Source organism: Kitasatospora sp. NPDC092286 (genome assembly GCF_044755565.1).
Lineage (GTDB): Bacteria > Actinomycetota > Actinomycetes > Streptomycetales > Streptomycetaceae > Kitasatospora.
Map to the genome: position 1 here is coordinate 170,015 of NZ_JBIVRD010000010.1, position 51,070 is coordinate 221,084.

Below are 51,070 nucleotides of genomic sequence, written 5' to 3' on the forward strand. Positions count from 1 at the left end.
AACGGACATTTTCGGCGTCGGGTGCTGCGAGGCTGTGGGGGCGAGCCTCGCAGCACCCGCATGGAACAAGGGGCGGAGGCCAGGAGACGGATCTCAGCCCGTAGGCACCTTCGAGGAGTGGTGGTTGATGATCAGCCAGTGGCCGCCACGCAACTCGTACACGTAGGTGTAGCGGGCGTTGATCGTACTCTTGCTGCCGTCCTTGTCGGTCAGCGTGAACTGGTAGAGGCCCGTGTCGATGGCGCTCGTATCGTTCAGGATGTTGATGTACCGCTCCTGGATCTTTCCGACGGGCTTGCTCTCCAGAAATTTCGTGAAGTAATCGACGATCCCGGCGCGGGTGGTGCGGATGCTTGCGACGGTGGGCAGCAGCACGGCGCCCGGGGCGTAGAGATCCGCGACACGGTTCGGGTCGCCGGTGGCCAGTGCCGCGTTCCAGCCGTCGAACAGGGCGGCGATCTGCCCTGGAGTGGGCGGCGTGACGGTGGCGGGCTGCGCGGTGCCTGCCAGAGTACTGTGCGTCACGGCAGGCCGTACGTCGCTTCCGGCCGCGTACGTCGCTCCGGTTCCCGTGAACAGCACAGCGGCGGTGACCGCGATCGCGGCATAGTGCGTGCGTCTCATTCAGCACCTCCTGGGTCATCGGTGGTCGAACGGACGGCTTCACCCAGCCTCGCCCAGCGCAGTCGATCTCGCATGCCGACAGGACTGGTGTCCAGCGGCACTTGAGCGCGATGCGGGCCGCCACGTTCACCGAGCGCGGCCCCGAACACCTGGTGTCGATCCACGGCCTGTCGGGCGCCGACTCCGCCGACGAGCCCTGGGAGGACAGGCTGGGCGCGGTCGCGCATCCCGCGCTCCGCGACCATCTCCGCATGCTCTGCCGCACCGGGGAGGCCGCGCGCAGCGAGGGCGGCTTCTACTACGGCACCGGCCACTGGCCGTGGAGCGACGTCCTCGAAGCGGTTGGCTGCTCCCTCGTCGCGGGCTGGGGGGTTCGGCGAGTCCCAGGCCGGTACCGCCGTCGTGCGGTTGCCGGACGCCCCAGGCGCCCGCTGAGCACGCCGCTTCGCCGTCGGCGCCCCCTTCAGGCCGACTTCCTCGGCCTGAAGGGGGCGCCCTCGCGGGCCGGGCGCCCGGTCACCGGAGTACTGGCCCAGAGCTGGTCCAACTCGCGCTTGTCCGTGTCGCTGTTGGCCGAGACGACCAGGACACCACCTGGCCGAAGGACTCCCGGGCCGCGGTCGCGGCGCCCGGTCGGCGGACCGGACGCCGCTGCCGCTCACCTCGGGCCGGTGAGGTGACCGTCCGGCCAAGATGCCGGGCGAGGAACCGGACCGCGCTGTCGGCCTCGAACCTGGGCATGTCGAAGTGCTGGCCCGCGTTGGCGTGCAACGTCTTCTCCTTCGAGGCGAAGGCGTCGAACAGCGCGAGGCCGGCCTCGCACGGGATGCGCTCGCTGTCCCACGGCATGGCGAACTCGATCGGGACGGTGATCTGCTTCGCCGTCTCGACCAGGGCATCGGGCCACATCATGCGGAGTCGCACTCCGTGAAGAACCTGCCGGTGGTTCAGGAATCCTGTCGCCCCGAGCCGTCGGTGTCATCGGCGTCGACGGCAGTGGCGTCGCTCAAGTCCTCCACTTTCAAAGGCCGTTGCCCGTTGAACACGATCACGAGACCGTAGGGGTCGCAGATGGGCATACGCCCCTCGGCGAAACGCAGGTGCCACTCGTCGATGTAGAAGTTGAGCTGTGGGGAATCCAGAGGAAAGTCTGCGACAGGCAGGCCGCGGTAGGACTCCGACTCCGCTTCGGTGAGACCGAAGAAAGCCGGGTCGGCCTCCAACGCCTCACGCACGAAGCGGAGCCCCGTCTCAAGGTAGTGGTCGAGCCTGCCGAGTACCTCGCCGACCAGGAGAAGATCGGCCTGGTCGATGTCGTCGGTACCTTCGAGCAGAATGTTGGCCTCGACGGGGGCACCGTACAGTGCGCTCCTCGGCGTCTGCGCCACACTCCAGACCCTCAGCTCATCGGGCCCCCGGTCGAAGAGCAGCCGTCCGATGCCGCTGCGGAAGACGTTCGAGGACACGGTGACTCCATCTCGCGAAACTCGGGGCGCGGTCGCCGGTGCGCCTGCGTCGGTCGCGACGACGACGGAAACGGAAACGGACAACGGTACCCCGGCATGCGGCTCCGGGCTCCTCGGAGCCGGGGTTCAGACACAGCGAACCACCGCCCTTGCCGACCAGCACGGCCAGGTGGCGGTCATCCTCCGGGGCGGCCGAGGATCGCAACCACCTCGGGGGCTTGGCGCCTTTCCCGCCGACGCGGTGCGCCGGCCGTTCTCTTCGAACGGGTCCCGGCCATTGTGATCGGCTCCGGGACGGGGGTACCCGTGGTCCGGGCGGGGCCGAGGCTGCGCCATGGGGCGCGCGGAACGGCGGCCGGCTCACGCGTGGTGCGCATGGGAGCGGTGCCGCCGGTTGCCGCACGACTTGGGGGGCATGCATATGGCGGGAATGGCAAGCATATGCACCCAAGCCCCCTTCCGCAGGCGCCCCGAGCCGGGTCAGCCTTGTCCTGCACCGCGAAGGAACATCGCCGCGTTCCGTGGCAACTCGGCATGGGTCGGGCGCTTTTGATCCCTCGTCCCATTCCGTGATCAGGGTCTTCCCGAGACCCTGACTCCATCCAGGAAGGACCCGAAGATGGCCACTCCCGCGACACCCCAGGGCGGCGACACGGATGTGGAATGGACCGGCATCCGGACCCTCGGATACGCGAACCGCTTCGCCGTCTGGGACAGCGAGTTCCGCTACGACGGCCGGATCCGTGTCCCGATGGGCGTGAAGATCAAGACGATCCGGTACTCGTACACCGGCAACGGGCAGGCGGGCACGGAAGCCATCGAGGTCAAGCGCGGCCGCGGTGGCATCGACCAGGAGTACGAGGTCATCGACCTCACCTTCCTCGACGACTCCGACCTCATCACCTTCACCCTCCGCGGCGACCTCAACGTCGACGCCGACCCGCGCCCGGCCTACAGCCGCACCTACCCGATCCGCGTCGACGTCATCCTGGACAACGGGGACGTCCGCACGGTGAATCCGCAGGTCGAGGTGGTCGCCGGCGCCTGGCAGAAGAGCGACCCGGAGAAGGTGGGACGGCCGTTCGTTCGCCTGCCGTACGACAACAACTGGGGCGGCACGCCCAACAGCCAGGCCGGCTTCGGCTTCGTCTCGGACAACGGCCGCATCCCCGGCGACAAGTTCATCATCGACCTGGTCAATCTGCGCCAGGGCGAGCCGGACGTGCCGAGCAACGGCAGCGACCACGTGTACTACCAGCTCGTCCACGAGGACGGCACACCCTCCCGTTTCACCCCGACCCCGCAGGTGCAGAAGGCGGAGGGCCACCGGGACAGCGGGACCGGCCGCAAGGTGACGCTGCCCGCGATCGACCTCCGTCAGCTGGGCGACAAGCCGGGGTACTACCGCTTCCTGGTCTGGCCGCAGTCCAGCAACCCCGACGGCTCGGTGAGCAGCCTCGGTTGGGACCCGGCCAGGGCGGAGGACGCGTTCCAGCTCGGCAGCGTCTACTACCGCTACACGGCCGCCCGCCCCCAGGGCCGGTTCTCGGTGTCGCCCGGGGGCCCGGTGAACCTGGTCCGTGGCGGCGCCTCCGGCTACGTGGGGGTGGAGCTGCAGGCAGTCGCAGACGGCGGTGTCCCGCCGCAGAAGGTCCGTGTGACCATCCCGCAGGGGAAGGGTCTGCAGGTCGCCGACCGGCTGATCCTGGGAATCGTGCAGGACGGCCAGTGGAAGGAACTGGGCTCCTACCAGGGAACGTTGTCGCCGGACGGCCAGAGCCTCACCTTCGACGGCATCGACCTGGTGCTGGCCGGAAAGGGCTCGAAGTCCGGTGCGCTGATCGAGGTGAGCGCCGCCGCCGGAGCCCCGCTGGGAGACACCAGCCTGAGCTTCCAGGTGGGCGACCAGATCTCGGCCTCCTCGCTCATCCACGTCGCGGACAGGTAGACCGGTAGGCCGAGCGTCCGCCGGGCCCTCGCCCCGGCGGGTCGCAGCGGCACAAGGGACCACCGCCCGCAGGGCCGGTCAGCGGTGCGACCGCGGCCCGGACCCCTGCGGGCGGGGTCGCGTGAACCGCTCATCGCGTCATCCCAACCAGAGGGAGTACTTACACGTGGACACGGTGGCATCCCGCCCGCACAGGCTGGCCGCGCCCCCCAGGTCACGGAGCATGTCCGTCGTGGCCCGGGTGTACGGATATCCACCGGCCCACAACGCCGGCTCCGAATGGATGCTCCACTCGATGCTGCGCCCGCTGGCCGAGCGCGGCCACCGGGTGACGGTCTGGCTCTCCCATCCCGGGAGCATCGAGAAGAGCTACGAGATCGACGGAGTACGGGTCGTCCCGTACCAGGAGGGCACCGACTTCGCGGCCGACGCCCAGAAGGCGGACGTGCTGCTCTCCCACTTCGAGAACGTCCCCCTGGTGTCGGGCCTCGCCGCCGCCCGCCGGATACCCATGGTGGTGATCTGCCATGACAACTTCGCCACCAGCTTCCACGACGCGGCCGGAGCCGACCTCGTCGTCTACAACAGCGAATGGATCCGGCGGGACGGCGAGATCTTCTACGCCCGCTACCCCGACGAATTCCTGCCCAGGAACACGATCGTCGTCCGCCCTCCCGTGATCGCAGAGGAGTACCGCACGGAACCGGGCGACTGCGTGACGCTGGTGAACCTGAACGCGGACAAGGGCGGTGAGCTCTTCTGGCAGATCGCCGCATGGACGCCCGAGTGGAGGTTCCTCGGGGTCCGCGGCGCCTACGGGCAGCAGGTCATGCCGCCACCGCGGCTGCCCAACTGCGAAGTCGTGGACGGCGTACCCGGAAAGGAGATGCGAGCGCACGTCTACAGCCGCTCGCGCGTGATGCTCATGCCGAGCATCTACGAGTCCTGGGGGCGGGTGGCGGTGGAGGCCTTCGCCTCCGGCATCCCGGTGATCGCCCACCCCACCCCCGGGCTGGTCGAGTCCCTCGGCGAGGCGGGGATCTTCGCCTACCGCGACGACCTGAACGCCTGGATCCACTCCCTGGCATCACTGCAGGACCCGAAGAACTGGGCAAGGGCCTCCCGCCGCGCCAAGGCGCGCTCCGACGAGCTGAGCGCAGCCCCCGATCTCGGCATCTGGTGCGACGCCATCGAGTCGCTGCACGACCCGAGGCGACGGAAGTCCTTCCACCCGGCAGGCCGAAGGACGTACAACGCAAGTGGCGTCGGCGCGTCGTGATGCACCGCCACCCCGCACTGAGTTCCCTCGATGTTCTGACGGTGCGTCGCGAAGTCATGCGGCATTCGCGCTCGTCAAGGGTCTCGTTTCGGATGGACTCGTCGATATCGCCGAGTCGCTGTTGCGACTGGCCAGTTGAGCTGAGTACGGGAGACCGATCACCATTCCGTCGGAGCCGCCCTCCCCAGGCATCGGTGGCTCGGACACAATCAGGAGCCGCGCCTACCTCTCCCGGTCTTGCAGCCTCCGACCCACGCCGAGCCGGCACCGCGCGCCCTCTAGCCGTTCACGAGTCACTGGGCGCTGCGCTTCTCCCGTGGTCTTCACAGTGGGCGGGACGGTGATTGTGCACAGTCGCTTGGTGGCCCGGGTGAGGGCGACGTACAGGTCGCGCTCGCCCCCGGGGCGGGCGGCGGTGATCCCGTCCGGGTCGATCACGACGGCGGCGTCGAACTCCAAGCCGCGCGCCTGTGAGGCCGGCACCAGTCGGGCATGCTGCTCGATCCCCGCCGCCGCGAGCTGCTCCGTCCTGCCATCGGCGCAGATCACCCCGATCAACTCGCCCGGGTAAGCGGCGCCTTGCTCTCGCAGCTCCCGCACGAGGGCGGTGACGAGGGATTCGGGGGCCGTGGCAAGGGTTCGGGGCGCCTCGCCGTGCCGGATCGATCGGATCGGCGGCCGGCCCGGGGCGATCCGGGCGAGCAAGTCCCCTGTGGCGGCGAGGATCTCCTGCGTGGTCCGGTAGCTGACGGTCAGGGTGCGCAGGTCGAAGCGCCGTCCGAGGTGCGGGCCGAGTGCCTCCTTCCAGTCCCGGGCCACCGTCGCCGGGCCCGCCTGGGCGAAATCTCCGACCAGTGTCATCGACCTGCCCGGGCAACGGCGCACGATCATCCGCCACTGCATGGCGGTGAGCTCCTGTGCCTCGTCGACGACGACGTGCCCGAAGGCGTGCTCGGGCGGGCCGTCGACCAGGCTCGCCGCCTCGTCGAGAAGCGGTACATCGGCGTCCGTCCAGGGCGCACCGGGCGTTCGCCGCAGCAGGGCCCGCTGGTCGTCGGTGAACTGCCGCAGGCACCCGGCCGTCGCATCGCCGTCCGTCAGCAGGGCGCGGACCACGTCGCCGGGCGTGAGCCGCGGCCACAGGTCCTCGACGGCCTGATCGAGCACGGCATCGTCCAGGAGGTCGGCGCGCACGGCGTCGGCGTCGAATTCGTCGGCACCTGTGGCGGGCGCGTCGTCAACACCGAGGCGGCGCAGGTCCGCTGCGGCAACCCGGTCGAGGTCGAGGCCGGTCAGTTGCGCGACCTGGGCGTCGATACGTTCCAGCGCCTCGGCGCCACTGCTGGCAAGCTCACGGACGAGGGCGTCGACCAGCAGCTCCTTGAACAGCCGACGCCCCCGGTTGTGCGCGAGACCACTGGTCTGTGCCGACTCCCGCGCTTGTGCGACATCCCCGTCCCACAGACGAATCCACTCCTGCCCGACCCGGACCTCGAAGTCGTCGCCCGGGGCCTGCCGTGAGCGGACCACAGCGGCCAGCGCGTCGGCCAGCGCGGCACTCCCCTTCAGGCGCGCCACCTCGAAGGGGTCCGCGGCGCCCGGTACGACGCCGGCCAGTTCCTCGCACGTCGCCAGGACGACGTCGCTCTCCCCGAGCGAGGGCAGGACCTGGCAGATGTAGTCGAGGAACCGTGCGTTCGGCCCCACGACGAGCACGCCGCGCTCGGCCGCCTTCGGGAACGCGTACAGCACGTACGCGGCGCGGTGCAGCGCCACCACCGTCTTTCCGGTGCCCGGCCCACCCTGCACCACCGTCACCCCGCGGTGCGGCGACCGGACGATCGCGTCCTGCTCGGCCTGAAGCGTGGCAACCGCCGCCCCCATCCGCCCCGTGCGCCTTTCCTGGAGCGCCGCCGCCAAAGGACCGTCGCCGACCACGTCCTGTCCGGTGGGTGCGGAGCCGTCGAACAGCTCATCGCTCACCCCCACCACCGTGCGGCCCGCCAGGCGCAGATGGCGGCGCCGTCGCAGCCCCATGGGATGAACCGGCGTCGCCTCGTAGAAGGGCCGCGCGGCCCCGGCCCGCCAGTCCACCAGCACCGGCAGCTCGTCCGAATCCCTGTGCAGCCCCAGCCGCCCGATCCGCAGGACGGTCCCGTCCACCAGGTCGATCCGGCCGAAGACCAACCCGTCCTCGGCCCCTTCCAGCCGACGGACCTCCCCCGCCAGCCGCCCGGCCGCCACATCCCTCTCGTACGCCTTGCCCGCACCGTCGGCCGGCGACGCGAGCACACGCGCCAGCTCCTCCCGGGCCCCGGCCAGCCGCTCGTCGAACAGCTCGCCTATGACGGAAACCTGAACTCGCTCAAGCTCCACCTCGCGCGCGGCGACATCGTTGATCTGAGACAAGAAAAGGCCCTCTCGGCTCAACCCGCCAATATTTCGAGGCGCCACTATGCAGACGGATTCCGGAAAAGTAAATATTGACCGACCCAGGCGGAATGTGACCTCCGATGCACCACCGTGCCGCCCGCCTGCAGTTCCGGCGCCGGACCCGGGCCCCGACACGATGCCGTCCACGCCCCGCCGGCGGCAGGGCACGGCCGACGCCCGGTCCAGCGGCAGCTCGGGGTTACCCGTCGCACCGTCAACACATTTGCCGACGCAGGAAACCGGCTCGACGGCAGCACGCCTGCGCCGCATACGAAGGTGGCCCCTCGCTCATCCGAGCGAGGGGCCACCCTGTTACGACGTGACGTCAGTTGTGGTTGCCGCCGCGCCGCTTGCGGGTGATCAGGACGAGGGCGCCGCCGAGGAGGAGGACACCGCCGCCGGCCGCCGCGATGGCGGGGGTGGCGTCGCTGCTACCGGTCTGGGCGAGCACCGGGCCGGGGGTGGTGGGCACCGGGGTGGGCGTCCGGCTGGGCGTGGGCGTCGCCGTGGGCGTCGGGGTCCGGGTGGGCGTGGGCGTGGGGGTCGGGGTGAGTGTCGGTGTGGGCGTGGGGGTCTTGGTGGGCGTAGGCGTCGGCGTCGGCGTGGGGGTCGGCGTCGGCGTGGGGGTCGGAGTCGGAGTCGGAGTCGGGGTCGGGGTCGGAGTCGGGGTGTGGCAGACCTCGATCGTCCTGGTCTCCGTCTTGTTCCAGTCGCTGTTCTTCGGGTCCTCGGTGGTCGTGACCACAAAGGTCGCGGTGACCGGCGCGGAGTGGTCCTTCACCGGGAAGGCACCGTGGTACTCCTTGCCGAACTCCTTCTGGTCGAGCACCTTTTCGCCGTCGATGGTGAGGCTGACGGTGTTCTTCACACCGTTCGTGTCGCTGTAATTGGTCAGGTCGATCACGACCTTGTCGCAGCTCGTCGTCCACGTGGGAATGTGCGCCGAGGCGTTGGTCGCCAGGGCCACGGGCAGGAGGACGGCGGCCGCCGCCGTTCCCGCGAGTGCCGCGCTCCTGATGCCGAGCTGCCGCTGCTGTCGCGCCATTTCGTTGTCCCCTCCGAACGGTCTTGTGCAGCAGGCTTGTTGAGTGGTCAGGCGGTGGCCCGCTACGGCTGTCCGGGGGGACTCTACCGGCACCCCCGCACCTCACCACACCCCGTCGTACGGCCGGATTTCGTCTGTCCGTCCGCCCCCGGATGTGCATGGCCAGCCCATCACACCCGTCACCTCGCACAACACCGATTCGGCAAACTTGAATGGATTCCGTCACACCGGCCAAAAAGTGTTGCCCCCGGCGGTCCGATTCGACCACCGAGGGCAACATGAACGATCAATCGGCATGCGGTCAGGCCTTCTTGGCCGCCCGGCGACGTGTGGCCACCACGATCGCGCCACCGGCGGCGATCACGACCGCCCCGCCGATCGCCAGCGGAACGACCGGCCCGGAGCCGGTGTGCGCCAGACCGCCGCCGGCGTTCGCCTCCGCGGACGGGCTGGCCGAGGCTCCGGCACTCGCCACCGCCGAGACGGAGGCCGACGGGCTGGCCGAGGCACCCGGGCTGGGCTGGCCGCTCGCCGGGGCGGACGGGCTGCCGGAGGCCCCCGGGGTCGCCGAGGCCTCCGGCGTACCCGGGGTGCCGGGCGTGCTCGGGGTGGTGGTCGCCGACGGCGTACCGCTCGGCACCACCGGCGGAACGGTGGGCACGGTGGTCGGCGGCGGGACGACGGTCGGCAGGCAGCCGGTGAACGGGTAGTGGTGCGTCTCGGCACCGCCCTTGCCGGTCAGCGACTTGGCGATCACCGAACCGTTGACCGGTCCGGCGCTGCCGAGGTCGAACGCGGCGTTCGGCGCCAGCACGGTGCCGGCCCAGGCGGCCTGGCTGTTCTTGACCACCTTGGTCGCGGTCGGGAAGTTCCAGAGCAGCTTGGCCCGGACGGCCCCGCCGGAGGCGCTCTGGAGCTTGTCGTCCAGGACGTAGGACTCCTTGGCCGCGTCCCACAGGTGGAAGCCGGTGGTCTTGGCGGCGGCCATGTCGTACGCGTCACCGGTCACGTTGATCACCGTGACCGAACCGGCCGGCACCTTGATGAAGACGTTGGTGGCGCCCTGGAGCGTGCCGGCACTGACGGTGAAGCTGTTCAGCTTGGCGTCGCCGCTGCTCAGGTAGAGGTCCGCACCCTTCGCCTCGACCTTGGCACCGGCGGTCTGCGGCGCGGCGGCGAGCGAGGAGGAGGCGGAGCGCAGCTTGGCGAACTCGGCCTTGAAGTCGATCGGGGAGGCACCTTGGCTGATTTTGCCCTGGTGCGCGTCGATGACGGCAGCGTTGGCCTTCGAGCCGAAGACGCCGTTCCCCTTCATGACCTGCGTGTTGTGACCGGTGATGCTGCCGGCGACGACCAGCGCGTTGCCGCCGGGCAGGGCCGCGATCTGGCCGGGGGTGAGCTCCTGACCGACCGAGAAGCCGCCGGTGAAGTTGGCGTTGCCGCCGACCGCCACCGCGCCTTCGGCGTCGGGGGTATGGGTGTCGTCGCCCTCGATGAACTCCCCGTAGAGATTGGCCACTCCGAGGCTCTGGCACTGCTCGCCGGAGCCGGTGGCGTGGGCGGCCGGGGCGATGAGACCGGCCAGGGCAAGGGATCCGCCGAGTGCGAGCGCAGCGGCGGGTATGTGTATGCGCATGTGCAGGATCTCCGCTTGAGGTGCGGGGGGTGGGAGTGGTCCCTAAAAAGGTATGGACCAAACCGCACTCTTTCGGCCAAACGGGTGATTGGTCAAGACCAATGACCACCATGTCCGAACAGTCCCGTTTGCGCCCACCGGCCTTGCCTCGAAGGCAAACCCGGAAAGAACCGGCCGCGCGGCACCGCCCCGCCCCAAGATCGCCTGTAAGGCCGCCTACGATTGACCCCGTGCGTACCCCCTTCTCCCTGCTCGCCGAACGCTGGCAGCCGTCCGCCGCCATGGTCCGGCGCGCCGCGTTCACCGCGCTGGTGATGAGCGTGGTGATCGTCGTGACCGGCGGCGCCGTCCGGCTCACCGCCTCCGGCCTCGGCTGCACCACCTGGCCCCGCTGTACCGACGAGAGCCTGACGCCGACGCCCGAGATGGGCTTCCACGGCATCGTCGAGTTCACCAACCGGATGCTCACCTATGTGCTGAGCGCCGCGGTCGGCTGGGCGATCCTGGCCGCCCGCTGTCACCGGCCCTGGCGGCGAAGCCTGACCAAGCTGGGCTGGGCGCAGTTCTGGCTGGTGATGAGCAACGCCGTACTCGGCGGCATCACCGTGCTGACCGGCCTCAACCCGTACACGGTGGCGCTGCACCTGATCGCCGCGATGGGCCTGGTCTGGGTCGCGCTGCTGATGTGGGAGCGGACGAAGGAGGGCGACGGCCCGCCGCGGCCGGCGGTGGCCCGCCCGATCGTCCAGCTGTCGTACGTCCTGGTCACCGTGATCGGCCTGCTGGTGGCGGCCGGGACGCTGGTGACCGGCGCAGGCCACCACCCGGGGACGCCCAAGGACAACAAGCTCGTCCCCCGGATCCCGATCGACTACGACCGGCTCACCCAGGTCCACGCCGACCTGGCGTTCGTCTCGGTCGGCCTGGCGATCGCGGTGATCTTCGTCTTCGCCGCCGTGAAGGCCCCGCCGGCCGCCCGCGCCCGGGCCCGCGAGCTGTTCGCGGTGCTGCTGGTCCAGGGCGTGCTCGGCTTCGTCCAGTACTTCACCGACGTGCCGGAGATCCTGGTCGGCCTGCACATGCTGGGCGCCACGCTGACCTGGATCGCCGCGCTGCGCATCCCGCTGGCGCTGCGGGTCCGCGAGGACGCGCCCGCCACCCCGCTGCCGGCCCAGGCCCAGACCCAGGCCCCGCAGGCCGCCACGGTCTGAGGCGGCCGACAGGCGGCCGGCGAGCGGCCGGAACGGCAGTACGGCCCGGGCCCCCGAAGCGGGGCCCGGGCCGTCGCCGTACGCGGGATCAGCCGAGCTGGATGCCGGCCATCCGCTTCCACTCGTACGGGCCGGTCTTCACCCGGAGGCCCAGCTCGCCCTCGAAGCTGTCGTGCAGGGTCACCCCGGCCAGTTCGGCGGCCCGGCGCCCGACGGCGTAGCTCGGGGCGACCTGGTCGCCCCAGGCGCCGTCCGCGCCGACCACCACGATCCGGGTGCCGATGGAGCCCATGTACTCGACGACGCCGTCGGCGCTGCCGCCGTGCTGCCGGGCGAAGCTGCTGAGGTGCTTGGCGATGCGCTTGGCGCGGCGCTCGGCGCGGGCGTCCGGCGCGGCGGTGGTGGCGGTCTCTGCGCTGCTCATGCCCGCATGCTACCCATCGGTAGCGGAGCTGGCGACGGGAGCGGGCTGTGCACCGGGCCACATACTGGAACGGTGACCTTCCAAGGCTGGCCGGCCGAGGCGCTCGACTTCTACGAGCACCTGGAGGCCGACAACTCCAAGACCTTCTGGCAGTCCCACAAGGCCCGGTACGAGCAGGCCGTCCGCGAGCCGATGGAGCGGCTGCTGGCCGAGCTGGAACCCGAGTTCGGGCCGGGAAAGATCTTCCGGCCCAACCGCGACGTCCGGTTCAGCGCCGACAAGTCCCCGTACAAGACCCACATCGGCGCCCATCTGGCGGCCGGCGGCTACATCCAGCTCTCCGCCGACGGCCTGGCCTGCGGCAACGGCCTCTACCAGCTGGCGGCCGACCAGTTGGAGCGCTACCGGGCGGCCGTCGCCGAGGACGTCGGCGGCGCCGAGCTGGAGCGGGTGATCGCCCGGGTCCGCGCGGCCGGCCCCCAGGTCGTCGGCCGGGACAGCCTGAAGTCCGCCCCGCGCGGCTACCCCAGGGACCACCCCAGGATCGAGCTGCTGCGCCACAAGGGGCTGATCGCCTGGCAGGAGTGGCCGCCCGCCGAGTGGCTCGGCACCCGGGCCGCCCACCGCCGGATCACCGGCTTCCTGCGCGCCTCCCAGCCCCTCAAGGACTGGCTGGACGGCCACGTCGGGCCGAGTGGTCTGCCGCGCCGCTGAACGGACCGCCGAACGGCCGCGCAAGAACGCCGAAGGGCCCCGGTCGACGACCGGGGCCCTTCGGGTGCGGCTCCTACTTCTACTTCACGAACGGATCCACCGCGATCACCACGAACAGCAGCGTCAGATAGGTGATCGACCAGTGGAACAGGCGCATCTCCTTCAGCTTGGCGCCCACCACCCCGGCCTTGGCGCGGGCGTACAGCCCGTGCGCCTCCTTCAGCCAGGCCGCGCCCAGCAGCACCGCCGAGACGGGGTACAGCCAGCTGGTCTCCGCCAGCGGCCACAGCGCCAGCGAGACGGCGACCATGACCCAGGAGTAGATGACGATCTGCTTGGCGACCGCCAGGTTGCCCTTGATCACCGGCAGCATCGGCACGCCGGCCCGCTCGTAGTCCTCGCGCACCTTCATCGACAGCGGCCAGTAGTGCGGCGGCGTCCAGAAGAAGATGACCAGGAAGAGCACCAGCGCCGACCAGGACACCGAGTTGGTGACCGCCGCCCAGCCGACGAACACCGGCATGCAGCCGGCGATCCCGCCCCAGACGATGTTCTGCGCGGTGCGCCGCTTCAGGCCGAGCGTGTAGACGAAGACGTAGAACAGCAGCGCCGACAGCGCCAGCAGCGACGACAGCGCATTGACGAAGTAGGCCAGCCAGACCGTGGAGCCGATCGCCAGCGCGATGCCGAAGACCAGCGCCTCGCGCGGCGACACCATGCCGGTGACCAGCGGCCGCCGCTCGGTCCGCGACATCACCGCGTCGATGTCGCGGTCGATGTACATGTTCAGCGCGTTGGCGCCGCCCGCCGAGAGGTAGCCGCCGATGACGACCTCCAGCACCAGCAGCGGATCCGGAACACCGCGCTGCGCCAGGAACATCACCGGCACGGTGGTGATCAGCAGCAGTTCGATGATCCGAGGCTTGGTCAGAGCGACGAATGCGCCGACACGGGCCCCGAACGGCCGGTGCGCAGGCGTCGCCCCGGTGACCCCGGCGGGACGGGATTCGACGGCGGTCACTAACACCCCAACTGAAGATGAACCTTCGCAGGCGTCCACCGGAACAAAGTTCCCGAATCGTCCGCCCTGCGCGTACCACGCCACCTTAGACGCTCCATATCTCCCCACCGGCTCCGGGGTCCCCCGGCGGGGCGGATCGCACACCCCCGGGTGAACCCCGCCGCGGTGGCCTGGACGGATGCCTCCGCGGCCCTCCGGAGGCCGGAACTCCCCCGTCCGCGCGCCGGGGAGGCAAACCGCCCGAACCTGGGCGAGGCTGGACACAGACTCTGTCCACCCGGACGGGGAATGGTGGCCCGGACACGTGGGTTGTGCAACCACGGAGGGTGAGCCCCGGCCCGGACGGTAGGCTCGCACGAAGAAGCGGGATCTACCCTCCGTGACCGGCACCACCCAAGCGTCGGGCCACAGCGACGTGGCCGACCCGGTCCCCTTCACGGGGTCACTCTTCACAACGGAAGGAGCCCTGAGACAGGGTGAGCACGACGCCGACGAATGCATTCGAGTGGTCCGAGCTGGACGAGCGGACGGTGGACACTGCCCGTGTGCTGGCCATGGACGCGGTCCAGAAGGTCGGCAACGGACACCCCGGGACGGCCATGTCGCTGGCCCCCGCGGCGTACCTGATCTTCCAGCGCTTCCTGCGCCACGACCCGACCGACCCGGCCTGGGTGGGGCGCGACCGCTTCGTCCTCTCCCCCGGGCACACCAGCCTGACCCTCTACACCCAGCTCTACTTCTCCGGCTACGGCCTGGAGCTGGACGACCTCAAGGCCTTCCGGGTCGCCGGCAGCCGCACCCCGGGCCACCCCGAGCACGGCCACACCGCGGGCGTCGAGACCACCACCGGCCCGCTCGGCCAGGGCATCGCCAACGCCGTGGGCATGGCGATGGCCGCCCGTTTCGAGCGCGGTCTGTTCGACCCGGACGCCCCGGCCGGCGAGTCCCCCTTCGACCACACCATCTGGGCCATCGTCTCCGACGGCGACCTGGAGGAGGGCATCTCCGCCGAGGCCTCCTCGCTCGCCGGCCACCAGAAGCTCGGCAACCTGGTCGCGCTCTACGACGACAACCACATCTCGATCGAGGGCGACACCGAGACGGCCTTCTCCGAGGACGTCCTCAAGCGCTACGAGGCGTACGGCTGGCACGTTCAGCGGGTCACCCCGAGGTCCAACGGCGACATCGACGTGGCCGCCCTCGCCGAGGCGCTGGACGCGGCCAGGGCCGAGACCTCCCGCCCGTCGATCATCGCGATGCGCACCATCATCGCCTGGCCCGCCCCGGACGCGCAGAACACCGCCAAGGCGCACGGCTCCGCGCTCGGTGCCGCCGAGATCGCCGCCACCAAGAAGGTCCTGGGCTTCGACCCGGAGAAGACCTTCGAGGTCAGCGACAAGGTCATCGAGCACGCCCGCCTGGTGATCAAGCGCGGCAAGGCCGCCCGCGGCGAGTGGGAGCAGTCGTTCAACGCCTGGCGCGCCGCCCACCCGCAGCGCGCCGCCGAGTTCGACCGCATCCAGGCCGGCGAGCTGCCCGAGAGCTGGAAGAAGTCCGTCCCGGTCTTCGAGTCCGGCAAGGAGGTCGCCACCCGCAAGGCCAGTGGCGAGACCCTCAAGGCGCTCGGCGCGGTGATCCCGGAGCTGTGGGGCGGCTCGGCCGACCTCGCGGAGTCCAACCTCACCACCATCGACGAGGAGAGCTCCTTCCTCCCCGAGGGCAACCCGCTGAAGAGCGCCAGCCCGTACGGCCGGACGATCCACTTCGGCATCCGCGAGCACGCCATGGGCTCGACCATGAACGGCATCGCGCTGCACGGCCGGACCCGCGTGTTCGGCGGCACCTTCCTGGTCTTCGCCGACTACATGCGCCCGGCCGTCCGCCTGGCCGCGCTGATGAAGCTGCCGGTCACCTACGTCTGGACGCACGACTCGATCGGCCTCGGCGAGGACGGCCCGACCCACCAGCCGGTGGAGCACCTGGCCTCGCTGCGCGCCATCCCGGGCCTGTCCATCGTCCGCCCGGCCGACGCCAACGAGACGGCCGTCGCCTGGCGCACCGTCATCGAGCGGCAGACCAGCCACCCCGGCCCGGTCGGCCTGGCGCTCACCCGCCAGAACGTCCCGACCTTCGACCGCGAGGTGTTCGCCTCCGCCGAGGGCACCGCGAAGGGCGGCTACATCCTGGCCGAGGCCTCCAACGGCGTCCCGCAGGTGATCCTGCTCGGCACCGGCTCCGAGGTCCAGCTGGCCGTCAAGGCCCGCGAGGTCCTGGAGGCGGAGGGCATCGCGACCCGCGTGGTCTCGGTGCCGTCCTTCGAGTGGTTCCAGGAGCAGGACCAGGCCTACCGCGACAGCGTGCTGCCGCCCACCGTCAAGGCCCGGGTGTCGGTCGAGGCCGGCATCGCCCAGGGCTGGCGCGAGCTGGTCGGCGACCACGGCCGGATCGTCTCGCTGGAGCACTTCGGCGCCTCCGCCGACTACAAGGTGCTGTTCCAGGAGTTCGGCCTGACCGCCGAGGCCGTGGTGGCCGAGGCGCACAACGCGCTGCGCTCGCTCGAGGCCGTCAACCGCTGACGGCCCTTGGCCGGGGGTGCCCGACCGCACATCGGGCCCCCCGGCCGGTCTGACGACCCCACAGACAGACAGACAAAGAGAAGTAAGGACTGAAGCACCATGACTGACGCACTGAAGCGCCTCAGCGACGAAGGCGTGGCGATCTGGCTGGACGACCTCAGCCGCAAGCGGCTGAACACCGGCAACCTCGCCGAGCTGGTGCAGAACAAGCACGTGGTGGGTGTCACGACCAACCCCACCATCTTCCAGAAGGCCATCGGCGGCGGCGACAGCTCCTACGACGGCCAGCTGCGCGACCTCGCCGTCCGCAAGGTCACCACCGACGAGGCCGTCCGCATGATCACCACCTCGGACGTGCGCGACGCCGCCGACGTGCTGCGCCCGGTCTACGACGCCTCCAACGGCCGCGACGGCCGGGTCTCCATCGAGGTCGACCCGCGGCTGGCCCACGAGACCGCCGCCACCATCGCCGAGGCCAAGCAGCTGTGGTGGCTGGTCGACCGCCCGAACGTGTTCATCAAGATCCCCGCCACCAAGGCCGGCCTGCCCGCGATCGCCGAGGTCATCGGCAAGGGCATCAGCGTCAACGTCACGCTGATCTTCTCGCTGGAGCGCTACCGCGCGGTCATCGACGCCTACCTGACCGGCCTGGAGGCCGCCAAGGCCAAGGGCCTGGACCTCTCCCAGATCGAGTCGGTCGCCTCCTTCTTCGTCTCCCGCGTGGACACCGAGATCGACAAGCGCCTCGACAAGATCGGCGGCGAGGCCCGGCAGCTGCGTTCCAAGGCCGCCCTGGCCAACGCCCGCCTCGCCTACCAGGCGTACGAGGAGGTCTTCGGCAGCGTCGACGGCAAGACCGCCGGCAGCGACCGCTGGACGTCCCTGGAGGCCGCCGGCGCCAAGCCGCAGCGCCCGCTCTGGGCCTCCACCGGCGTCAAGGACCCGGCCCTGCCGGACACCCTGTACGTCACCGAGCTGGTCGCCCCGGGCACCGTCAACACCATGCCCGAGGCCACCCTGAACGCCACCGGCGACCACGGCGTGATCACCGGCGGCACCATCGTCCCCAACTACGCCGACGCCAAGGCCGTGATGGACGCCATCGCCGCCGCCGGCGTGGACTACGACGACGTGGTCCAGGTGCTGGAGGACGAGGGCGTCGAGAAGTTCGAGCAGTCCTGGAACGAGCTGCTCGACACCGTCACCGCCTCGCTCGCCTCCTTCGCCGACGAGAAGTGACCCCCGCTCACAGCCAGCGCACGAAAGCGGAGCCCCTTCAGTGAGCACTGACTACCCCGAGTTGACGTCCGAATCGGACGCCGGCGATGGTCCGCCGGCCCCCGTCAACCCGCTTCGTGACCCCGCCGACCGACGGCTCCCGCGCATCGCGGGGCCGTCCGGTCTGGTCATCTTCGGAGTCACCGGCGACCTGTCCCGCAAGAAGCTGATGCCGGCCATCTACGACCTGGCCAACCGCGGTCTGCTGCCGCCGGGCTTCTCGCTCGTCGGCTTCGCCCGGCGCGAGTGGGACGACGAGGACTTCGCCAAGGAGGTCCACGACGCCGTCCGGGACCATGCCCGGACCCCGTTCCGCGAAGAGGTCTGGCAGCAGCTCGCCAAGGGCATGCGCTTCGTCCACGGCACCTTCGACGACGACGACGCCTTCGACAAGCTCCGCGAGACCATCGAGGAGCTGGACAAGGCGCAGGGCACCGGCGGCAACTTCGCCTTCTACCTCTCCGTCCCGCCGAAGTTCTTCCCGACCGTCGTCCAGCAGCTGAAGAAGCACGGTCTGGCCGATCCGCCCTCCTCGCCCGCCAACGGGCAGGAGGGGCCCAGCAGGGCTTCCTGGCGGCGCGCCGTCATCGAGAAGCCCTTCGGCCACGACCTGGAGAGCGCCCAGGAGCTGAACCGGATCGTCCACGAGGTCTTCCCCCGGGACGAGGTCTTCCGGATCGACCACTACCTGGGCAAGGAGACCGTCCAGAACATCCTGGCGCTGCGCTTCGCCAACCAGATGTTCGAGCCGATCTGGAACCGGTCGTACGTCGACCACGTCCAGATCACGATGGCCGAGGACATCGGCATCGGCGGCCGCGCCGGCTACTACGACGGCATCGGCTCGGCCCGGGACGTCATCCAGAACCACCTGCTGCAGCTGATGGCGCTCACCGCCATCGAGGAGCCGGCGTCCTTCCACCCCAAGGCGCTGGTGGCCGAGAAGCTCAAGGTGCTCAGCGCCGTCAAGCTCCCGGCCGACCTCGGCCGGCACACCGTGCGCGGCCAGTACGCGGCCGGCTGGCAGGGCGGCGAGGAGGTCGGCGGCTACCTCGACGAGGACGGCATCGACCCGGACTCCAAGACCGACACCTACGCGGCCATCAAGCTGGAGATCAACAACCGCCGCTGGGCGGGTGTGCCGTTCTACCTGCGCACCGGCAAGCGGCTCGGCCGCCGGGTCACCGAGATCGCGGTGGTCTTCCAGCGCGCCCCGTACCTGCCGTTCGACTCCTACGCGACCGAGGAGCTGGGGCAGAACGCCCTGGTCATCCGGGTCCAGCCGGACGAGGGCGTGACGGTGCGGTTCGGCTCCAAGGTGCCGGGCACCTCCTTCGAGGTCCGCGACGTCACGATGGACTTCGCCTACGGCGAGTCCTTCACCGAGTCCAGCCCGGAGGCGTACGAGCGGCTCATCCTCGACGTGCTGCTCGGCGACGCCAACCTGTTCCCGCGCCACCAGGAGGTCGAGCTCTCCTGGCAGATCCTCGACCCGATCGAGCGGTACTGGGACACCCACGGCAGGCCCGCCCAGTACCCGGCCGGGACCTGGGGCCCCGCCGAGGCGGACGAGATGCTCGCACGAGACGGCAGGAGCTGGCGCCGGCCATGAAGATCGACCTCACGGACACCACGTCCAGCAAGATCAACGCAGCCCTGATGGAGGCGCGCCGGATCAGCGGCTCCACCGCCGCCGGCATGGTGCTCACCCTGGTGATCGTGACCGACGAGGGCAGCGCGTACGACGCCCTCAAGGCCGCCAACGACGCCTCCCGCGAGCACCCCTCGCGCACCCTGGCGGTCATCAAGCGCGCCGGGCGTTCGCCCCGGGCCCGCGCCGAGACCCGTCTGGACGCCGAGATCCTGGCCGGCTCGGACGCCGGCTCCGGCGAGACGGTCATCCTGCGCATGCACGGCGAGCTCGTCGCGCACGCCCAGTCGGTCGTCCTGCCGCTGCTGCTGCCGGACGCCCCGGTGGTGGTCTGGTGGCCCGAGAACTCCCCCGCCCACCCCGCGCAGGACCCGCTGGGCTCGATCGCCCAGCGCCGGATCACCGACGCCGTCACCGCCGAGTCCCCGGTCGGCCAGCTCGCCCAGCGGGCCCAGAGCTACACCCCGGGCGACACCGACCTGGCCTGGACCAGGATCACCGGCTGGCGCTCGATGCTGGCCGCCGCGCTGGACCAGCGGCCCGCCAGGATCACCTCCGCGGTGGTCGAGGGCGAGTCCTACAACCCCAGCGTGGAGCTGCTCGGCCTCTGGCTGCACAACCGGCTGCACGTGCCGGTCGAGCGGGTCGTCACCGGCGGCCCCGGCATCACCGCGGTGCACCTGCGCACCGCGGACGGGGACATCACCCTGGACCGCCCGGACGGCCTGATGGGCACCCTCTCGATGCCCGGCTCCCCGGACCGCCAGGTGGCGCTCAAGCGTCGTGAGACGTCCGAGCTGATCGCCGAGGAGCTGCGCCGGCTCGACCCGGACGACATCTACGCCACGGCCGTACGCACCCCCGTGGAGCGGCTGCGCGAGCCGGCCAACGCCGAGACGGCGGCGGCCGAGAAGGTCGCCCACGCGATCGCCGAGGCCACCGTCGCCGAGGCCACCGTCGCCAACCCGGCCCGGGTGACGGCCGCGGTGCTCACCGCGGAGAAGGCGGCTGCGGAGAAGGCGGCTGTGGAGAGCGCGGCCCCGGCCGCGGAGCCTGCGGCGGCGAAGAAGGCCCCCGCCAAGGCGGCCAAGCGCACCACCAAGCGGAGCGACTCGTGACCGCCGCCACCCCGCAGCTGGTCGTCCACCGGGACAAGGAGCTGATGGCGCAGGCGGCCGCGGCCCGGCTGATCACCCGGATCGTGGACGCCCAGGCCGCCCGCGGCACCGCCTCGGTGGTGCTCACCGGCGGGCGCAACGGGAACGCCCTGCTGGCCGCCATCGCCGCCTCCCCGGCCCGGGACGCGGTCGACTGGGCCCGGCTGGACCTCTGGTGGGGCGACGAGCGTTTCGTGCCCTCCCAGGACCCCGAGCGCAACGCCGTCCAGGCCCGCGCGGAGCTGCTGGACGCCGTTCCGCTCGACCCGGCGCGGGTGCACGAGATGCCCGCCTCGGACGGCGTGGACGGCTCGGACGTGGAGGCCGCCGCGGCCCGCTACGCCGAGGAGCTGGCGAAGGCCGCCGGGCCGGGCGACCGGCTCGGCGTGCCCTGCTTCGACGTGCTGCTGCTCGGCGTCGGCCCGGACACCCATGTCGCCTCGCTCTTCCCCGAGCACCCGGGCGTACGGGAGACCGAGCTGACGGTGATCGGTGTCCGCGGTGCGCCCAAGCCCCCGCCGACCCGGATCTCGCTCAGCCTCCCGGCCATCCGGGAGGCCCGCGAGGTCTGGCTGCTGGCGGCGGGCGAGGACAAGGCCGACGCCGTCGCGGTGGCGCTGTCCGGCCCCGGCGAGATCCAGGCGCCCGCCTCCGGCGCGTACGGGCGGGGCCGCACCCTGTGGCTGCTCGACCGCGCCGCGGCGGCGCAGATCCCGCCGCAGCTGTACCCGCCCGCCTCGGCCTGACGGCCGGGCAGGAAACGCCGAAGGGCGTCACCGTTCGACGGTGACGCCCTTCGGCGTTGGACCGGGTACCGGCCCCGGGCTCAGATCTCGCCGCGCAGCTTGGCCAGCGCCTCGGCGAGGATCGCCTCGCCGTCGGCGTCGGTGCGCCGCTCGCGGACGTAGGCGAGGTGGGTCTTGTACGGCTCGTTGCGCGAGGGAGCCGGTGGGTTGTGCTCGTCCTGACCGGCCGGAAAGCCACAGCGCGGGCAGTCCCAGGTGTCCGGGATGACGGCCTCGGCGGCGAAGCTCGGGCGGGTCTCGTGCTTGTTGGCACACCAGAAGGAGATCCGGTTGCGCGGGGCGGACTCGCCGCGCTCCGCCTCGCCCATCGGGCCGGCTCCGACCCTGCTGCCACGGATGGCATTGCCACTTGCCACGGTCTGACTCCCTGCGTGCTGGTGCGCCGACCCGCCGCGGTGCGCGTCGGTGGCGAAGTCGTCCTAGTGTAAGCAGCAGTTAAGGTTCCACCACCACCGCATCCGCCCCGGCCGCTCCCAGGATAGGCGCTGGGGCGACGGGGCGTCAGGAATACCTCAGCTCTTGTACTTCAGCACCAGGCCGAGCACGATGATGCAGGCGAACCAGGCGCCGCCGACGATGATCGTGATGCGGTCGAGGTTGCGCTCGGCCACCGCCGAACCGCCACCGGTGGACATCGCGCCGCCACCGAACATGTCGGACAGGCCGCCGCCCTTCCCCTTGTGCAGCAGCACCAGGAGGATCATCAGCAGGCTGAAGATGATCAGGGCAATCGAGAACCCGATAACCACGACGGGACCAACTCTCTCGTATCTTCGGCGAAGGGGCCGGGCCGCGTACGGCGGTCCGGCCCCAAAGCCTACGTTGCTGCGGCGGCGTTAGCCTACTGCCTGGTCACGGTAGCGCACGATCTTGACGAACTCGTCGGCGTCCAGGGAGGCACCGCCGATCAGGCCGCCGTCGATGTCCGGCTTGGCCATCAGGCCGGCCGCACTGGAGGACTTGACCGAACCGCCGTACAGCACACGGACCTTGTCGGCCAACTCGGCGCTGTACAGCTCGGCGATCCGCCGACGGATGGCCGCGCAGACCTCCTGGGCGTCCTCCGGGGTGGCCACCTCGCCGGTGCCGATCGCCCAGACCGGCTCGTAGGCGACCACGATCGACTCGGCCTGGTCGGCCGGGACGTCCTGCAGGCCGCCGTCGAGCTGGGCCAGGGTGTACTCGACGTGGGTGCCGGCCTTGCGGATCTCCAGCGGCTCGCCGATGCACAGGATCGGGGTGATCCCGCTGCGGTAGGCGGCCTTGACCTTGGCGTTGACGATCTCCTCGTTCTCGCCGTGGTACTGCCGGCGCTCCGAGTGGCCGATCACCGCGTAGGTGCACTTCAGCTTGGACAGCATCGGGCCCGAGACCTCACCGGTGTACGCACCGGAGTCGTGCTTCGAGATGTCCTGCGAGCCGTACTTGATCTTCAGCTTGTCGCCGTCGACCAGGGTCTGCACCGAGCGCAGATCGGTGAACGGCACCAGGACGGCGACCTCGACGGCCTGGTAGTCCTTGTCGGCCAGCGCGAAGGCCAGCTTCTGGGTGTGCTGGATGGCCTCAAGGTGGTTGAGGTTCATCTTCCAGTTGCCCGCCATCAGCGGGAGACGCTCAGTCATTGCCTCAGCCTTCCAGGGCGGCGAGACCGGGAAGGGTCTTGCCCTCCAGGTACTCAAGGCTGGCGCCACCGCCGGTCGAGATGTGCCCGAACTTCGTTTCGTCGAAGCCCAGGATGCGGACGGCCGCGGCGGAGTCGCCGCCACCGACCACGGTGAACGCGTCGCTGTCGAGCAGGGCCTGCGCGACGGCCTTGGTGCCCTCGGCGAAGGCCGGGTGCTCGAAGACGCCCACCGGACCGTTCCAGAACACCGTCCGGGCGTCGGCCAGCTTCGCCGCGAACAGCTCGCGGGTCTTCGGGCCGATGTCCAGGCCCTCCTTGTCGGCGGGGATCTTGTCCGCGTCGACGATCTCGAAGTCCTCGACCGGGGCGTGCGTCCTGGTGTCCGGGAAGCTCCCGGAGATGGCGACGTCCACCGGCACCACGAACTCGACGCCGTTCTCCTCGCCGCGCTTCAGGTAGTCCAGGACCGTCGGGATCTGGTCCTTCTGCAGCAGCGAGATGCCGACCTCGTGGCCCTGGGCCGCGAGGAAGGTGTACGCCATGCCGCCGCCGATCAGGATGCGGTCGGCCTTGCCGAGCAGGTTGTCGATCACGCCGACCTTGTCGGACACCTTGGAGCCGCCGAGCACGACCACGTACGGGCGCTCGACCTCCTCGGTGAGGCGCTTGAGCACGCCCACCTCGGTGGCGATCAGGTCACCGACGGCGTGCGGCAGGCGGGCCGGCAGGTCGTACACCGAGGCGTGCTTGCGGTGCACCGCGCCGAAGCCGTCGCCGACGTACAGGTCGGCCAGCTCGGCCAGCCGGTCGGCGAAGGCGCCGCGCTCGGCGTCGTCCTTGCTGGTCTCACCGGCGTTGAAGCGCAGGTTCTCGAGCAGCGTGACCTCGCCGTCGGCCAGGGCGGCGACGGTGGCCTTCGCGCTCTCACCCACGGTGTCGGTCGCGAAGGACACCGACCGGCCGAGGATCTCACCAAGGCGGACGGCCACCGGTGCGAGGGAGAACTGCGGGTCCGGCTCGCCCTTGGGGCGGCCGAGGTGGGAGGCGACGACGACCTTCGCACCGCGCTCGACGAGCTTGGCGATGGTCGGGGCGACGGCGCGGATCCGGCCGTCGTCGGTGATCGTGCCGTCGGACAGCGGGACGTTCAGGTCCGCACGGACGAACACGCGCTTGCCGACGACGTCGAGGTCTTCGATGGTCTTCACAGGTCTCCGGGTCTCCTGGGGAGATGTGGTGCAGAGGGGCGGCACTGCACCGGGCCGCCGAGGGGTGAGGGAGCGCAGAGCGAGGGCCCGGATGGCCGCACACGCCGTCCGGGCCCTCACCCCTACATCACGTCAGCTCCCGCTGCGTCAGAGCTGGCCGCCGACGAGGGTGGTCAGGTTGACGAGACGGTTCGAGTAGCCCCACTCGTTGTCGTACCAGCCGAAGACCTTGACCTGGTTGCCCTGGACCATGGTCATCAGCGAGTCGAAGATCGTGGAGAACGGCGAGTTCACGATGTCGGAGGAGACGATCGGGTCCTCGGTGTACTGCAGGATGCCCTTGAGGGAGCCCTCGGAGGCCTTCTGGAAGGCCTCGTTGACCTCCGCGACGGTGACCTCGCGCTCCAGGGTGACGACCAGGTCGGTGATCGAACCGGTCGGGACCGGGACGCGCAGCGAGGTGCCGTCCAGCTTGCCCTTCAGCTCCGGCAGCACCAGCGCGGTGGCCTTGGCGGCACCGGTGGAGGTCGGGATGATGTTCAGGGCGGCGGCGCGGGCGCGACGCAGGTCCTTGTGCGGGAAGTCCAGCGTGACCTGGTCGTTGGTGTACGCGTGCACCGTGGTCATCAGACCCTTGACGATGCCGAAGTTCTCGTTCAGCACCTTGGCCAGCGGCGCCACGCAGTTGGTGGTGCAGGAGGCGTTGGAGATGACGGTGTGCTTCGCGGCGTCGTACTTCTCGTCGTTGACGCCCATGACGATGGTGACGTCCTCGTCGGTGGCGGGCGCCGAGATGATGACCTTCTTCGCACCGGCGGTGACGTGCTTCTTCGCAGCCTCGGCCTTGGTGAAGATACCGGTCGACTCGATGACGATGTCGACGCCCAGCTCGCCCCAGGGCAGGTTGGCCGGGTCACGCTCGGCGATGACCTTGAAGGTCTTGCCGTTGACGGTGATGCTGTTCTCGGTGTGCGAGACCTCGCCGGGGAAGGTGCCCAGGATGGAGTCGTACTTGAGCAGGTGCGCCAGGGTCTTGGTGTCGGTCAGGTCGTTGACACCGACGATCTCGATGTCCGCGCCCTGGGCCTGAACCGCACGGAAGAAGTTGCGGCCAATGCGGCCGAATCCGTTGATGCCTACCCGGATCGTCACGAAACCGATCTCCTCGTTAGGTACGCCGGAGCTATGCCGACGGGGGTGAAATTTGGGATGTCCCCGACCACCCATGACCCTACCTCTCCAAGGCCTGGGAGGGCACATCAGGCCGGGCCGGAGCCCTTGGCGTGGCGTGTCAAGAGGGCGCGGGCAGGGCTTCCGTCCTTGGCCTTGCGGGCAGTTGGTCCCGCCCTCCGGAGGCCCGCCGGGCCCTTGGTCCCCTCGGTTCGAACGCGAAACGACCGGTGCCCCCTGTCAGGGGCACCGGTCGTCGGTTTCACCGGCCGGATCAGGGCCGGCCAGGCCTAGTTCAGCGCCATCTCGTCGGTCAGGTTGGCCTCGGTGCTGGGCAGGCCGAGCTCGGAGGCGCGCTTGTCCGCCATCGCCAGCAGCCGGCGGATCCGGCCGGCCACCGCGTCCTTGGTCAGCGGCGGGTCGGCCAGGGCGCCCAGCTCCTCCAGCGAGGCCTGCTTGTGCTGCATCCTCAGCTGGCCTGCGGCGGCCAGGTGCTCGGGGACCTCCTCGCCCAGGATCTCCAGCGCGCGCTGCACCCGGGCGCCGGCCGCGACGGCGGCGCGGGCCGAGCGGCGCAGGTTGGCGTCGTCGAAGTTGGCCAGACGGTTGGCGGTGGCCCGCACCTCGCGCCGCATCCGGCGCTCCTCCCAGGCCAGCACCGACTCGTGGGCGCCCAGGCGGGTCAGCAGCGCGCCGATGGCGTCACCGTCGCGGATCACCACCCGGTCCACCCCGCGCACCTCGCGGGCCTTGGCCGGGATGCCCAGCCGGCGGGCCGCGCCGACCAGGGCCAGGGCCGCCTCGGAGCCGGGGCAGGTGATCTCCAGCGAGGAGGACCGGCCCGGCTCGGTGAGCGAGCCGTGCGCCAGGAAGGCCCCGCGCCAGGCCGCCTCGGCGTCACAGGTCGCGCCGGAGACGACCGCCGGGGGCAGGCCCCGGATGGGGCGGCCTCGGCCGTCCACCAGGCCGGTCTGCCGCGCCAGCAGCTCGCCGTCCTTGACCACCCGGACCACGTAGCGGCTGCCGCGCCGCAGGCCGCCGGGTGCCATCACCACCAGGTCCGAGGAGTGTCCGAAGATCTCCAGCAGGTCCTTGCGCAGTCGCCGTGCCGCCGCGCCGGTGTCGAGCTCCGCCTCGATCACGATGCGGCCGCTCACGATGTGGAGCCCGCCCGCGAATCGCAGGATCGCCGACACCTCCGCCTTGCGGCAGCAGGCCCTCGTGACCGGGAGCCGGCTGATTTCGTCCTTCACCGCTGGAGTCATCGCCATGGCCCGATCCTTCCATGTGTCCGGAAAATCCGGTCGTACGCGGCTGCCAAGAGCTCCGGGTCGTGTCGCGGCGTGCCGTCGGCGCGGGCGACCCGGTCGAGCACCAGGGCCGCGCCCATCCGCTCGGCGGCCTTCTCCAGGCCGGCCAGGTCCGCCTGACCGAAGGCGCCCCCGCTGACGGCGCGCTCGTCCACCAGGATCGCATCCACCGCGAGGGCGGGGGCGTGGTCGGCGATGACCTCCAGGTGGCGCTGCGGAGTGAAGCCCTCGGTCTCGCCGGGCTGCGGGGCCAGGTTCAGGGTGAGCAGCCGGCGGGCGCGAGTCTCGGTGAGCGCCTTGGCCAGCTCGGGCACCAGCAGGTGCGGCAGCACGCTGGTGAACCAGGAGCCGGGGCCGAGCACCACCCAGTCCGCCTCCCGGACGGCGGTGACGGCCTCCGGGACGGCCGGCGGCCCGTCCGGCAGCAGCCGGATCGACTGCACCGTGCCCGGCGTCACCGCGACGCTGGCCTGGCCGCGCACGGCGGACAGCTCGCCCGGGCGCGCCGGGTCGTGGCCCCGGACGACCGCCTCGATGTCCAGTGGCACCGCCGACATCGGCAGCACCCGGCCCTGGACGTTCAGCAGCCGGGCGACCCAGTCCAGGGCGGCCACTGGGTCCCCGAGCTTCTCCCAGAGCGCGACGATCAGCAGGTTGCCGACGGCGTGGCCGCCCAGCTCGCCGGTGCCGGTGAAGCGCTGCTGGATCACCTCGGACCAGGTGCGGCCCCAGTCGTCGTCCCCGCAGAGCGCGGCCAGCGCCTTGCGGAGGTCCCCCGGGGGCAGCACCCCGAGCTCCTCGCGCAGCCGCCCGCTGGAGCCGCCGTCGTCGGCGACGGTGACCACGGCGGTGAGGTCGGTGGTGAGCCGGCGCAGCGCGGAGAGCGAGGCGGACAGGCCCTGGCCGCCGCCGAGGGCGGCGATCCTGGGTGCCGGGTTGGTGCGGGCCGGGCTGGTCCGCGGCCGACTGGGCGCCGCGGTGCGCGACGGGCCCCCCGTCCGGTCGGCGGTCTTGTTCTGAAACTGCCGCCCGGGCACGTATCCCGTCACACCTACCTCGCGTTCCTCTCGCCCGCCGCCGGTCTCCGCCGGCGGGCCGGCAGGGGCGCGGCGGCTACTCCCGTCCCATGTCACGGTGGACGAGCACCGTCTCGACACCATCGGCGATGAGACGCTTCGTCAGGCGCTCGGACATCGCGACGCTGCGGTGCTTGCCACCGGTGCAGCCTACGGCAAGGGTCATGTAGCGCTTCCCCTCGCGTCGGTACCCCTCGGTGACGATCCTCAGCAGTTCGGCGTAGCCGTTGAGGAATTCGTTGGCGCCGGGCTGCTGGAAGACGTAGTCGGCGACGTCCGCGTCGGTGCCCGTCCGGGCCCGCAGCTCGGGCACCCAGTGCGGGTTGGGCAGGAAGCGGCAGTCCACCACCAGGTCGGCGTCGACCGGCAGGCCGTACTTGAAGCCGAAGGACATCACGGTGGCTCGCAGTTCGGGCTCGTCGTGGTCGGCGAACTGGGCGTCGAGCTTGGCGCGCAGCTGGTGCACGTTGAGGTTGGAGGTGTCGATCACCAGATCGGCCTCGCCACGCAGCTCGCGCAGGAGGTCCCGCTCCTGGGCGATGCCGTCGACGATCCGGCCGTCGGCCTGGAGCGGGTGCGGGCGGCGCACGCTCTCGAACCGGCGGACCAGCGCGTCGTCGGAGGAGTCCAGGAAGACCACGCTGAGCCGGACGCCGCGCTTCTCCAGCTCGTCCAGCGAGGTGAGCAGGTCGTCGAAGAACTGGCGGCCACGGACGTCCACCACGGCGCCGATCCGGGCGACGTTGCCCTGGGAACGGGCGCCGAGGTCGACCATGGTCGGGATCAGGGCGGGCGGCAGGTTGTCGACCACGAACCAGCCCAGATCCTCCAGGCACTTGGCCGCGGTGGAGCGGCCGGCTCCGGACATACCTGAGATGATCACTAGCTCCGGGGTGTTCTCCCCCGCGGCCGGCGGCCGGGGGGTACCCCCATCGTCGGACATCGTCACTTCGGTTCCCCGCTCTCGGTGGTTCTGCTGAGGAGAACGCGCGTGGCGCGGCCGCGCTTCCCCGGCTCACTCGGGCGAGTGAACGCGGGGCGCGCGGGCTGACGGTCGGCGTCGGCCGTCATGGCGTCTCCCGGGATGGTGCGGTCTGGGCTGCGGCGGGCGCCGGCTCGGCGGCCTCGTCGGCACTGTCATCGATGATCTCGCCGGTCGCGGTGTTCACGGCCGGTGCCGCCGGTGTACGGGAGGACAACGCTGCCGCAACAGTCTCCGCGGTCCGCCGCCCGATGCCGGGGACGGCGCAGAGTTCGTCGACGGTGGCCGCCCGGAGCTTCTTCAGCGAACCGAAGTGCTTGAGCAGCGCCCGGCGGCGAGTCTCGCCGAGGCCGGGGACGGAGTCCAGTTCTCCGGCGGTGAGTCGCCTGGAACGCTTGGTGCGCTGGTAGCCGATCGCGAACCGGTGCGCCTCGTCGCGGACCCGCTGGAGCAGATAGAGGCCCTCGCTGCTGCGGGGCAGCACCACCGGGTCGTCCTCGCCGGGCAGCCAGACCTCCTCCAGCCGCTTGGCCAGGCCGCAGAGGGCGATGTCGTCGATGCCGAGCTCGTCCAGGGCGCGTCTGGCGGCGGCGACCTGCGGCTGGCCGCCGTCCACCACCAGCAGCTGCGGCGGGTAGGCGAAGCGGCGCGGGCGGCCGGTCTCCGGGTCGACCGGTCCTGCGGGGGCCTCCTGGCCCGGGGCCGCCCGGTCGACGGCACCGGTCTCGGCACCGGTCTCGGCACCGGGGTCGTCGGCCTCGGGGACAGCCCACTCGCCGGTCTGCTCGCGCTCCTGGAGGTAGCGGCGGAAGCGGCGGCTGATCACCTCGTGCATCGAGCGGACGTCGTCCTGGCCCTCGAAGCCCTTGATCTGGAAGCGGCGGTACTCGCTCTTGCGGGCCAGGCCGTCCTCGAAGACCACCATCGAGGCGACCACGTCCTCGCCCTGGAGGTGGGAGATGTCGAAGCACTCGATGCGCAGCGGGACGGAGTCCAGCTCCAGCGCGTCGGCGATCTCCTGGAGGGCGCGGCTGCGGGTGGTGAGGTCGGAGGCGCGCTTGGTCTTGTGCAGCGCCAGCGCCTGCTGGGCGTTGCGCTGCACGGTGGCCATCAGGTCCTTCTTGTCGCCGCGCTGCGGCACCCGCAGGTCCACCTGGCCCGCCTTGCCCGCCTGGCCGGCCCGCAGACCGGCCAGCCACTCCCGGACCGGCTCGGCCGGCTCGGGCAGCGCGGGCACCAGCACCTCGCGCGGCACCGCCTCGTTGCCGCCGCCGTAGAGCTGCTGGAGGGCGTGCTCGACCAGCCCCGCGGTGTCCACGTCCTCGACCTTGTCGGTGACCCAGCCGCGCTGGCCGCGGACCCGGCCGCCGCGGACGTGGAAGATCTGGACGGCGGCTTCCAGTTCGTCCTCGGCGACGGCGAGCAGGTCCGCGTCGGTGGCGTCGGCGAGCACGATCGCGTTCTTCTCCATCGCGCGCTTGAGCGCCCCGATGTCGTCGCGCAGCCGGGCGGCCTTCTCGTACTCCAGATCCTCGGCGGCCTCCCGCATCTGCTCTTCCAGCCGGCGCAGGTAGTTGCCGGTGCGCCCGGCCATGAAGTCGCAGAAGTCCTCGGCCAGCGCCCGGTGTTCGTCCGCCGAGACCTTGCCGACGCAGGGCGCGGCGCACTTGCCGATGTAGCCGAGCAGGCAGGGCCGGCCGACCTGGCCGGCGCGCTTGAAGACGCCGTTGGAGCAGGTCCGGACGGGGAAGACGCGCAGCAGCAGGTCGACCGTCTCGCGGATCGCCCAGGCGTGCCCGTACGGACCGAAGTAGCGCACGCCCTTCTTGTGCGCCCCGCGCATCACCTGGACCCGCGGGTACTCCTCGCCGAGGGTGACCGCCAGCTCCGGGTAGCTCTTGTCGTCGCGGTACTTGACGTTGAACCGGGGGTCGAACTCCTTGATCCAGGAGTACTCCAGCTGGAGCGCCTCGACCTCGGTGGAGACCACCGTCCACTCCACCGAGGCGGCGGTGGTGACCATCGTCGCGGTGCGCGGGTGCAGCCCGGCGAGGTCCTGGAAGTAGGACGACAGCCGCGGCCGCAGGCTCTTGGCCTTGCCGACGTAGATGACCCGCCCGTGGGCGTCGCGGAACTTGTAGACACCCGGTGAGGTCGGGATCGCACCCGGTGCCGGGCGGTAGGTGGACGGGTCAGCCATGGGTCCACCGTACCGAGTCGGGCCGGGGCTGCGGAGGGGAGATCAACTGCTTCAGCTCGGGGTCACCTTGAGGTTGCCGCCCTCGACCACGACGGTGTAGGCGGGCAGCGGGGTGGGGGCCGGACCGTCCTGCACCGCGCCGTCGGTGATGCCGAACCGGCTGGCGTGACAGGGGCACTGGATCTGCTGGTTCTTGACCTGGTCGACGATGCAGCCGGCGTGGGTGCACTTGGCGCTGAACGCCTTGTACTCCCCCGCCGTCGGCTGGGTCACCACGATCTTCTTGTCGCGGTAGACGGTGCCGCCGCCGACCGGCACACCGGCCGCCGGACCGACGTCCACCGGGGACTTGGCGCCACCGGAGGAGTCGGAGGAGGACGAGGAGCAGCCGGAGACCGCCAGGGCGCCGCCGCCGGCCGCGAGGACGGCCGCCGCCCCGCAGAGCAGGGTGCGGCGGGAGGTAGCGGGGCTCTCGGGGGCCTCTGACATCGTGGTTCACTCCTGGGATCGGCTGCTGCGCGCGTCGGCGGAAGTCTATGCGGCGCTTACCCGGCCGCCTCCGTCGACGGGGGCGGCCGGGCGGGATGTCGCGCGCTACTTCTTGGCGGCGGCCCGCTTGCGCGGGGCCCTCGCCTTGACCGGAGCGACCGGGGCGTCGGTGAACTCGCCCGGGAGGATGTCCCGGAGGAACTTGCCGGTGTGGCTCTCCGAGACCGCCGCGATCTGCTCCGGGGTGCCCTCGGCAACCACGGTGCCGCCGCCGGAGCCGCCCTCGGGGCCCATGTCGACGACCCAGTCGGCGGTCTTGATCACATCGAGGTTGTGCTCGATGACGATCACCGTGTTGCCCTTCTCCACCAGCCCGGAGAGCACCTTGATCAGCTTGCTGATGTCCTCGAAGTGCAGGCCGGTGGTGGGCTCGTCGAGCACGTAGACCGTCCGCCCGGTGGAGCGCTTCTGCAGCTCGGAGGCGAGCTTGACGCGCTGCGCCTCACCGCCGGAGAGCGTCGGCGCGGACTGGCCGAGCCGGACGTAGCCGAGGCCGACGTCGTTGAGCGTCCTCAGGTGCCGGGCGATCGCCGGGACGGCCTCGAAGAAGTGCAGCGCCTCCTCGATCGGCATGTCCAGCACCTCGGCGATGGACTTGCCCTTGTAGTGGACCTCCAGCGTCTCCCGGTTGTACCGGGCGCCGTGGCAGACCTCGCACGGCACGTAGACGTCCGGCAGGAAGTTCATCTCGATCTTGATGGTGCCGTCGCCCGAGCAGTTCTCGCAGCGGCCGCCCTTGACGTTGAAGGAGAACCGGCCGGGCAGGTAGCCGCGGACCTTGGCCTCCTGGGTCTCCGCGAAGAGCCGCCGGACGTGGTCGAACACGCCGGTGTAGGTGGCCGGGTTGGAGCGCGGCGTCCGGCCGATCGGCGACTGGTCGACGTGCACCACCTTGTCCACCAGGTCGGTGCCGGTGATCCGGGTGTGCCGCCCCGGCACGCTGCGGGCGCCGTTCAGCTCCCGGGCGAGGTGGGTGTAGAGGATGTCGTTGACCAGGGTGGACTTGCCCGAGCCGGAGACCCCGGTGATCGCGGTGAACGTCCCGAGCGGGAAGCCGACCGTGACGTCCTTGAGGTTGTGCTCGCGGGCGCCGTGCACCGTCAGCTGGCGCTTCCTGTCCCGCTCGCGGCGGCCGGCCGGGATCGGGATGGAGCGCTTGCCGGCGAGGTACTGGCCGGTCAGCGACTCCTTGTTGGTGAGCAGCTGCTTCAGCGAGCCGGAGTGCACCACCTTGCCGCCGTGCTCACCGGCGCCCGGGCCGATGTCGACCACCCAGTCGGCCATCTTGATGGTGTCCTCGTCGTGCTCGACGACGATCAGGGTGTTGCCGATGTCCCGCAGCCGGACCAGGGTCTCGATCAGGCGGTGGTTGTCGCGCTGGTGCAGGCCGATGGACGGCTCGTCCAGCACGTAGAGCACCCCGACCAGGCCGGAGCCGATCTGGGTGGCGAGCCGGATGCGCTGGGCCTCGCCGCCGGAGAGGGTGCCGGCCGCCCGGTTGAGCGAGAGGTAGTCCAGGCCGACGTCGACCAGGAACCGCAGCCGCTCGTTGACCTCCTTGAGGACGCGCTCGGCGATCTGCTTGTCCCGGGCGTTGAGCTTCATCGCGCCGAGGAAGTCCGAGCAGTCGCTGATCGACATCGCCGAGACGTCCGCGATGGAGCGGCCCTCGACGGTGACGGCCAGCACCACCGGCTTGAGCCGGGTGCCCTCGCAGGTCGGGCAGGGCACCTCGCGCATGTAGCCCTCGAAGCGCTCGCGGCTGCTGTCGCTCTCCGCCTCGGTATGCCGGCGCTGGATGAACGGGACCGCGCCCTCGAAGCCCGTGGTGTAGGACCGGTCGCGCCCGTAGCGGTTGCGGTAGCGCACCTCGACCTGGTGCTTGTGCCCGTACAGCAGTGCCTTCTTGGCGCGGGCCGGCAGCCCGGCCCAGGGGATGTCGGTGCGGAAGCCCAGCTCGCCGGCGAGCGCGTCGATCAGGCGCTGGAAGTACTCCTTGGTGTGGCCGCCGGACCAGGGGTGGATGGCGCCCTCGTCCAGCGACTTCTCGTCGTCGGGGACGACCAGCTCCGGGTCGACCTCCATCCGGTTGCCCAGACCCGAACAGTCCGGGCAGGCGCCGAACGGCGAGTTGAAGGAGAACGAGCGCGGCTCCAGCTCCTCGAACGACACGTCGTCGTACGGGCAGTAGAGGTGCTCGGAGTACATCCGCTCGCGCTCGGGGTCGTCCTCCGGGAGGTCGACGAAGTCGAGCACGACCATGCCGCCGGAGAGCCGCAGGGCCGTCTCCACCGAGTCGGTGAGCCGGCGCTTGGCGCTCTCCTTGACGGTGAGGCGGTCGATGACCACCTCGACGGTGTGCTTCTCCTGCTTCTTGAGCTTGGGCGGCTCGGCGAGCTGGATCGTCGCGCCGTCCACCCGGGCGCGGGCGTAGCCCTTGGACTGGAGGTCGGCGAACAGGTCGACGAACTCGCCCTTGCGCTCGCGGACCACCGGGCTGAGCACCTGGAACCGGGTGCCCTCGGTGAGCTCCAGCACCTTGTCGACGATGGCCTGCGGGGACTGCTTGGCGATCGGGCGGGCGCAGTGCGGGCAGTGCGGCTTGCCGATCCGGGCGAACAGCAGGCGCAGGTAGTCGTACACCTCGGTGATGGTGCCGACGGTGGAACGGGGGTTGCGGTTGGTGGACTTCTGGTCGATCGAGACGGCCGGGGAGAGGCCTTCGATGAAGTCGACGTCGGGCTTGTCCATCTGCCCGAGGAACTGACGGGCGTAGGAGGACAACGACTCCACGTAGCGGCGCTGGCCCTCGGCGAAGATCGTGTCGAAGGCGAGCGAGGACTTGCCGGAGCCGGAGAGGCCCGTGAAGACGATGAGGGAGTCGCGGGGCAGGTCGAGCGAGACGTTCTTCAGATTGTGCTCGCGAGCACCGCGGACGATGAGGCGGTCGGCCACTGCTTCTGGCGCCTTTCTCCGGGGCGAGATGGCTTGCGGTGAGATGTGTACTTCTTCCAGGATGCGGCAGCCAGCCTATAGCTCATGCGTTCGATTCTCGACCATGTCCAGTGGAGTTCACCCGAACGAGTGCGGTCGTGACCTGGCGCGTCCGCACCCAGTCCGAAAAAGCTCCTGCTCAGGGCCGGGATCAGCGGTAGCGTCGGCTGGTCAACGAGCGGAGCCCCGCGCGGGCAACGCCGAGAACCAGCCGATCGGAGGGCCCGACCGATGACCGACCCGCAGACCGACACCGCCGGCTCCGCAGCCGCCACCGCCACCACCCCCGCAGCCACGGCCGCCGAGCGGCTGCGTCTGGCCGCCGAGAGCACCGGGCGGCTGCTGCACACCGTGGCCGGCCTGAAGCCCGAGGCGGTCGCCGAGCCCTCGGCCCTGCCCGGCTGGACCAGGGGGCATGTGCTGGCCCACCTCGCCCGCAACGCCGACTCCCTGGTCAACCTGCTGAACGGCGCCCGGACCGGCACCGACATCCCCCAGTACGCCAGCGCCGAGGCCCGCGACCAGGGCATCGAGGAGGGCGCGCCGCGCCCGCTGGACGCGCAGCTCGCCGACCTGCGCGAGTCCGCCGAGCGGTTCGCCGCCGCGGCCGCGGAGCTGCCCGCCGAGGCCTGGTCGGCCGAGGTGCGCCACCGGGCCGGCTACACCTTCGAGGCCGCGGAGATCCCCTGGAAGCGGCTGATGGAGCTCGAGTACCACCACGTCGACCTGGACGCCGGTCACACCCCCGCGCACTGGCCGGAGTCCTTCGCGGTGGCCGAATTCCATCGCCTGGCCGCACGGCTGGCCGACAGCGCGGAACTGCCCCCGGTCGAGCTGATCGCCGACGACACCGCGGACCGGGCCCGGATCGGCGCGGCCCCGGACACCCCCGGGCTGACCGCCGAGGGCCCGGTGCGGGCGCTGGCCGCCTGGCTCGCCGGCCGCTCGGACGGCGACGGCCTCCAGGTCCACCGGGGCGGCGTCCAGCTCGCCGACGCCCGCACCGCGCTGCCGTCGCTCCCGCCCCTGGGCTGACACCGGGCGGTCGGCCGACCATGCTGGCAGCAGCGACGACTCGGCCGGGCGAGGTGCCCGGCGGACCCGACACGACGAGGAGCGGACGGATGACGTACCACGGAGCGGTGAAGGTCGGCGGACCGCCGGACGTGCGCGAGCTGGCCCATCTGATCATCACCAAGGTGGCCGTCGGCCCGTACGACAACAACGCCTACCTGCTGCGCTGCCGGGCCACCGACGAGCAGTTGCTGATCGACGCGGCCGCCGAGGCGCCGGTGCTGCTGGAGTCGGTGGGCGAGAGCCTGGCCACCGTCGTCACCACGCACCGGCACCACGACCACTGGGGCGCGCTGGCCGAGGTGGTCGCGGCCACCGGCGCCCGGACCGCCGCCGGGCGGTACGACGCCGAGGGCATCGACGTGCCGACCCAAGTGCTGCTGGAGGACGGCGGGACGGTCCGGGTCGGCCAGGTCGAGCTGACCGTCCGGCACCTGGTCGGCCACACCCCCGGCGCGATCGTGCTGGTCTACGACGACCCGCAGGGCCACCCGCACGTGTTCACCGGCGACTGCCTCTTCCCGGGCGGCGTCGGCAACACCTGGGGCGACGCGGCGGCCTTCGAGAGCCTGTTCCGGGACGTCAACGAGAAGATCTTCGACGTCCTGCCCGACGAGGCCTGGGTCTACCCCGGCCACGGCAACGACACCACCCTCGGTGCCGAGCGCCCGCACCTCCAGGAGTGGCGCGAGCGCGGCTGGTAGCCCCCCCGGCCCGACGGGCTCCCGGAAGCGGAAAGGCGGCGGACCCGCGACCACTGCTCGGTCGCGGGTCCGCCGTGCTCGTCCGGCCGGGGCCGGTGGATCAGGCGTCGATCTTCTCCGGGTGGTCGCCGCTGCGGTCCTGCTTCTTCGCGGCGATCAGGCTGGTCACGGTCGTGACGGCCAGCACCACCACGATGACGCCCAGCGAGACCGGGATGCTGATCTCCGGCACGTGCACACCGCTCTCGTGCAGCGCGTGCAGCACCAGCTTCACGCCGATGAAGCCGAGGATCACCGACAGCCCGTACGAGAGGTGGACCAGCTTCTTCAGCAGCCCGCCGATCAGGAAGTACAGCTGCCGCAGACCCATCAGGGCGAAGGCGTTGGCGGTGAAGACGATGTACGGGTCCTGGGTGAGACCGAAGATCGCGGGGATCGAGTCCAGCGCGAACAGGACGTCGGTGGTGCCGATCGCCAGCATGACGATCAGCATCGGCGTCATCAGCCGACGGCCGTTCTCCTGGATGAACAGCTTGGTGCCGTGGTAGACGTCGGTCGACGGGAAGCGCCGCTCGATGGACTTGAGCAGGCGGTTCTCCTCGAACTCCTCGTCGGCCTCCTCGGCGCGGGCCTCCTTGATGAGCTTCCAGGCCGTCCAGACCAGGAACGCGCCGAAGAAGTAGAAGACCCAGGAGAAGGTGGAGACCAGGGCGGCGCCGCCGGCGATGAAGCCCGCGCGCAGCACCAGCGCGATGATCACACCGAACATCAGCACACGCTGCTGGTAGATCTTGGGCACCGCGAACTTGCCCATGATCAGGATGAACACGAAGAGGTTGTCGACACTGAGCGACTTCTCGGTGATGTAACCGGCGAAGAACTCACCGGCCGGCGTCGAGCCGGAGTGCCACCAGAGGAACCCGCCGAAGATCAGCGCCAGCACGACCCAGACCGCGGTCCAGATACCGGCCTCCTTGATGGAGACCTCGTGCGGCTTGCGCCCTCCGATGAAGAAGTCGGCCACGATCAGTGCGATCAACACACCGATCGTTGAGACCCACATGGCTACGGAAACGTCCACTACTGCTCCTCCGGCAGGTAGGCGAGACAGACATCGTCACTGCCGGAGGTCTCTTCCGCCCGCCGGGCCCGCTCCGGGGCGCCGCACGGACCAGCGCCCCGGGGCGCCGCTCGGGGCACCCGTGATGACGGGACAGCTGCGGGGGAATACTCCCCTCCGCTGCCATCGAGAGTAACAGGAAGGCCAAAGGAAGGTAAAGAAGGTAAAGAACCCTCTCGGTCGGGGCCTACAGACCGGGGCCTACAGGAAGGGCTCGATCGCCGGCAGCAGGTCCTGGAAGGTCCGGCCGCGGGCCGGTGCGCCGATCGCCAGCATCCCCCAGCCGCCGGCCGGTTCGCGGAACACCTTCGCCATGATCTGCCCGGTGTGCGGGCCGCCGCCGGCCAGCTCGTACCGGGCCAGCTCCACCCCGGTGGAGTCGTCCACCAGCCGGCAGTGCGCGTTCCGCACCTCGGCGAAGGTCTGCCCGGTGTACGAGCTGACCGTGAACACCACCTGGGTGATGTGCGCCGGTACATGCGCCAGGTCGACCAGGATGGACTCGTCGTCGCCCCCCGCGCCGGCCCCGCCGGCCAGATTGTCCCCGGTGTGCCGCACCGAGCCGTCGGTGCTCTCCAGGTGCTGGAAGAAGACCACGTCGGACGGGGTCCGCTCGGCGTACAGCAGGGCCGAGGCGTCCAGGTCGATCTGCCTGGTCCGGCTGCCGAACAGGCCGCGCTTGGGTGCGGCCTGCCACCCCAGCCCCATCCGGACGACCGTCAGCGACTCGCCCGCGCCCTTCTGCAGGCTGACCTGCTGCCCCTTGGCAAGGTTCACCGACACGGCGTTGTCCTCTCTGCCCGAGCCACGCGGCCGCTCGCCGCGCCGGCTCCACGGTGGAACACCCCGTTGCCGTCCCCCGGCTGAGGCCCCCTGATGCGCACCGCCCGCCCGGGGCGGCACCGCAGGCCAGCCTAGGGCCTGCGGTGCCGCCCCCCGGGCGCATCGGTCAACGTCTACCCCTTTGTGGCAGGGCTGAGACACCTCCGGGCTTGACCGGTGACGGATCCCGGCCGGCCCGGGGTGAGCGCCGCGGACGTGCCCGGGCAGCCCCTACGCGATACCCGCCTCGCGCATCTGCCGCAGCTCCTTCTTCAGCTCCTTGACCTCGTCCCGCAGCCGGGCCGCGACCTCGAACTGGAGGTCCGCGGCGGCGGTGTGCATCCGGTCGGTCATCGACTGGATCAGCTCGGCCAGCTCGGCGGCCGGCATGCTCTTGGCCGGCTTGCGGTCCGCGCCCAGCGCCGGCACCGGGGCCTTGCCCTTGCCGCCCGATCCCCGGTAACCGGTGGAGAGCAGCTCCTCGGTGTCCACGTCCTCGCGGGAGAGGGTGTCCAGGATGTCGCCGATCTTCTTCCGCAGCGGCTGCGGGTCGATCCCGTGCTCGGTGTTGTACGCCTGCTGCACGGCCCGGCGGCGGTTGGTCTCGTCGATGGCCTTCTCCATCGAGGGGGTGATCCGGTCCGCGTACATGTGGACCTGGCCGGAGACGTTACGGGCGGCGCGCCCGATGGTCTGGATCAGCGAGGTGCCGGAGCGCAGGAAGCCCTCCTTGTCCGCGTCCAGGATCGCCACCAGGGAGACCTCGGGCAGGTCCAGGCCCTCGCGGAGCAGGTTGATGCCGACCAGCACGTCGTACCGCCCGGCCCGCAGCTCGCGCAGCAGCTCCACCCGGCGCAGCGTGTCGACGTCGCTGTGCAGGTACCGGACCCGGATGTCCAGGCCGAGCATGTAGTCGGTGAGGTCCTCGGCCATCTTCTTGGTGAGGGTGGTGACCAGGACGCGCTCGTCCCGCTCGACCCGCTTGCGGACCTCGTGCACCAGGTCGTCGATCTGGCCCTCGGTCGGCTTGACGATCACCTCGGGGTCGATCAGGCCGGTCGGGCGGATGATCTGCTCGACCTGGCCGTCGCCGCGGGACAGCTCGTACGGGCCCGGGGTCGCCGAGAGGTAGACCGTCTGGTCGATCCGCTCCAGGAACTCCTCCCACTTCAGCGGGCGGTTGTCCATCGCGGAGGGCAGCCGGAAGCCGTGCTCGACCAGGGTGCGCTTGCGCGAGGCGTCGCCCTCGTACATCGCGCCGATCTGCGGGACGGTGACGTGCGACTCGTCGATGACCAGGAGGAAGTCCTCCGGGAAGTAGTCGAGCAGGGTGTTCGGCGGCGAGCCGGGCTCACGGCCGTCGAAGTGCATCGAGTAGTTCTCCACGCCGGAGCAGGTGCCGATCTGGCGGAGCATCTCGATGTCGTAGGTGGTGCGCATGCGCAGCCGCTGGGCCTCCAGCAGCTTGCCCTGCTTCTCCAGCCTGGCCAGCGTCCCGGCCAGTTCCCGCTCGATGCCGTTGACCGCCCGCTCCATCCGCTCCGGGCCGGCCACGTAGTGCGAGGCGGGGAAGACGTGGACGGAGTCGTCCTGGCTGATGATCTCGCCGGTGAGCGGGTGCAGGGTGTACAGCGCCTCGATCTCGTCGCCGAACATCTCGATCCGCACGGCGAGTTCCTCGTAGACCGGGAAGATCTCGATGGTGTCGCCGCGGACCCGGAAGGTGCCGCGGGTGAAGGCGAGGTCGTTGCGGGTGTACTGGATGTCGACGAAGCGGCGGAGCAGGACGTCGCGGTCGATCTCCTCGCCGACCTTCAGCCGGACCATCCGGTCGACGTACTCCTGCGGGGTGCCGAGGCCGTAGATGCAGGAGACGGAGGCGACCACGATCACGTCCCGGCGGGTGAGCAGCGAGTTGGTCGCGGAGTGGCGCAGCCGCTCGACCTCCTCGTTGATCGAGGAGTCCTTCTCGATGTAGGTGTCCGTCTGCGGGACGTACGCCTCGGGCTGGTAGTAGTCGTAGTACGAGACGAAGTACTCGACCGCGTTGTTCGGCAGCAGCTCGCGGAACTCGTTGGCCAGCTGGGCGGCCAGGGTCTTGTTCGGCGCCATCACCAGGGTGGGGCGCTGCAGCTTCTCGATCATCCAGGCCGTGGTGGCCGACTTGCCGGTGCCGGTGGCGCCGAGCAGGACGACGTCCTTCTCCCCACCCCTGACCCGGCGCTCCAGCTCGGCGATCGCCGCGGGCTGGTCACCGCTGGGCTGGTAGGGACTGACGACCTCGAAGGGCGCCTCTGACCGCTCAATGCTCGTGATGGGTCGCACGGGTCCACCGTACGACCCACCAGTGACAAGCGGGGACTACTCCGTCCCGCCCCGGGCGCTGTCCCGGGCGAGGGCGACCAGGCGGGAGATCGCCCGCAGGTACTTCTTCCGGTAGCCGCCGCGCAGCATCTCCTCGGGGAACACCTGGTCGAAGGGGATGCCGGAGGCGGTGATGGGCAGCTCGCGGTCGTACATCCGGTCGGCGAGGACGACCAGGCGCAGCGCGGTGGACTGGTCGTCGACCTGCCGGACACCGCGCAGGCAGACCGCCCTCACGTCGTCCAGCAGCGCGCCGTAGCGGCTGGGGTGGACGGCGGAGAGGTGGCCGAGCAGGGTGCCGAAGTCGTCCAGGGAGGCACCCGGGGTGCGGGCGGCGACGGCGTCCACGGTCTCGTCCGGGTAGGGCGGCGGGGCGTCCGGCAGACCGCGGTGGCGGTAGTCCTGGCCGTCGATCCGCATCGGGCGGAAGTGCGCGGACAGGCCCTGGATCTCGCGCAGGAAGTCGGCGGCGGCGAAGCGGCCCTCGCCGAGCTTCTCGGGCAGGGTGTTGGAGGTGGCGCAGAGCTTGACGCCGTTCGCCACCAGGCGGCCGAGCAGGGTGGAGACCAGGACGGTGTCGCCCGGGTCGTCCAGCTCGAACTCGTCGATGCAGAGCAGCCGGTGGCCGGAGAGGGTCTGCACGGCCTGCTGGAAGCCGAGGGCGCCGACCAGGTTGGTCAGCTCGACGAAGGTGCCGAAGGCCTTGGGGCCGGGGGCGGCGTGCCAGAGCGAGGCGAGCAGGTGGGTCTTGCCGACGCCGTAGCCGCCGTCCAGGTAGACGCCGGCCGGGCCGGTGGGCGCGGGGGCGGTGCGGCGGAACCAGCCGCGTTTCGGGGCGGAACCGTTTCCGCTGTTGAGCGCGCCGGCGAACTGCTCCAGGACCTGGACGGCCTCGTACTGGCTGGGCTGGTTCGGGTCCGGGAGGTACGTCCCGAAGCTGACGTCGGAGAAGCGCGGCGGGGGGACCATCTCGGCGACCAGGCGCTCGGCGGGGACGACGGGGCGGCGGTCGGTGAGCGCGACGGGGGCGCCGGCCGCGCTCACGGTCGCTATGGACTCGGTCGCGGCGTCGGGGTGTGGGGCTGCGGGCACGTTAGTAGAGGGTACGCCTGGTCGTGGAGCGGTCAGGGCGGGACCTTCGGTGCCGGCCGGGGGTGGAACCCGGGTTGACATGCAACGAGACTGGTTGACATGCAACAGTTGATCAGCCCGCTGAGCGAGCCGTTCGCCGACCCGGCCTCGCTGGAGTCGCTCGCCGCCGTGTACGCGTACCCCGACCAGGTGAACCGGGGCCGCCCGTGGCTGCGCGCCAACATGGTGGCCGGTCTCGACGGCGGGGCCCGGCTGGACGGGCTCTCCGAGGGGCTCTCCGGGGACGCCGACAAGCGGATCTTCGGGGTGCTGCGGGCCCTGTCGGACGTGGTGCTGGTGGGCGCCGAGACGGTCCGCGCCGAGGGGTACCGGCCGGCCCGGGCCCGCGCCGACTTCGCCGCGGCGCGCCGGGCGGCCGGGCAGGCCCCGGCGCCGGCGATCGCGATCGTCAGCCGCTCGCTGGCGCTGGACCTGACGGCACCGCTGTTCACCGAGCCGCTGGTGCGGACGGTGGTGATCACCACCGAGGACGCGCCGGCGGCGGACCTGCGCGCGGTCGCCGGGGTGGCGGACGTGGTGGTGGCAGGGACGGGCTCGGTGGACCTGCGGGCGGCGGTGGCGGCGCTGGCCGACCGGGGCTGGACCCGGCTGCTGAGCGAGGGCGGCCCCCGGCTGCTGGGACAGCTGGCCGCCGCCGGCCTGCTGGACGAGCTGTGCCTGTCGCTGGCGCCGCTGATCACGGCCGGCGACGCGCCGCGCATCATCCACCATGCGCGGATGCCTGACGTGCAGCGGATGAGGCTGGTCTCACTGATCGAGCAGAAAGGATTCCTCTTCACTCGCTACCTGCGTCCGCCGACCCCGTGACCTCCGGATGGTGATCCTGCTCCCATCGGCGTTTCCGCCCGCGTGGCCCGTGTGCCGGGTGAGCAGCGTGCGGAAAGCTTCCGCCGGGCAGTATGGGATGCGACGCCGGAGCCCGGGGGCCGGCCATGGGAAGGGACTCACGTGTTCAAGACGGTACTGATGATCGAAAAGGCGCTCTCGGACGCCGATGTGGAGCTGGTCACCACGCTCCACAGCGAGGAGAAGGTGTCCTTCGTGGTGCTGATGCAGCCCCGCGGCAAGCAGGACGAGCTGCTGCGGGCGCTGGACGACGTCGCCCTCGGCCACCTCGACAAGCTGGCGCACGAGCACGACGAGTCCGAGAGCGGGCCGACGGTGGCCGGCGAGTCGCTCGAACACAGCCTGCGCCACCTGCGCCGGGCCGGTGCCGAGGCGGTCGGCGAGCTGGTCGAGGAGAAGCCGCTGGAGCGGCTGCGGGCGGTGGTCGAGGAGCACCGGGCCGACGAGGTCGTGGTGCTCACCTCGCCGCACTTCGTGGAGGAGTTCTTCCACCGTGACTGGGCCTCCCAGGCCCGGCACAAGGTGGGTGTCCCGGTCCTGCGGCTGTTCGCCAGCGACTCCTGACCGTCGCTCCCCGCCCGCCCCCGGGCGGGGTGGCTCCCGGCCGGAGGCGGGCGAGGAGCCCGTCGCCGGTGGTGCAGAATCGTCCTTGCGGCCCGTCCGCGAGGACGATTCGCACATCGTCCGCACCTCCACCGTCCCGCCCCCGCCCGTACGGAGTCCCGCCTTGAACGACGCCGCGCACGATCTGCACGCCCCGCACTTCATCGGTATCGGCGGCGCCGGGATGTCCGGCCTGGCGAAGATCCTCGCGGTCCGCGGCGCCAGCGTCTCCGGCAGCGACTCCAAGGAGTCGGAGACCGTCCACGCGCTGCGCGCCCTCGGTGCCACCGTGCGGATCGGCCACGCCGCCGAGCACGTGCCGGCCGGCACCAGCAGTGTCGTCGTCTCCAGCGCCATCCGCGCCGACAACCCGGAGCTGGCCGTGGCCCGCGAGCGCGGCATCCCGGTGGTGCACCGCTCCGACGCCCTCGCCGCGCTGATGGGCGGCCGCCGGGCGCTGGCCGTGGCCGGCACCCACGGCAAGACCACCACCACCAGCATGCTCGCCGTCGCCCTCGGCGAGCTCGGTCTGGACCCGTCCTACGCGATCGGCGGCGACCTCGACGCGCCGGGCTCCAACGCCCACCACGGCGGCGGCGAGATCTTCGTCGCCGAGGCCGACGAGAGCGACCGCAGCTTCCACAAGTACGCGCCCGAGGTGGCGATCGTGCTCAACGTGGAGCTGGACCACCACGCCAACTACGCCTCGATCGAAGAGATCTACGAGTCCTTCGAGACCTTCGTCGGCCGGATCACCCCCGGCGGGACGCTGGTGGTCTCCGCCGACCACGACGGCGCCCGCGAGCTGACCTCCCGGGTGGCCGGCCGCGAGGGCCTGAACGTGGTCACCGTCGGTGCCGCCGAGGACGCCGACGTGCGGGTCCTGTCGGTGGTCGCCCGGGGCATGACCAGCGAGGTCACCGTGCTGCTGGACGGCGCGGAGCTGGCCTTCACCGTCTCGGTGCCCGGCCGGCACTACGCCCACAACGCGGTCTCCGCGCTGGCCGCCGGGGTCGCGCTCGGCGTCCCGGCCACCGACCTCGCCAAGGCGCTCGGCGCCTACACCGGGGTGCGCCGCCGGCTCCAGCTCAAGGGCGAGGCGGGCGGGGTCCAGGTGATCGACTCCTACGCCCACCACCCGACCGAGATGACCGCCGACCTGGAGGCGATCCGCGAGGGCCTGGACGGGGCCGGCCGGGTCCTGGTGGTGTTCCAGCCGCACCTGTTCAGCCGCACCCAGCAGCTCTCCGAGGAGATGGGCCAGGCGCTCGCCCTCGCCGACGCCTCGGTGGTGCTCGACATCTACCCGGCCCGCGAGGACCCGGTCCCCGGCGTCACCAGTGAGCTGATCATCGACGCGGCCCGCCGCGCCGGTGCCGAGGTCACCGCCGAGCACTCCTTCGACGCCGCCCCCGCGCTGCTGGCCGGCCTGGCCCGCCCGGGCGACCTGCTGCTCACCATGGGCGCGGGCGATGTCACCAACCTGGGGCCGGCCGTCCTGGAACAATTGGAGAAGGGCCTTGAGCACCTCGCGAGCGTTGCCACCAACGTCTGAGTCCGCCCCGACCGGGAGTCCGCCGACATGAGCTACGAGATCGAGAAGACCGACGCCGACTGGCGCGCCCAGCTCAGCCCCGAGGAGTACCACGTGCTCCGCGAGGCCGGCACCGAGCGCCCGTTCACCGGTGAGTACACCGACACCAAGACGGTGGGCGTCTACAGCTGCCGCGCCTGCGGCGCCGAGCTGTTCAGTTCCGAGACCAAGTTCGACAGCCACTGCGGCTGGCCGTCCTACTACGCTCCGCTCGCCGAGGACCGGGTCCAGTACATCCAGGACACCTCGCTGGGCATGCGCCGGGTGGAGGTCCGCTGCGCCCGCTGCGGCGGCCACCTGGGCCATGTCTTCGAGGGCGAGGGCTACGGCACGCCGACCGACCAGCGCTACTGCATCAACAGCATCTCCCTGACGCTCAAGCCCGCCGAGGGCTGAGCAGTACAGAGCCCCGGGCTGACACCGCCAGGTGCGGGCCCCCGGAGCCACCCGGACCGGCGGTCGCACGGCGCCGCCGATCCGGGGCTCGGGATCAGAACGGGGGCGGTGCCGGGGGGTGGATTCCCGTACGGCTACAGCACGCGGCCACCAGCCGGACGTAGGGCCCCCGGTCGCCGGGCACCCACCCGGCCCACTCGATGTCGACGCCGGCTGCCAGGGACACCAGCGCGCGGTGCGTGCGCACGGCCGAAGGTATCGGCGGTACCGGGTGCGGCCGTCCGGCCCGCACCCAGGCAGCCACCAGCCACTCGACGGCCCGTTCTGCGGTCCGCACGGTGGTGTCCAACCGCCATGCCGCCGCCCTGACCAGTCGGTACCCTCCGGCGACGGGCTCCTCCGCATGGCTGTGGAACAGGTGGTAGTGGCGGGGCGCCGTGGTCGGGGCCGGCTCGCCCGGTATCCGGAACGCCACGGGGAACCGCTCCCCGCCGGGCAGGCTCCATTCCAGTTCAGCGAACGGCACGTTGCGACCCCCCTTCGGCCCGCGCCGTGCGGGCGCACTCGGCGATCCATTCGGTCGGCCGTCCGGTGTCCGGGGCAACCCCTCGGAGACGGATTTCCGTGCGACGGAGGACCTGGGACACGGGGTCGTAGATCCGTCTGATCCTGATCACCAGACCCGTGCGTCCGAAGACGGTCAGGATGGTGTGGAGCACCGGACGCAGGTCCGTGACACAGCCCCCGGCGGCCCGGTGGAGGCAGTGACATCCCCCGGCGCCCGGAAGCAGATCGTCGTCGGACGAGCCGAGGATCATGTCCGCGGTGGCCGCGATGATCTGCGACTGAACCGGACTCGTGTCGGGCCCGTTTGCCATGGCGCCTTTCCTCGTAGAAGCCCCCGCCCCGGTCGTCCGTGGATCCGAAGTCACGCCACCGGGGCGGGGGTTGTGCTCCGCCCGGCCCTGCACAGGCGGCCGGCGGCTGGTGCCCGCCCCGGGGAAGTCGGCCATGACAGCACCGGGGCGGGGGTCTTGGGTTCCCGCCCCGGTCGGCGCGAAACGACCGGGGCGGGGCTCACGGGGCGTGATCAAGCCCCGGAGCTGCCCGGCGCGCCACCGCGTGCCGGGATCGGTGCCCCGTCCCGGGCGGAACGGAAGAACGCCCGGGACGGGAGAAACGGGGGCCGCCCTATCAGAGCGGCTCGACCTCGGGAACGATCACCATCGGCACGTCGGCCAGCAGGCGGAAGGACCGGTGGTCGGGGTGCGCCCACCCGTGCTTGCGAGTCCACTCGGTGGACTCGGCAAAGGAGTTGACCTCACCGGAGTCTTTCCCGCACGGGGCGCCGTCCTCGTCCTCGGACTTGCACACCATGAGGTAGGCCGGCGGGTCGATGTCGGGTCCGGTGTCCTCGCGCAGTAGCCAGTCGCCGAAGCGAGTCACCTTGGCGGATCTGGTCACTATCCCGCCCTCGGCTGGTTGCAGGTGGCCGCGTAGGGGATCGGGCCGCCCCGTGCGCGGTCCGCCGGGGTCGTGAACCGCACGGTGACGGGATCGGCCGTCCACTCGTCCCCGCCGGCCAGCGGGGCGAGTCGCCACCGGTCGCCGTCCTCGCCGCAGAACTCACCGACCAGCCCGGCCGAGATGTCCACCACCAGGTCACCGACACGCGGCACCCAGAGGTGCGTCACCGTTCCCTCGGGGCTGTCGGGGCTGTTGGGGCCGTCGGGGCCGTCTGGCGCCTCGGCGGCGAGGGCCGCCGCGCCCACCCGGATGACCTCCGCGAGGCGCGTGATGACGTCCGGGGCAGCCCGCCCCATGTCCACCAGCACTTCACCGGTGATGCCCGACGGGGCGTCAAGGCCCAGTGATGGAAGCCGACATCCGGCTTCTTCCGTGGCCTCGCGCATCTCCGCACACGCCTTGCGGGCCGCTCTTCGCTGCTTCCCAACCATGCGGGAGAGCAGGGAGTCGCCCGATCCGGTTGCGCCCATGACCGCTCCTTTCCGTAGTCGTTCCGTTACAAGGATCGGCATTCGGCGCTACGATCGGAAGCTGTTGGACTCGACACTTGGTCCGTGTAGGACTCGGAACCGAAAGCCTGATCGACATGCGCCGTACGACACTTGACCCAACGGCATCTCCTCTCGCGGCTTTCGGCGTCCAACTTCGCAGGTCAAGGGAGGCGCACGGGCTCACGCAGGCTGAGCTCGGCGAGCGGATTCGATTCTCCAACTCCTTCGTTTCGTGCATCGAACGGGCGATGCGCACTCCTACATTCGACTTTGCGGTCCGTGCAGATGAGAAGCTGGCGACTGGGGGAACGCTTGAACTGATGTGGTGGAATCTCAAGCACAGCTCACTACTTGAGGGGTTCCCCGAGTACGCGGCGTACGAGGCCAAAGCGGCCGAGCTACGCATGTTCGAGCTTGGTGTCATTCCGGGCCTGTTCCAGACCAAGGCCTACGCCGAGGCCCTGGCCGCTGCTGATGTGAAGCGCGGGACGATCACGGACACCCAGGCCGAGGAACGGGTGTCCTATCTGCTGACACGGCAACAGCGACTCAGCAAGCCGACGGCACCGCTGGTGTACGCCGTACTTGACGAGAGCTGCCTACGTCGTTTCGTGGGGGGTACGCAGGTCATGAGCGAACAGCTCGACCACCTGGCGCAGCTCACCGCCGCCGGAAGGATGCTTGTCCAGGTTGCGCCGTTCTCCATGGGTGAGCGGCGGCCCTTTGCGCTGCCGGTCGTCCTGCTGACCATGCAAGACCGGGCCATGGTCGGGTACACGGAATCCCAGGAACGCGGCTTTCTGACGCGGGAAACAGACACCGTGAGGAATTGGGCGAGGGACTACGATCGGCTACAGGTGGGAGCCCGGTCCGACGTGGCGTCCCTCGACATGATCCGCGCTGCTTGGAAGGACCTGACATGACCGATCCCGTAAAGCTGCCAAACGCCCAGTGGTTCAAGTCCTCGCACAGTCAGAACGGCGGCAACTGTGTCGAGGTGGCCCCCCACTTCCCCGGCGTCGTCCCCGTCCGTGACTCCAAGGACCCCGAAGGCCCCGCACTCGTCTTCCCCGCCGCCGCGTTCGCCGCGTTCGTCGCGGGCGTCAAGTCGGGCGACTTCGGCACCATCTGATGCTGCGCCCTGAGCGCGCCCCACCCGAGACCCCGCCGCCTCTCCCCGATGCGGTGGGGTCTCTCCCTGTCTCCAGCACCCTTCAGTCCCGGCACCCCGAGCGAGTCGCGTACCTCGCCAACCGCCGGCAACTGCTGAAGAGGAAGTCGCCACCGGCCATCCACACGGTCGTCGGATACGCCGAATCCCAGGCAGGGGCCATCTTGAGCGGTCGCAGCGTGGAAGAGAGACTACGACCAACTACAGGTGGAGTCACTGTCGAAGGTGGCCTCACTCACCATGATCCGCGCGGTGAGAAAGGGACTTGAATGACACACATCGATCTGACCGACGCTCGGTGGGTGAAGTCGCGGCACAGCAACAACGGCGGCAACTGTGTCGAGGTGGCCCCCCACTTCCCCGGCGTCGTCCCCGTCCGTGACTCCAAGGACCCCGAAGGCCCCGCACTCGTCTTCCCCGCCGCCGCGTTCGCCGCGTTCGTCGCGGGCGTCAAGTCGGGCGACTTCGGCACCATCTGATGCTGCGCCCTGAGCGCGCCCCACCCGAGACCCCGCCGCCTCTCCCCGATGTGGTGGGGTCTCTCCCTGTCTCCAGCACCCTTCAGTCCCGGCACCCCGAGCGAGTCGCGTACCTCGCCAACCGCCGGCAACTGCTGAAGAGGAAGTCGCCACCGGCCATCCACACGGTCGTCGGATACGCCGAATCCCAGGCAGGGGCCATCTTGAGCGGTCGCAGCGTGGAAGAGAGACTACGACCAACTACAGGTGGAGTCACTGTCGAAGGTGGCCTCACTCACCATGATCCGCGCGGTGAGAAAGGGACTTGAATGACACACATCGATCTGACCGACGCTCGGTGGGTGAAGTCGCGGCACAGCAACAACGGCGGCAACTGTGTCGAGGTGGCCCCCCACTTCTCCGGCGTCGTCCCCGTCCGTGACTCCAAGGACCCCGAAGGCCCCGCACTCGTCTTCCCCGCCGCCGCGTTCGCCGCGTTCGTCGCGGGCGTCAAGTCGGGCGACTTCGGCACCATCTGATGCTGCGCCTTGAGCGCGCCCCACCCGGGACCCCACCGCCTCTCCCCGATGTGGTGGGGTCTCTCCCTGTCTCCAGCACCCTTCAGTCCCGGCACGCCGAGCGAGTCGCGTACCTCGCCAACAGCCGGCAACTGCTGAAGAGGAAGCCGCTGCACCATCCCGGACAAGGCCGACCAGGCCCGCAACCGCAAGAAGCTCGGCTCACGCGGCGGTCGTCCGCTGAAGTTCGACCCCGAAGACTACAAGGCAAGGCACGCGGTCGAATGCGGCATCAATCGACTCAAAAGACACCGCGCTGTAGCCACACGGTACGACAAACTCGCGGTCCGCTACGAGGCGACCGCCCTCGTCGCAGCCATCAACGAGTGGTTGTGACGTACTGATCCGACGACACCTCAAACACCCGTACTCGCCGACCGCCGGTGGGATTGACGGTCTCACGGACCGGATGCATCCCCAGTTTGGTCATGATCCGTTCGGAGGCGTCGTTGCCCACTTGCGTGATGCTGACGATCCGCTCCAGCCCTCGCTCTTCGAACCCGAACCGTACAGCGGCCGCAGCAGCCTCGGTGGCCAAGCCCTGCCCCCAGTGTGAACGTCCCAGCCGCCAGCCGACCTCAACCGCCGGGAGTACCTCCGGCAAGAAGTCGGGCACCGAAAGGCCGGTGAACCCGGCCAGCTCGCCAGTGGACCGGATCTCCACGGCGAACAGGCCGAAGCCCTGTGACTCCCACTCGCTCTCCCATGCCTGGACCCGGCTGCGTGTCTGCTGTTCGTCAAGGACGCTGCCGTCGCGGATCCACCGCATGACCTCGGGGTCGGCGTTGACGGCGGCCATGGGCGCAACGTCTTCCTCGCGCCAACGACGCAGGATCAAACGGGGAGTCTCAAGCGTGACCATCCAATCATTCTGGATCACAATTGGGCTCTCCGCCCTCTTCACTAGGCACTTTCGATACACGCCCTAGCTTGATCTTTAAGCAGTGACCTCGAACGGGCTGCCGAACTTGATCACTCGTATCGGTAACTCCCGTACATGGAAGCGGCCTTCGCCTGATCATGTGCTCCGACCAAGGAATGCACGTGACCATGACGAAGGCCGTGGGGATGAGTCTGCTGTATGAGGGTGTCCGTCAGGATGCGTTCGCTGAACTGTCACGCTTCCGGGGGGAGTTCTACTCCTGCTTCACCCGGCGCGGGGACGCGTTGTTCGAGCTGACCGACGCGGTGCTATGCGCCGACGGGCCGGTCAGGTCGCTGGTGGAACTCTCCCTGGTGGGCGAACACCGTCGAGGCCACGGCGGGCTCTACGACGCTCTGGCCCACGGCCGCCTTGATGCCGACCTGCTGAAGCGGGCGCTGGCATCGGTGCCACTGCCCCGCGCGAGCGACGGCCGGATCGTGCTGGCCGTGGACATCACCTGCTGGCTACGGCCGGACGCTCACACCTCACCAGAGCGGATTCTGTGCCACACCTACGGACGGGGCAAGGACCAGCACATCCCGGTCCCGGGCTGGCCCTACTCGGTCATCACCGCCCTGGAGCCAGGCCGCAGCTCATGGACCGCACCGCTGGACGCGCTGCGGCTGGCGCCGGGCGATGACGCCGCCACCGTCACCGCACGCCAACTGCGAGAGCTGGTCCACCGCCTGATCACTGCTGGCCAATGGCATCCAGGCGACCCGGAGGTGCTCATCGTCGCGGACGCCGGCTACGACGCCCCGCGCCTGGCCTTCCTGCTGAAGGACCTGCCCGTCCAGGTGCTGGCCAGGATGCGCTCGGACCGCGTCCTGCGCAGGGCATGCCCGCCTCGACTTCCCGGCACC

The 51,070-nt window shown here is 70.6% G+C and carries 47 protein-coding genes and 1 pseudogene; 20 read left to right on the forward strand and 28 right to left on the reverse strand.

Going from position 1 to position 51,070, the window contains the following annotated elements:
* Positions 1 to 93 precede the first annotated feature (93 nt).
* The 3 genes and pseudogenes from ACIQIB_RS13005 to ACIQIB_RS13015 all read right to left on the reverse strand — a co-directional run bounded on the left by ACIQIB_RS13005 (position 94) and on the right by ACIQIB_RS13015 (position 2,090).
* On the reverse strand, positions 94 to 624 hold the full coding sequence (locus ACIQIB_RS13005) for an SgcJ/EcaC family oxidoreductase (RefSeq protein ID WP_363611992.1): 531 nt from the start codon (positions 622 to 624) through the stop codon (positions 94 to 96).
* A 672-nt stretch (positions 625 to 1,296) separates the two neighbouring features.
* Positions 1,297 to 1,530, reverse strand: a pseudogene (locus tag ACIQIB_RS13010) (alpha/beta hydrolase); the annotation flags it as partial.
* Between the two features lie 41 nt (positions 1,531 to 1,571).
* On the reverse strand, positions 1,572 to 2,090 hold the full coding sequence (locus tag ACIQIB_RS13015; RefSeq protein ID WP_400757842.1) for a hypothetical protein: 519 nt from the start codon (positions 2,088 to 2,090) through the stop codon (positions 1,572 to 1,574).
* Positions 2,091 to 2,709: 619 nt separating this feature from the next.
* Between ACIQIB_RS13015 and ACIQIB_RS13020 the strand changes: the two genes are divergently transcribed.
* On the forward strand, positions 2,710 to 4,038 hold the full coding sequence (locus ACIQIB_RS13020; RefSeq protein WP_400757844.1) for a hypothetical protein: 1,329 nt from the start codon (positions 2,710 to 2,712) through the stop codon (positions 4,036 to 4,038).
* A 223-nt stretch (positions 4,039 to 4,261) separates the two neighbouring features.
* A complete protein-coding gene (locus tag ACIQIB_RS13025) occupies positions 4,262 to 5,317 on the forward strand; it encodes a glycosyltransferase family 4 protein (protein ID WP_400757846.1) in 1,056 nt (351 codons plus the stop codon).
* Between the two features lie 222 nt (positions 5,318 to 5,539).
* Here ACIQIB_RS13025 and ACIQIB_RS13030 read toward each other — a convergent pair whose 3' ends face one another.
* The 3 genes from ACIQIB_RS13030 to ACIQIB_RS13040 form a co-directional block, all read right to left on the reverse strand.
* On the reverse strand, positions 5,540 to 7,726 hold the full coding sequence (locus ACIQIB_RS13030; protein WP_400757883.1) for a HelD family protein: 2,187 nt from the start codon (positions 7,724 to 7,726) through the stop codon (positions 5,540 to 5,542).
* A 349-nt stretch (positions 7,727 to 8,075) separates the two neighbouring features.
* Positions 8,076 to 8,795, reverse strand: a complete 720-nt coding sequence (locus tag ACIQIB_RS13035; RefSeq protein ID WP_400757848.1) for an LAETG motif-containing sortase-dependent surface protein — start codon at positions 8,793 to 8,795, stop codon at positions 8,076 to 8,078.
* A 301-nt stretch (positions 8,796 to 9,096) separates the two neighbouring features.
* A complete protein-coding gene (locus ACIQIB_RS13040; protein WP_400653797.1) occupies positions 9,097 to 10,431 on the reverse strand; it encodes a choice-of-anchor A family protein in 1,335 nt (444 codons plus the stop codon).
* 221 nt (positions 10,432 to 10,652) lie between these two features.
* Here ACIQIB_RS13040 and ACIQIB_RS13045 point away from each other — a divergent pair, with 221 nt between their 5' ends.
* Complete coding sequence (locus ACIQIB_RS13045) at positions 10,653 to 11,642, forward strand: heme A synthase (protein WP_400757885.1); 990 nt, start codon at positions 10,653 to 10,655, stop codon at positions 11,640 to 11,642.
* Between the two features lie 88 nt (positions 11,643 to 11,730).
* On the opposite strand, the gene ACIQIB_RS13050 is transcribed toward ACIQIB_RS13045, so the two are convergent.
* Positions 11,731 to 12,066: a hypothetical protein gene (locus tag ACIQIB_RS13050; RefSeq protein ID WP_363611976.1), complete on the reverse strand. Its 336-nt coding sequence runs from the start codon at positions 12,064 to 12,066 to the stop codon at positions 11,731 to 11,733.
* Positions 12,067 to 12,138: 72 nt separating this feature from the next.
* Between ACIQIB_RS13050 and ACIQIB_RS13055 the strand changes: the two genes are divergently transcribed.
* Positions 12,139 to 12,780: a DUF2461 domain-containing protein gene (locus ACIQIB_RS13055; protein ID WP_363611974.1), complete on the forward strand. Its 642-nt coding sequence runs from the start codon at positions 12,139 to 12,141 to the stop codon at positions 12,778 to 12,780.
* A 79-nt stretch (positions 12,781 to 12,859) separates the two neighbouring features.
* On the opposite strand, the gene ACIQIB_RS13060 is transcribed toward ACIQIB_RS13055, so the two are convergent.
* Positions 12,860 to 13,801, reverse strand: coding sequence for a heme o synthase (locus tag ACIQIB_RS13060; protein ID WP_363611972.1), 942 nt, complete (start codon positions 13,799 to 13,801; stop codon positions 12,860 to 12,862).
* A 476-nt stretch (positions 13,802 to 14,277) separates the two neighbouring features.
* On the opposite strand from ACIQIB_RS13060, the gene tkt reads away from it, so the two are divergent.
* From tkt to pgl, 5 genes are all read left to right on the forward strand, one after another.
* Complete coding sequence (gene tkt, locus ACIQIB_RS13065; RefSeq protein ID WP_363611970.1) at positions 14,278 to 16,377, forward strand: transketolase; 2,100 nt, start codon at positions 14,278 to 14,280, stop codon at positions 16,375 to 16,377.
* 99 nt (positions 16,378 to 16,476) lie between these two features.
* A complete protein-coding gene (gene tal / locus ACIQIB_RS13070) occupies positions 16,477 to 17,616 on the forward strand; it encodes a transaldolase (RefSeq protein WP_400757851.1) in 1,140 nt (379 codons plus the stop codon).
* Positions 17,617 to 17,677: 61 nt separating this feature from the next.
* Positions 17,678 to 19,267, forward strand: coding sequence for a glucose-6-phosphate dehydrogenase (gene zwf / locus ACIQIB_RS13075; protein ID WP_363612024.1), 1,590 nt, complete (start codon positions 17,678 to 17,680; stop codon positions 19,265 to 19,267).
* Positions 19,264 to 20,424 (forward strand): glucose-6-phosphate dehydrogenase assembly protein OpcA, encoded by a 1,161-nt coding sequence (opcA, locus tag ACIQIB_RS13080; RefSeq protein WP_400757853.1) that lies wholly within the window; start codon positions 19,264 to 19,266, stop codon positions 20,422 to 20,424. Before zwf ends, opcA begins: the two co-directional genes overlap by 4 nt.
* Complete coding sequence (pgl, locus tag ACIQIB_RS13085; protein WP_363611964.1) at positions 20,421 to 21,209, forward strand: 6-phosphogluconolactonase; 789 nt, start codon at positions 20,421 to 20,423, stop codon at positions 21,207 to 21,209. Before opcA ends, pgl begins: the two co-directional genes overlap by 4 nt.
* An 80-nt stretch (positions 21,210 to 21,289) precedes the next feature.
* Here the strand turns inward: pgl and ACIQIB_RS13090 are convergent, their stop codons facing one another.
* From ACIQIB_RS13090 to uvrA, 11 genes are all read right to left on the reverse strand, one after another.
* On the reverse strand, positions 21,290 to 21,577 hold the full coding sequence (locus ACIQIB_RS13090) for an RNA polymerase-binding protein RbpA (protein WP_030308030.1): 288 nt from the start codon (positions 21,575 to 21,577) through the stop codon (positions 21,290 to 21,292).
* 204 nt (positions 21,578 to 21,781) lie between these two features.
* Positions 21,782 to 22,018, reverse strand: a complete 237-nt coding sequence (gene secG, locus ACIQIB_RS13095; RefSeq protein ID WP_363611962.1) for a preprotein translocase subunit SecG — start codon at positions 22,016 to 22,018, stop codon at positions 21,782 to 21,784.
* An 87-nt stretch (positions 22,019 to 22,105) separates the two neighbouring features.
* Positions 22,106 to 22,891, reverse strand: coding sequence for a triose-phosphate isomerase (tpiA, locus tag ACIQIB_RS13100; RefSeq protein WP_363611960.1), 786 nt, complete (start codon positions 22,889 to 22,891; stop codon positions 22,106 to 22,108).
* A gap of 4 nt (positions 22,892 to 22,895) precedes the next feature.
* Positions 22,896 to 24,101 carry a phosphoglycerate kinase gene (locus ACIQIB_RS13105; protein WP_363611958.1) on the reverse strand — a complete coding sequence of 402 codons (1,206 nt, stop codon included), beginning with the start codon at positions 24,099 to 24,101 and terminating at the stop codon, positions 22,896 to 22,898.
* A gap of 147 nt (positions 24,102 to 24,248) precedes the next feature.
* Positions 24,249 to 25,253, reverse strand: a complete 1,005-nt coding sequence (gene gap, locus ACIQIB_RS13110; protein ID WP_400653786.1) for a type I glyceraldehyde-3-phosphate dehydrogenase — start codon at positions 25,251 to 25,253, stop codon at positions 24,249 to 24,251.
* A 308-nt stretch (positions 25,254 to 25,561) separates the two neighbouring features.
* Positions 25,562 to 26,542, reverse strand: a complete 981-nt coding sequence (gene whiA, locus ACIQIB_RS13115) for a DNA-binding protein WhiA (protein ID WP_148642545.1) — start codon at positions 26,540 to 26,542, stop codon at positions 25,562 to 25,564.
* Positions 26,533 to 27,618: a uridine diphosphate-N-acetylglucosamine-binding protein YvcK gene (yvcK, locus tag ACIQIB_RS13120; protein ID WP_400757856.1), complete on the reverse strand. Its 1,086-nt coding sequence runs from the start codon at positions 27,616 to 27,618 to the stop codon at positions 26,533 to 26,535. Before yvcK ends, whiA begins: the two co-directional genes overlap by 10 nt.
* Positions 27,619 to 27,694: 76 nt before the next feature.
* Positions 27,695 to 28,600, reverse strand: a complete 906-nt coding sequence (rapZ, locus tag ACIQIB_RS13125; protein ID WP_363611951.1) for an RNase adapter RapZ — start codon at positions 28,598 to 28,600, stop codon at positions 27,695 to 27,697.
* Positions 28,601 to 28,724: 124 nt separating this feature from the next.
* A complete protein-coding gene (uvrC, locus tag ACIQIB_RS13130) occupies positions 28,725 to 30,839 on the reverse strand; it encodes an excinuclease ABC subunit UvrC (RefSeq protein WP_363611949.1) in 2,115 nt (704 codons plus the stop codon).
* 51 nt (positions 30,840 to 30,890) lie between these two features.
* Complete coding sequence (locus ACIQIB_RS13135; protein WP_400757858.1) at positions 30,891 to 31,328, reverse strand: Rieske (2Fe-2S) protein; 438 nt, start codon at positions 31,326 to 31,328, stop codon at positions 30,891 to 30,893.
* Between the two features lie 105 nt (positions 31,329 to 31,433).
* The gene (gene uvrA / locus ACIQIB_RS13140; RefSeq protein WP_400653781.1) at positions 31,434 to 34,343 is read right to left on the reverse strand and encodes an excinuclease ABC subunit UvrA; all 2,910 of its coding nucleotides are present in this window, start codon (positions 34,341 to 34,343) and stop codon (positions 31,434 to 31,436) included.
* A 270-nt stretch (positions 34,344 to 34,613) separates the two neighbouring features.
* Here uvrA and ACIQIB_RS13145 point away from each other — a divergent pair, with 270 nt between their 5' ends.
* Together ACIQIB_RS13145 and ACIQIB_RS13150 are read left to right on the forward strand one after the other, a co-directional pair.
* Positions 34,614 to 35,417 carry a maleylpyruvate isomerase family mycothiol-dependent enzyme gene (locus ACIQIB_RS13145; protein ID WP_400757860.1) on the forward strand — a complete coding sequence of 268 codons (804 nt, stop codon included), beginning with the start codon at positions 34,614 to 34,616 and terminating at the stop codon, positions 35,415 to 35,417.
* An 89-nt stretch (positions 35,418 to 35,506) separates the two neighbouring features.
* Entirely contained in the window at positions 35,507 to 36,160 is a 654-nt protein-coding gene (locus tag ACIQIB_RS13150) for an MBL fold metallo-hydrolase (protein ID WP_363611941.1), read from the forward strand.
* A gap of 100 nt (positions 36,161 to 36,260) precedes the next feature.
* Here ACIQIB_RS13150 and ACIQIB_RS13155 read toward each other — a convergent pair whose 3' ends face one another.
* The 4 genes from ACIQIB_RS13155 to zapE form a co-directional block, all read right to left on the reverse strand.
* Entirely contained in the window at positions 36,261 to 37,241 is a 981-nt protein-coding gene (locus ACIQIB_RS13155; RefSeq protein ID WP_363611939.1) for a TerC family protein, read from the reverse strand.
* Between the two features lie 240 nt (positions 37,242 to 37,481).
* A complete protein-coding gene (locus tag ACIQIB_RS13160; protein WP_363611937.1) occupies positions 37,482 to 38,063 on the reverse strand; it encodes a TerD family protein in 582 nt (193 codons plus the stop codon).
* A 270-nt stretch (positions 38,064 to 38,333) separates the two neighbouring features.
* Positions 38,334 to 40,427 carry an excinuclease ABC subunit UvrB gene (gene uvrB / locus ACIQIB_RS13165; protein WP_363611935.1) on the reverse strand — a complete coding sequence of 698 codons (2,094 nt, stop codon included), beginning with the start codon at positions 40,425 to 40,427 and terminating at the stop codon, positions 38,334 to 38,336.
* A gap of 36 nt (positions 40,428 to 40,463) precedes the next feature.
* Positions 40,464 to 41,519, reverse strand: a complete 1,056-nt coding sequence (zapE, locus tag ACIQIB_RS13170) for a cell division protein ZapE (RefSeq protein ID WP_400757888.1) — start codon at positions 41,517 to 41,519, stop codon at positions 40,464 to 40,466.
* Positions 41,520 to 41,657: 138 nt separating this feature from the next.
* Between zapE and ACIQIB_RS13175 the strand changes: the two genes are divergently transcribed.
* From ACIQIB_RS13175 to msrB, 4 genes are all read left to right on the forward strand, one after another.
* The gene (locus ACIQIB_RS13175) at positions 41,658 to 42,425 is read left to right on the forward strand and encodes a pyrimidine reductase family protein (protein WP_400757862.1); all 768 of its coding nucleotides are present in this window, start codon (positions 41,658 to 41,660) and stop codon (positions 42,423 to 42,425) included.
* 141 nt (positions 42,426 to 42,566) lie between these two features.
* Positions 42,567 to 43,028: an indole-3-glycerol phosphate synthase gene (locus ACIQIB_RS13180; protein ID WP_400653778.1), complete on the forward strand. Its 462-nt coding sequence runs from the start codon at positions 42,567 to 42,569 to the stop codon at positions 43,026 to 43,028.
* Positions 43,029 to 43,191: 163 nt separating this feature from the next.
* Complete coding sequence (gene murC / locus ACIQIB_RS13185; RefSeq protein WP_363611929.1) at positions 43,192 to 44,622, forward strand: UDP-N-acetylmuramate--L-alanine ligase; 1,431 nt, start codon at positions 43,192 to 43,194, stop codon at positions 44,620 to 44,622.
* Between the two features lie 27 nt (positions 44,623 to 44,649).
* The gene (gene msrB, locus ACIQIB_RS13190; protein WP_363611927.1) at positions 44,650 to 45,057 is read left to right on the forward strand and encodes a peptide-methionine (R)-S-oxide reductase MsrB; all 408 of its coding nucleotides are present in this window, start codon (positions 44,650 to 44,652) and stop codon (positions 45,055 to 45,057) included.
* A 94-nt stretch (positions 45,058 to 45,151) separates the two neighbouring features.
* Here msrB and ACIQIB_RS13195 read toward each other — a convergent pair whose 3' ends face one another.
* The 4 genes from ACIQIB_RS13195 to ACIQIB_RS13210 all read right to left on the reverse strand — a co-directional run bounded on the left by ACIQIB_RS13195 (position 45,152) and on the right by ACIQIB_RS13210 (position 47,054).
* Positions 45,152 to 45,583 (reverse strand): hypothetical protein, encoded by a 432-nt coding sequence (locus tag ACIQIB_RS13195; RefSeq protein ID WP_363611925.1) that lies wholly within the window; start codon positions 45,581 to 45,583, stop codon positions 45,152 to 45,154.
* The gene (locus ACIQIB_RS13200) at positions 45,570 to 45,935 is read right to left on the reverse strand and encodes a hypothetical protein (RefSeq protein WP_400653776.1); all 366 of its coding nucleotides are present in this window, start codon (positions 45,933 to 45,935) and stop codon (positions 45,570 to 45,572) included. Before ACIQIB_RS13200 ends, ACIQIB_RS13195 begins: the two co-directional genes overlap by 14 nt.
* A gap of 316 nt (positions 45,936 to 46,251) precedes the next feature.
* Positions 46,252 to 46,521: a hypothetical protein gene (locus ACIQIB_RS13205; protein ID WP_400757865.1), complete on the reverse strand. Its 270-nt coding sequence runs from the start codon at positions 46,519 to 46,521 to the stop codon at positions 46,252 to 46,254.
* Complete coding sequence (locus ACIQIB_RS13210) at positions 46,521 to 47,054, reverse strand: hypothetical protein (RefSeq protein ID WP_400757867.1); 534 nt, start codon at positions 47,052 to 47,054, stop codon at positions 46,521 to 46,523. The genes ACIQIB_RS13205 and ACIQIB_RS13210 overlap by 1 nt, the downstream gene beginning before the upstream one ends.
* Positions 47,055 to 47,170: 116 nt before the next feature.
* On the opposite strand from ACIQIB_RS13210, the gene ACIQIB_RS13215 reads away from it, so the two are divergent.
* The 4 genes from ACIQIB_RS13215 (at position 47,171) to ACIQIB_RS13230 (ending at position 49,243) form a co-directional block, all read left to right on the forward strand.
* Positions 47,171 to 47,998: a Scr1 family TA system antitoxin-like transcriptional regulator gene (locus ACIQIB_RS13215; protein ID WP_400653774.1), complete on the forward strand. Its 828-nt coding sequence runs from the start codon at positions 47,171 to 47,173 to the stop codon at positions 47,996 to 47,998.
* The gene (locus ACIQIB_RS13220; protein WP_400757869.1) at positions 47,995 to 48,207 is read left to right on the forward strand and encodes a DUF397 domain-containing protein; all 213 of its coding nucleotides are present in this window, start codon (positions 47,995 to 47,997) and stop codon (positions 48,205 to 48,207) included. Before ACIQIB_RS13215 ends, ACIQIB_RS13220 begins: the two co-directional genes overlap by 4 nt.
* Positions 48,208 to 48,515: 308 nt before the next feature.
* Complete coding sequence (locus tag ACIQIB_RS13225) at positions 48,516 to 48,725, forward strand: DUF397 domain-containing protein (protein WP_400757871.1); 210 nt, start codon at positions 48,516 to 48,518, stop codon at positions 48,723 to 48,725.
* 308 nt (positions 48,726 to 49,033) lie between these two features.
* Positions 49,034 to 49,243, forward strand: coding sequence for a DUF397 domain-containing protein (locus ACIQIB_RS13230; RefSeq protein ID WP_400757872.1), 210 nt, complete (start codon positions 49,034 to 49,036; stop codon positions 49,241 to 49,243).
* 358 nt (positions 49,244 to 49,601) lie between these two features.
* Here ACIQIB_RS13230 and ACIQIB_RS13235 read toward each other — a convergent pair whose 3' ends face one another.
* Entirely contained in the window at positions 49,602 to 50,144 is a 543-nt protein-coding gene (locus tag ACIQIB_RS13235) for a GNAT family N-acetyltransferase (protein ID WP_363611907.1), read from the reverse strand.
* Positions 50,145 to 50,350: 206 nt separating this feature from the next.
* On the opposite strand from ACIQIB_RS13235, the gene ACIQIB_RS13240 reads away from it, so the two are divergent.
* The coding region (locus ACIQIB_RS13240) for a transposase (protein WP_400757890.1) at positions 50,351 to 51,070 on the forward strand (720 nt) is incomplete at its 3' end.

What these genes read in the sequence shown, in the direction of transcription:
- ACIQIB_RS13005 (WP_363611992.1), bottom strand. Translation starts at nt 624, where the DNA reads ATGAGACGCACGCACTATGCCGCGATCGCGGTCACCGCCGCTGTGCTG.
- ACIQIB_RS13020 (WP_400757844.1), top strand. Translation starts at nt 2,710, where the DNA reads ATGGCCACTCCCGCGACACCCCAGGGCGGCGACACGGATGTGGAATGG.
- ACIQIB_RS13025 (WP_400757846.1), top strand. Translation starts at nt 4,262, where the DNA reads ATGTCCGTCGTGGCCCGGGTGTACGGATATCCACCGGCCCACAACGCC.
- ACIQIB_RS13035 (WP_400757848.1), bottom strand. Translation starts at nt 8,795, where the DNA reads ATGGCGCGACAGCAGCGGCAGCTCGGCATCAGGAGCGCGGCACTCGCG.
- ACIQIB_RS13040 (WP_400653797.1), bottom strand. Translation starts at nt 10,431, where the DNA reads ATGCGCATACACATACCCGCCGCTGCGCTCGCACTCGGCGGATCCCTT.
- ACIQIB_RS13050 (WP_363611976.1), bottom strand. Translation starts at nt 12,066, where the DNA reads ATGAGCAGCGCAGAGACCGCCACCACCGCCGCGCCGGACGCCCGCGCC.
- tal (WP_400757851.1), top strand. Translation starts at nt 16,477, where the DNA reads ATGACTGACGCACTGAAGCGCCTCAGCGACGAAGGCGTGGCGATCTGG.
- opcA (WP_400757853.1), top strand. Translation starts at nt 19,264, where the DNA reads ATGAAGATCGACCTCACGGACACCACGTCCAGCAAGATCAACGCAGCC.
- ACIQIB_RS13090 (WP_030308030.1), bottom strand. Translation starts at nt 21,577, where the DNA reads ATGGGCGAGGCGGAGCGCGGCGAGTCCGCCCCGCGCAACCGGATCTCC.
- tpiA (WP_363611960.1), bottom strand. Translation starts at nt 22,891, where the DNA reads ATGACTGAGCGTCTCCCGCTGATGGCGGGCAACTGGAAGATGAACCTC.
- whiA (WP_148642545.1), bottom strand. Translation starts at nt 26,542, where the DNA reads ATGGCGATGACTCCAGCGGTGAAGGACGAAATCAGCCGGCTCCCGGTC.
- rapZ (WP_363611951.1), bottom strand. Translation starts at nt 28,600, where the DNA reads ATGTCCGACGATGGGGGTACCCCCCGGCCGCCGGCCGCGGGGGAGAAC.
- uvrC (WP_363611949.1), bottom strand. Translation starts at nt 30,839, where the DNA reads ATGGCTGACCCGTCCACCTACCGCCCGGCACCGGGTGCGATCCCGACC.
- ACIQIB_RS13135 (WP_400757858.1), bottom strand. Translation starts at nt 31,328, where the DNA reads ATGTCAGAGGCCCCCGAGAGCCCCGCTACCTCCCGCCGCACCCTGCTC.
- ACIQIB_RS13145 (WP_400757860.1), top strand. Translation starts at nt 34,614, where the DNA reads ATGACCGACCCGCAGACCGACACCGCCGGCTCCGCAGCCGCCACCGCC.
- ACIQIB_RS13150 (WP_363611941.1), top strand. Translation starts at nt 35,507, where the DNA reads ATGACGTACCACGGAGCGGTGAAGGTCGGCGGACCGCCGGACGTGCGC.
- ACIQIB_RS13175 (WP_400757862.1), top strand. Translation starts at nt 41,658, where the DNA reads ATGCAACAGTTGATCAGCCCGCTGAGCGAGCCGTTCGCCGACCCGGCC.
- msrB (WP_363611927.1), top strand. Translation starts at nt 44,650, where the DNA reads ATGAGCTACGAGATCGAGAAGACCGACGCCGACTGGCGCGCCCAGCTC.
- ACIQIB_RS13200 (WP_400653776.1), bottom strand. Translation starts at nt 45,935, where the DNA reads ATGGCAAACGGGCCCGACACGAGTCCGGTTCAGTCGCAGATCATCGCG.
- ACIQIB_RS13210 (WP_400757867.1), bottom strand. Translation starts at nt 47,054, where the DNA reads ATGGGCGCAACCGGATCGGGCGACTCCCTGCTCTCCCGCATGGTTGGG.
- ACIQIB_RS13215 (WP_400653774.1), top strand. Translation starts at nt 47,171, where the DNA reads ATGCGCCGTACGACACTTGACCCAACGGCATCTCCTCTCGCGGCTTTC.
- ACIQIB_RS13220 (WP_400757869.1), top strand. Translation starts at nt 47,995, where the DNA reads ATGACCGATCCCGTAAAGCTGCCAAACGCCCAGTGGTTCAAGTCCTCG.
- ACIQIB_RS13225 (WP_400757871.1), top strand. Translation starts at nt 48,516, where the DNA reads ATGACACACATCGATCTGACCGACGCTCGGTGGGTGAAGTCGCGGCAC.
- ACIQIB_RS13230 (WP_400757872.1), top strand. Translation starts at nt 49,034, where the DNA reads ATGACACACATCGATCTGACCGACGCTCGGTGGGTGAAGTCGCGGCAC.
- ACIQIB_RS13235 (WP_363611907.1), bottom strand. Translation starts at nt 50,144, where the DNA reads ATGGTCACGCTTGAGACTCCCCGTTTGATCCTGCGTCGTTGGCGCGAG.